This window comes from Rhodococcus sp. ZPP, from assembly GCF_017656075.1.
GTDB lineage: Bacteria > Actinomycetota > Actinomycetes > Mycobacteriales > Mycobacteriaceae > Rhodococcus_F > Rhodococcus_F oxybenzonivorans.
Genome location: NZ_CP058638.1, coordinates 5966952 through 6023996, shown reverse-complemented (window position 1 = coordinate 6023996; position 57045 = coordinate 5966952). Strand labels below are relative to the sequence as shown.

Annotated in this window: 52 protein-coding genes, 5 pseudogenes and 2 riboswitches (1 of these 59 cut by a window edge); of the genes and pseudogenes, 21 read left to right on the top strand and 36 right to left on the bottom strand. The window is 66.8% G+C overall.

Annotated elements, in window-relative coordinates:
* The 3 genes in view from HYG77_RS27685 to HYG77_RS27675 are tightly spaced (at most 12 nt apart) and all read right to left on the bottom strand, a layout consistent with a single transcriptional unit that may run on beyond the window.
* Window positions 1-434, bottom strand: the 5' end (the start) of a protein-coding gene (locus HYG77_RS27685; RefSeq protein ID WP_109331398.1) for a M20 family metallopeptidase. It extends 718 nt beyond the left edge of the window; only the first 434 of its 1152 coding nucleotides appear in the window; it begins with the start codon at window positions 432-434; its stop codon lies off the left edge, out of view.
* The gene (locus HYG77_RS27680) at window positions 431-1591 is read right to left on the bottom strand and encodes a M20 family metallopeptidase (protein ID WP_208961227.1); all 1161 of its coding nucleotides are present in this window, start codon (window positions 1589-1591) and stop codon (window positions 431-433) included. Before HYG77_RS27680 ends, HYG77_RS27685 begins: the two co-directional genes overlap by 4 nt.
* A gap of 12 nt (window positions 1592-1603) precedes the next feature.
* Window positions 1604-2302, bottom strand: coding sequence for an enoyl-CoA hydratase/isomerase family protein (locus HYG77_RS27675; protein ID WP_208961226.1), 699 nt, complete (start codon window positions 2300-2302; stop codon window positions 1604-1606).
* A 20-nt stretch (window positions 2303-2322) separates the two neighbouring features.
* Here HYG77_RS27675 and HYG77_RS27670 point away from each other — a divergent pair, with 20 nt between their 5' ends.
* Window positions 2323-3105, top strand: coding sequence for a purine-nucleoside phosphorylase (locus tag HYG77_RS27670; RefSeq protein WP_208961225.1), 783 nt, complete (start codon window positions 2323-2325; stop codon window positions 3103-3105).
* Window positions 3102-4691 (top strand): phospho-sugar mutase, encoded by a 1590-nt coding sequence (locus tag HYG77_RS27665; RefSeq protein ID WP_208961224.1) that lies wholly within the window; start codon window positions 3102-3104, stop codon window positions 4689-4691. The genes HYG77_RS27670 and HYG77_RS27665 overlap by 4 nt, the downstream gene beginning before the upstream one ends.
* 1 nt (window position 4692) lies before the next feature.
* Here the strand turns inward: HYG77_RS27665 and upp are convergent, their stop codons facing one another.
* Window positions 4693-5316 carry a uracil phosphoribosyltransferase gene (gene upp / locus HYG77_RS27660; RefSeq protein ID WP_109335213.1) on the bottom strand — a complete coding sequence of 208 codons (624 nt, stop codon included), beginning with the start codon at window positions 5314-5316 and terminating at the stop codon, window positions 4693-4695.
* A 190-nt stretch (window positions 5317-5506) separates the two neighbouring features.
* Between upp and HYG77_RS27655 the strand changes: the two genes are divergently transcribed.
* From HYG77_RS27655 to HYG77_RS27635, 5 genes are read left to right on the top strand one after another with little or no spacing between them, the layout of a single operon-like run.
* The gene (locus HYG77_RS27655) at window positions 5507-5830 is read left to right on the top strand and encodes a type VII secretion target (RefSeq protein ID WP_109331410.1); all 324 of its coding nucleotides are present in this window, start codon (window positions 5507-5509) and stop codon (window positions 5828-5830) included.
* Window positions 5831-5832: 2 nt separating this feature from the next.
* A complete protein-coding gene (locus HYG77_RS27650; RefSeq protein WP_208961223.1) occupies window positions 5833-7020 on the top strand; it encodes a C40 family peptidase in 1188 nt (395 codons plus the stop codon).
* 8 nt (window positions 7021-7028) lie between these two features.
* On the top strand, window positions 7029-7373 hold the full coding sequence (locus HYG77_RS27645) for a hypothetical protein (protein ID WP_109335214.1): 345 nt from the start codon (window positions 7029-7031) through the stop codon (window positions 7371-7373).
* The gene (locus HYG77_RS27640; RefSeq protein WP_109331412.1) at window positions 7370-7675 is read left to right on the top strand and encodes a YbaB/EbfC family nucleoid-associated protein; all 306 of its coding nucleotides are present in this window, start codon (window positions 7370-7372) and stop codon (window positions 7673-7675) included. The genes HYG77_RS27645 and HYG77_RS27640 overlap by 4 nt, the downstream gene beginning before the upstream one ends.
* A gap of 48 nt (window positions 7676-7723) precedes the next feature.
* Window positions 7724-8965, top strand: coding sequence for a primosomal protein (locus HYG77_RS27635; RefSeq protein ID WP_208961222.1), 1242 nt, complete (start codon window positions 7724-7726; stop codon window positions 8963-8965).
* 12 nt (window positions 8966-8977) lie between these two features.
* On the opposite strand, the gene HYG77_RS27630 is transcribed toward HYG77_RS27635, so the two are convergent.
* The 3 genes from HYG77_RS27630 to HYG77_RS27620 are packed head-to-tail and all read right to left on the bottom strand — an operon-like array spanning window position 8978 to window position 11765.
* Window positions 8978-10063, bottom strand: a complete 1086-nt coding sequence (locus HYG77_RS27630) for an adenosine deaminase (RefSeq protein WP_208961221.1) — start codon at window positions 10061-10063, stop codon at window positions 8978-8980.
* Window positions 10064-10072: 9 nt separating this feature from the next.
* Window positions 10073-11368: a thymidine phosphorylase gene (locus HYG77_RS27625; protein ID WP_208961220.1), complete on the bottom strand. Its 1296-nt coding sequence runs from the start codon at window positions 11366-11368 to the stop codon at window positions 10073-10075.
* Window positions 11361-11765 carry a cytidine deaminase gene (locus HYG77_RS27620; protein WP_109331416.1) on the bottom strand — a complete coding sequence of 135 codons (405 nt, stop codon included), beginning with the start codon at window positions 11763-11765 and terminating at the stop codon, window positions 11361-11363. Before HYG77_RS27620 ends, HYG77_RS27625 begins: the two co-directional genes overlap by 8 nt.
* A 253-nt stretch (window positions 11766-12018) precedes the next feature.
* Here HYG77_RS27620 and sdhC point away from each other — a divergent pair, with 253 nt between their 5' ends.
* Genes sdhC through HYG77_RS27600 form a run of 4 tightly spaced genes read left to right on the top strand, consistent with a single transcriptional unit; the run spans window position 12019 to window position 15414 of the window.
* Window positions 12019-12423 (top strand): succinate dehydrogenase, cytochrome b556 subunit, encoded by a 405-nt coding sequence (gene sdhC / locus HYG77_RS27615; protein ID WP_109335215.1) that lies wholly within the window; start codon window positions 12019-12021, stop codon window positions 12421-12423.
* Between the two features lies 1 nt (window position 12424).
* Window positions 12425-12868, top strand: coding sequence for a succinate dehydrogenase hydrophobic membrane anchor subunit (locus HYG77_RS27610; protein ID WP_005239887.1), 444 nt, complete (start codon window positions 12425-12427; stop codon window positions 12866-12868).
* Window positions 12869-12883: 15 nt separating this feature from the next.
* Window positions 12884-14635 carry a succinate dehydrogenase flavoprotein subunit gene (gene sdhA / locus HYG77_RS27605; protein WP_159925761.1) on the top strand — a complete coding sequence of 584 codons (1752 nt, stop codon included), beginning with the start codon at window positions 12884-12886 and terminating at the stop codon, window positions 14633-14635.
* On the top strand, window positions 14635-15414 hold the full coding sequence (locus tag HYG77_RS27600; RefSeq protein WP_109331418.1) for a succinate dehydrogenase iron-sulfur subunit: 780 nt from the start codon (window positions 14635-14637) through the stop codon (window positions 15412-15414). Before sdhA ends, HYG77_RS27600 begins: the two co-directional genes overlap by 1 nt.
* Window positions 15415-15467: 53 nt before the next feature.
* Here the strand turns inward: HYG77_RS27600 and HYG77_RS41015 are convergent.
* Window positions 15468-15712 (bottom strand): annotated as a pseudogene (locus HYG77_RS41015) (BBE domain-containing protein); the annotation flags it as partial.
* 4 nt (window positions 15713-15716) lie between these two features.
* Window positions 15717-15905: pseudogene (locus tag HYG77_RS27590) on the bottom strand (amino acid permease); the annotation flags it as partial.
* Between the two features lie 327 nt (window positions 15906-16232).
* Between HYG77_RS27590 and HYG77_RS27585 the strand changes: the two are divergent.
* Window positions 16233-17513, top strand: coding sequence for a D-alanyl-D-alanine carboxypeptidase family protein (locus tag HYG77_RS27585; RefSeq protein ID WP_208961219.1), 1281 nt, complete (start codon window positions 16233-16235; stop codon window positions 17511-17513).
* Between the two features lie 9 nt (window positions 17514-17522).
* Here HYG77_RS27585 and yhjD read toward each other — a convergent pair whose 3' ends face one another.
* The 5 genes and pseudogenes from yhjD to HYG77_RS27560 all read right to left on the bottom strand — a co-directional run bounded on the left by yhjD (window position 17523) and on the right by HYG77_RS27560 (window position 23139).
* On the bottom strand, window positions 17523-18545 hold the full coding sequence (yhjD, locus tag HYG77_RS27580) for an inner membrane protein YhjD (protein ID WP_208961218.1): 1023 nt from the start codon (window positions 18543-18545) through the stop codon (window positions 17523-17525).
* Between the two features lie 5 nt (window positions 18546-18550).
* Window positions 18551-19585, bottom strand: a complete 1035-nt coding sequence (trpS, locus tag HYG77_RS27575; RefSeq protein WP_208961217.1) for a tryptophan--tRNA ligase — start codon at window positions 19583-19585, stop codon at window positions 18551-18553.
* Between the two features lie 51 nt (window positions 19586-19636).
* Window positions 19637-20442, bottom strand: a pseudogene (locus HYG77_RS27570) (exodeoxyribonuclease III).
* A 35-nt stretch (window positions 20443-20477) separates the two neighbouring features.
* On the bottom strand, window positions 20478-21701 hold the full coding sequence (locus tag HYG77_RS27565; RefSeq protein WP_208961216.1) for an MFS transporter: 1224 nt from the start codon (window positions 21699-21701) through the stop codon (window positions 20478-20480).
* A gap of 214 nt (window positions 21702-21915) precedes the next feature.
* Window positions 21916-23139 carry an NADP-dependent isocitrate dehydrogenase gene (locus tag HYG77_RS27560; protein ID WP_109331429.1) on the bottom strand — a complete coding sequence of 408 codons (1224 nt, stop codon included), beginning with the start codon at window positions 23137-23139 and terminating at the stop codon, window positions 21916-21918.
* Between the two features lie 273 nt (window positions 23140-23412).
* A riboswitch (SAM riboswitch) is annotated at window positions 23413-23532 on the top strand.
* Window positions 23533-23651: 119 nt separating this feature from the next.
* Here HYG77_RS27560 and HYG77_RS27555 point away from each other — a divergent pair.
* A complete protein-coding gene (locus tag HYG77_RS27555) occupies window positions 23652-24935 on the top strand; it encodes a bifunctional o-acetylhomoserine/o-acetylserine sulfhydrylase (RefSeq protein WP_208961215.1) in 1284 nt (427 codons plus the stop codon).
* Complete coding sequence (locus HYG77_RS27550; RefSeq protein WP_109331431.1) at window positions 24932-26056, top strand: homoserine O-acetyltransferase; 1125 nt, start codon at window positions 24932-24934, stop codon at window positions 26054-26056. Before HYG77_RS27555 ends, HYG77_RS27550 begins: the two co-directional genes overlap by 4 nt.
* 21 nt (window positions 26057-26077) lie before the next feature.
* Here HYG77_RS27550 and HYG77_RS27545 read toward each other — a convergent pair whose 3' ends face one another.
* The 3 genes from HYG77_RS27545 to HYG77_RS27535 are packed head-to-tail and all read right to left on the bottom strand — an operon-like array spanning window position 26078 to window position 27863.
* Entirely contained in the window at window positions 26078-26362 is a 285-nt protein-coding gene (locus HYG77_RS27545; RefSeq protein ID WP_109331438.1) for a DUF3017 domain-containing protein, read from the bottom strand.
* A 1-nt stretch (window position 26363) separates the two neighbouring features.
* The gene (locus HYG77_RS27540; RefSeq protein WP_204164775.1) at window positions 26364-27224 is read right to left on the bottom strand and encodes a bifunctional methylenetetrahydrofolate dehydrogenase/methenyltetrahydrofolate cyclohydrolase; all 861 of its coding nucleotides are present in this window, start codon (window positions 27222-27224) and stop codon (window positions 26364-26366) included.
* A gap of 33 nt (window positions 27225-27257) precedes the next feature.
* The gene (locus tag HYG77_RS27535; protein WP_208961214.1) at window positions 27258-27863 is read right to left on the bottom strand and encodes a pentapeptide repeat-containing protein; all 606 of its coding nucleotides are present in this window, start codon (window positions 27861-27863) and stop codon (window positions 27258-27260) included.
* A 43-nt stretch (window positions 27864-27906) separates the two neighbouring features.
* Here HYG77_RS27535 and HYG77_RS27530 point away from each other — a divergent pair, with 43 nt between their 5' ends.
* Window positions 27907-28374, top strand: a complete 468-nt coding sequence (locus HYG77_RS27530) for a tRNA (cytidine(34)-2'-O)-methyltransferase (RefSeq protein WP_208961213.1) — start codon at window positions 27907-27909, stop codon at window positions 28372-28374.
* Here HYG77_RS27530 and HYG77_RS27525 read toward each other — a convergent pair.
* Window positions 28355-29278 carry a LysR family transcriptional regulator gene (locus HYG77_RS27525; protein ID WP_109331441.1) on the bottom strand — a complete coding sequence of 308 codons (924 nt, stop codon included), beginning with the start codon at window positions 29276-29278 and terminating at the stop codon, window positions 28355-28357. The two genes, HYG77_RS27530 and HYG77_RS27525, sit on opposite strands and share 20 nt — an antisense overlap.
* An 89-nt stretch (window positions 29279-29367) precedes the next feature.
* Here HYG77_RS27525 and HYG77_RS27520 point away from each other — a divergent pair.
* Window positions 29368-30327 (top strand): annotated as a pseudogene (locus tag HYG77_RS27520) (TDT family transporter); the annotation flags it as partial.
* 45 nt (window positions 30328-30372) lie between these two features.
* Here the strand turns inward: HYG77_RS27520 and HYG77_RS27515 are convergent.
* The 7 genes from HYG77_RS27515 to HYG77_RS27485 all read right to left on the bottom strand — a co-directional run bounded on the left by HYG77_RS27515 (window position 30373) and on the right by HYG77_RS27485 (window position 38620).
* Window positions 30373-30678 (bottom strand): rhodanese-like domain-containing protein, encoded by a 306-nt coding sequence (locus HYG77_RS27515; protein ID WP_109331442.1) that lies wholly within the window; start codon window positions 30676-30678, stop codon window positions 30373-30375.
* The gene (locus HYG77_RS27510) at window positions 30675-31568 is read right to left on the bottom strand and encodes a DUF4349 domain-containing protein (protein WP_109331445.1); all 894 of its coding nucleotides are present in this window, start codon (window positions 31566-31568) and stop codon (window positions 30675-30677) included. The genes HYG77_RS27515 and HYG77_RS27510 overlap by 4 nt, the downstream gene beginning before the upstream one ends.
* Before the next feature lie 79 nt (window positions 31569-31647).
* Window positions 31648-34902 carry an error-prone DNA polymerase gene (locus tag HYG77_RS27505; RefSeq protein ID WP_208961212.1) on the bottom strand — a complete coding sequence of 1085 codons (3255 nt, stop codon included), beginning with the start codon at window positions 34900-34902 and terminating at the stop codon, window positions 31648-31650.
* A gap of 143 nt (window positions 34903-35045) precedes the next feature.
* Complete coding sequence (locus tag HYG77_RS27500; protein WP_208961211.1) at window positions 35046-35777, bottom strand: (2Fe-2S)-binding protein; 732 nt, start codon at window positions 35775-35777, stop codon at window positions 35046-35048.
* Window positions 35770-36546: an ABC transporter ATP-binding protein gene (locus HYG77_RS27495; protein WP_208963546.1), complete on the bottom strand. Its 777-nt coding sequence runs from the start codon at window positions 36544-36546 to the stop codon at window positions 35770-35772. The genes HYG77_RS27500 and HYG77_RS27495 overlap by 8 nt, the downstream gene beginning before the upstream one ends.
* Window positions 36543-37628 (bottom strand): iron ABC transporter permease, encoded by a 1086-nt coding sequence (locus HYG77_RS27490; RefSeq protein WP_109331451.1) that lies wholly within the window; start codon window positions 37626-37628, stop codon window positions 36543-36545. Before HYG77_RS27490 ends, HYG77_RS27495 begins: the two co-directional genes overlap by 4 nt.
* Complete coding sequence (locus tag HYG77_RS27485; RefSeq protein ID WP_208961210.1) at window positions 37625-38620, bottom strand: ABC transporter substrate-binding protein; 996 nt, start codon at window positions 38618-38620, stop codon at window positions 37625-37627. The genes HYG77_RS27490 and HYG77_RS27485 overlap by 4 nt, the downstream gene beginning before the upstream one ends.
* Before the next feature lie 106 nt (window positions 38621-38726).
* Window positions 38727-38871: riboswitch (cobalamin riboswitch) on the bottom strand.
* An 89-nt stretch (window positions 38872-38960) separates the two neighbouring features.
* On the opposite strand from HYG77_RS27485, the gene HYG77_RS27480 reads away from it, so the two are divergent.
* Together HYG77_RS27480 and HYG77_RS27475 are read left to right on the top strand one after the other, a co-directional pair.
* Window positions 38961-41081 (top strand): MMPL family transporter, encoded by a 2121-nt coding sequence (locus HYG77_RS27480; protein WP_208961209.1) that lies wholly within the window; start codon window positions 38961-38963, stop codon window positions 41079-41081.
* Between the two features lie 32 nt (window positions 41082-41113).
* A complete protein-coding gene (locus HYG77_RS27475; protein ID WP_208961208.1) occupies window positions 41114-43108 on the top strand; it encodes an SDR family oxidoreductase in 1995 nt (664 codons plus the stop codon).
* Between the two features lie 10 nt (window positions 43109-43118).
* Here the strand turns inward: HYG77_RS27475 and HYG77_RS27470 are convergent, their stop codons facing one another.
* The 8 genes and pseudogenes from HYG77_RS27470 to HYG77_RS27435 form a co-directional block, all read right to left on the bottom strand.
* The gene (locus tag HYG77_RS27470; RefSeq protein WP_208961207.1) at window positions 43119-43997 is read right to left on the bottom strand and encodes a sucrase ferredoxin; all 879 of its coding nucleotides are present in this window, start codon (window positions 43995-43997) and stop codon (window positions 43119-43121) included.
* A gap of 29 nt (window positions 43998-44026) precedes the next feature.
* Complete coding sequence (locus tag HYG77_RS27465; protein WP_208961206.1) at window positions 44027-44605, bottom strand: YdeI/OmpD-associated family protein; 579 nt, start codon at window positions 44603-44605, stop codon at window positions 44027-44029.
* A 10-nt stretch (window positions 44606-44615) separates the two neighbouring features.
* On the bottom strand, window positions 44616-45119 hold the full coding sequence (locus HYG77_RS27460) for a hypothetical protein (protein WP_109331464.1): 504 nt from the start codon (window positions 45117-45119) through the stop codon (window positions 44616-44618).
* A 55-nt stretch (window positions 45120-45174) separates the two neighbouring features.
* Window positions 45175-46149 (bottom strand): R2-like ligand-binding oxidase, encoded by a 975-nt coding sequence (locus HYG77_RS27455; RefSeq protein ID WP_109331467.1) that lies wholly within the window; start codon window positions 46147-46149, stop codon window positions 45175-45177.
* 147 nt (window positions 46150-46296) lie between these two features.
* Entirely contained in the window at window positions 46297-47073 is a 777-nt protein-coding gene (locus HYG77_RS27450) for an alpha/beta hydrolase (RefSeq protein ID WP_109331468.1), read from the bottom strand.
* 84 nt (window positions 47074-47157) lie between these two features.
* Window positions 47158-47754: a dihydrofolate reductase family protein gene (locus HYG77_RS27445; RefSeq protein ID WP_208961205.1), complete on the bottom strand. Its 597-nt coding sequence runs from the start codon at window positions 47752-47754 to the stop codon at window positions 47158-47160.
* Window positions 47747-49300 (bottom strand): DNA polymerase Y family protein, encoded by a 1554-nt coding sequence (locus HYG77_RS27440; protein ID WP_109331470.1) that lies wholly within the window; start codon window positions 49298-49300, stop codon window positions 47747-47749. Before HYG77_RS27440 ends, HYG77_RS27445 begins: the two co-directional genes overlap by 8 nt.
* Window positions 49297-50162, bottom strand: a pseudogene (locus tag HYG77_RS27435) (hypothetical protein). Before HYG77_RS27435 ends, HYG77_RS27440 begins: the two are co-directional and overlap by 4 nt.
* A 172-nt stretch (window positions 50163-50334) precedes the next feature.
* Between HYG77_RS27435 and HYG77_RS27430 the strand changes: the two are divergent.
* A complete protein-coding gene (locus tag HYG77_RS27430; protein WP_109331477.1) occupies window positions 50335-51546 on the top strand; it encodes a serine/threonine-protein kinase in 1212 nt (403 codons plus the stop codon).
* Between the two features lie 13 nt (window positions 51547-51559).
* Here HYG77_RS27430 and HYG77_RS27425 read toward each other — a convergent pair whose 3' ends face one another.
* Window positions 51560-52219, bottom strand: a complete 660-nt coding sequence (locus tag HYG77_RS27425; protein WP_208961204.1) for a response regulator transcription factor — start codon at window positions 52217-52219, stop codon at window positions 51560-51562.
* On the bottom strand, window positions 52216-53523 hold the full coding sequence (locus HYG77_RS27420) for a PspC domain-containing protein (RefSeq protein WP_208963545.1): 1308 nt from the start codon (window positions 53521-53523) through the stop codon (window positions 52216-52218). Before HYG77_RS27420 ends, HYG77_RS27425 begins: the two co-directional genes overlap by 4 nt.
* A gap of 197 nt (window positions 53524-53720) precedes the next feature.
* Between HYG77_RS27420 and HYG77_RS27415 the strand changes: the two genes are divergently transcribed.
* Window positions 53721-55178: a PspC domain-containing protein gene (locus tag HYG77_RS27415; RefSeq protein WP_244373275.1), complete on the top strand. Its 1458-nt coding sequence runs from the start codon at window positions 53721-53723 to the stop codon at window positions 55176-55178.
* Complete coding sequence (locus HYG77_RS27410) at window positions 55156-55395, top strand: hypothetical protein (RefSeq protein WP_208961202.1); 240 nt, start codon at window positions 55156-55158, stop codon at window positions 55393-55395. The genes HYG77_RS27415 and HYG77_RS27410 overlap by 23 nt, the downstream gene beginning before the upstream one ends.
* Window positions 55396-55457: 62 nt before the next feature.
* Here the strand turns inward: HYG77_RS27410 and guaA are convergent, their stop codons facing one another.
* The gene (gene guaA, locus HYG77_RS27405) at window positions 55458-57029 is read right to left on the bottom strand and encodes a glutamine-hydrolyzing GMP synthase (protein ID WP_109331490.1); all 1572 of its coding nucleotides are present in this window, start codon (window positions 57027-57029) and stop codon (window positions 55458-55460) included.
* Between the last annotated feature and the right edge of the window lie 16 nt (window positions 57030-57045).

The window sequence follows — 57045 nt, the reverse complement described above, 5'->3', positions numbered from 1 at the left end:
TCCAGTGCGCCGCCCGGCATCACCTCTTCGGCGGGCTGGAAGATCAGGCGGACACCGACCGGCAGTTCAGGAATCTCGCTGAGTGCCAGGCCTGTCCCGAGCAGGATCGTGGTGTGGGCGTCGTGTCCGCACGCGTGGGACACACCCGGCACTGTCGACGAGTACGTCGCCCCGGTGAGTTCCTGCAGCGGAAGCGCGTCCATGTCGGCGCGCAACGCGATCCGGGTTCCGGTGTCCGGGCCGAGATCACAGGTGAGTCCGGTACCTCCCGGGAGCAGTTCCGGTGAAAGACCCGCGGCAGCAAGCCGGGTCGCCACGAACTCCGTCGTGGCGTACTCGTGCCGCGCCAACTCCGGGTTGGCATGGATGTGCCGACGCCAATGCGAGAGGTCATCGGTGTGAGCACTGATCCATTTGTCGACGGCCGCATTCACCGGCGATCAACTCCTTCCAACAGCCGCACCCGCTGTGTGTCGTCCGTTGCAGCGCGAACTGCCGTCCGAGCCAACGCAATTGCCCCGTCTACCACGGCGCGATCCGCCGACTCGGTGATACATGCCGCCGCGAAGCCGGGCTGGTGCGTGACAGCACCGCCCGAGTCCAGTCCGATGATCGGATGGATGCCGGGTAGGACGTTCGTGACGTTCCCCATGTCGGTACTGCCCAGCGGACGTGTGCCTTCCCACTCGAGTGGCACCGGTGTCCGTCCCATGTCGAGAATCTCTTCCCGGTAGGTCGCGACGAGCCACGGGTCGGGGGTGAGTTCCGTGTACGTCGGGGACACCGTGCGGATCTCATGGGTACATCCGGTGGCGAGTGCACCTGCAGCGAAACACGCCTCCGCACGCGCGGTCAGTTCGGACAGCGCCCACGCCGTCTCGGCGCGCAGGTAGTAGAGCATCTCGGCCCGCGCCGGCACGATGTTGGGTGCGGTGCCACCGTCCGACACGATCCCGTGAATCTGCTGGCCCGGCGAAAGATGCTGGCGCAGCAGACCGATACCGACCTGCGCCACAGTCGCGGCATCTGCCGCATTGCGGCCGAACTCGGGCGCGGCCGACGCGTGCGCCTCCCGCCCGGTGAAGGTGATCGCGATGTCCGCGAGCGCCAGTGACGTGGCGCCCGTGATGTCGACCGGCCCAGGGTGCACCATCAGGGCGGCTGCCACACCGTCGAAGATGCCCTGCTCGAGCATGGTGATCTTTCCGCCACCACTCTCCTCGGCAGGTGTCCCGATCACTCGCACCGTGATGCCCAGTCGCTCGGCGACCGTCGCGAGGGCAACTCCGGCACCGACCGCCGATGCCGCGATGATGTTGTGCCCGCACGCGTGGCCGATCTCGGGAAGCGCATCGTATTCGGCGCAGATGCCGAGCACGAGATCACCACTGCCGAAGGTCGCGTCGAACGCGGTCGGCAGGCCCGCCACTCCCTGCCGCACCTCGAAACCGCTCCGTTTCAGCAGCTCGGTGACCTTTGCGACACTCCGAAATTCCTCGAACGCCAGTTCCGGTTCCGCGTGGATCGAATGGGACAGCGCAACCAGATCGGTCTCGATGGACCTGACCGCCGCCTCGACATCCGCATTCACGTGCTCATTCTCTCACCCGAAGCTGAAGTTGCTCTTGTCCGTCACCATGGCGAGGGCGGTGAGGGCTCCCTGATGGATTCCGCGCTTGATGCCGGACAGGTTGTCACCGCGTGTCGCGGTGAGCGCGGATGCCCGGGCCACGGCCGCCGTGAGCACGGAGTTCCCGTCCGCAACCTCCTCCACGATGCCCGTGGCGAGCGCATCTGCGCCGCCATAGCGACGGCCCGTCGTCATGGCGTCCACGGCGGTCTGTTTCGGCAAGCGGGTGGTGAGCAGCGCCGACATACCCACGGTGAAAGGCATGTTCAGCGTCACTTCCGGCAGGCAGTAGAACCCGCGGTCGGCGCGCATCACGCGGAAATCGTGGGATGTCGCGAGCATGGCGCCCGCGCCGAACGCGTGCCCCTGGACGGCCGCGACCGTGGCCATCGGAAAAGTCAGCAGCCGGGTGTAGAGAGTGTGGACGCGGTCGAGGTACTCCGGGAGCTTGTCGGTGTTGGAGAAAATCCAGGTGGTGTCCAGTCCATTGGTGAAGAACTTGCCCGTTGCGGTCGTGACCAGCGCGGCGGCGCCTTCGTGCGACTCGATCTCGTCGAGGGTGGCGTGGGTGGCATCGATCCAGTCCGGAGAGAAGCGGTTCTCGTTGTCCACCTCCCCCTCGTTCCCGAGGTACAGGATGAATACGTCACCGTCGCGATCGATATAAGGCATGAGTGGAAGACTATCGCCTCATGGGAACGCCAGACGCCGCGGCTGCCGCGCTCGCCGAGTACACCGACTGTGCCGAACACCCGATTGCCGTCGTCCTCGGATCGGGGTGGAACGCCGCCGCCGACCGGTTCGGGGAACCGTTCGCCACCGTGCCGATGGCCGAACTACCAGGCTTCACGCCTCCGTCGGCGCTCGGGCATGCAGGGACGATCCGATCCGTCGACGTGGGCGGGCGGCGGGTACTTCTTCTCCTCGGACGTACGCACGCCTACGAAGGTCATCCGCTGGACTCCGTCGTGCATCCCGTGCGGACTGCCGTCGCCGCGGGCGCGCGCACCGTCATCCTCACCAACGCCGCCGGCGGAATCCGGAGCGAGTACGCGGTCGGGGAGCCCGTCCTCGTCAGCGACCACCTCAATCTCACCGGACGTTCGCCCCTCGTCGGCGCGGAGTTCGTCGATCTCGTCGACGCCTACGACCCCGAATTGCGGGCGCTCGCCCGCGACATCGAGCCGAGCCTTGCCGAAGGGGTCTACGCCGGACTGCCCGGACCGCATTACGAGACCCCGGCCGAAATTCGGATGCTGCGCACGCTCGGCGCCGATTTGGTCGGTATGTCCACCGTGCACGAGACGATCGCGGCGCGTGCCCTCGGTGCCCGGGTCCTCGGAATTTCACTGGTCACCAATCTTGCTGCCGGGATTACCGGTGAACACCTCGATCACGAAGACGTGCTCGCCGCGGGCCGCGCGTCCGCTGACCGCATGGGAGGGCTTCTGCGCAAACTGGTGGAGCGCCTGTGAGCGACGTCGTCACCCGGTGGATCGCCGAGGACCCCGACCCACAGTCGCGCGCCGAACTCGCCTCGCTGTCCGCCGACGAACTCGCTCACCGGTTCTCCGCGCCGCTGAGCTTCGGCACCGCCGGCCTGCGCGGGCCGGTCCGGGCGGGGCCCAATGGCATGAACGTCGCGGTGGTGGTCCGCACCACTGCCGGCCTCAGCGCCTGGTTGAAGGACCGGTGCCTGGGCGGTTCCACCGTGGTGGTCGGCCGTGATGCGCGGCACGGGTCCGAGAAGTTCGCCCTGGCCGCGGCGGAGGTTCTGGCCGGTGCCGGTTTCTCCGTGGTCCTGCTGCCGCGTCCGCTCCCCACGCCGATCGTCGCGTTCGCGGTACGCCGGCTCCGCGCGGCGGCCGGAGTGCAGATCACCGCGTCGCACAACCCGGCATCCGACAACGGCTACAAGGTGTACCTCGACGGCGGCGCACAGTTGATCTCGCCGTCGGACCGGGAGATCGAGGCCGCCATTGCCGCGGTGGGGCCGGCACACCTCGTCCCGCGCAGCCCGGTGATCCCGGCGTCCGACGAACTCGTGCAGTCGTATCTTGCGCGGGTCGCCTCCCTGCCGAGGGGAACGTCGCGCACGGTGCGCATCGCACTCACCGCGATGCACGGCGTCGGCGGCGAGACGGCGGTGGCGGCCCTAGGGGCTGCCGGGTTCACCGATATCCACACCGTCGCTTCCCAATTCCGTCCTGACCCCGACTTCCCGACTGTCGAGTTCCCGAATCCGGAGGAACCCGGAGCGTCGGACGAGCTACTCGCGCTCGCCGACCGGGTCGACGCCGACCTCGCACTTGCCCTCGATCCCGATGCGGATCGTCTCGCCGTGGGTGTGCCGGGACCGGACGGCTGGCGCATGTTGCGTGGCGACGAGACCGGGGTCCTGCTCGCCGACCACGTCCTCGCGTGCGCACCGCCCGACCCGCTCGTCGCCACGACGATCGTGTCCTCGGACCTGCTCGAGAAGCTGGCGTCGGCGCGCGGTGCGCGAAGTGCGCGGACGCTCACTGGTTTCAAATGGCTCGTCCGCGCAGGACACGGGCTCGTGTACGCCTACGAGGAAGCGATCGGACATTGCGTCGACCCGGACGTGGTGCGCGACAAGGACGGAATCTCCGCCGCCGTCGTCGCCGCCGACCTCGCCGCTACCCTGCGCAGCGAGGGCTCGACCCTGCTGGACCGCCTGGACGATTACGCGCTCGAATTCGGTCTGCACGCCGGCGACCAGGTGTCCCGTCGAGTCGCAGACATCAGCGAGATCGAGGCCATGATGCAGCGCCTGCGGGCGAACATGCCGACGGAGTTGGCCGGCGAGCCGGTGCGGGCAACCGACCTGGCGGAGCTGCGCGGCTCATCCCGCACCGACGCCGTCGTCCTCACCGGTTCCTCCGTCCGGGTGGTTGTCCGGCCCTCCGGAACGGAACCGAAGCTCAAGTGCTACCTGGAGGTCGTGGTCGGAGCACCGGACCGCGAGGGGCTCGGCGCTGCCCGCGCCACGGCACGTCAGCGGCTGGCCGTTCTACGCGACTTCGCCCACGCTCTCTGAGTCAGCGGGGGCCGAACTGACGGTCACCGGCGTCCCCCAGTCCCGGCACGATGAAGGCGTCCTCGTTCAGCCCCTCGTCGACGGCAGCGGTGACGAGCCTGACCGGATGTCCCGACTCCTGCAGCGCCGCAACACCTTCGGGTGCCGCCACGACACAGACTGCGGTGACGTCGGTGGCCCCACGGGCAACGAGTAGATCGATGGTGTAAACCATCGACCCACCCGTCGCCAACATGGGGTCGAGAACGAAGACCGGCATCCCGGAGAGATCCTCCGGCAGCGACTCCAGGTACGGAACCGGCCGGTGCGTCTCCTCGTCGCGGGCCATCCCCACGAAACCGACCCGGGCCTGCGGGATCAAGGAGCTGGCCTGCTCGACCATGCCCAGTCCGGCACGCAGCACGGGAACCAGGAGAGGTGGCTGCGCGAGCCGCACCCCGTTCGCGACCGCGACCGGAGTTACCACGTCGAACGTTGCGACGGGAGCCTCACGCATCGCCTCGTACACCAACATGTGCGTGAGCCTTCTCAACGCGCCGCGGAAGATGGCATTGTCGCTGCGCGCGTCGCGCATGGTTGTCAGGAGGACCGCTGCGAGCGGATGGTCGACCACGTGCGTGTTCATGCTCGAAGAATAAGGGGATCGGGCGGGGATTCCCTCGGGATCGACTTCGCCGGGCCACACGGGTCCGTCGACATGTGTATTCGGATTACCCGTGCAGCACGTCTCGGGTGTCAATGGGGGGTGGAACCGTATCGATGTCGACGGCGTCCAATAAGGTGACCGGTATCAAATCCGACTGGGGGGATTGACGATGAACGACTTGAGGGCGGATACCGCGAGTATCGCCACGTTCGCGGCCACGGCCGCGACCATGGGGGCGGAGATGCAGGCGGCCGGGCTGGCCGCTGCGGCGGCGGGCCCGCTGCTGCTGGGACCGGTGTTCGGTGTGATCGGCGGAGACTTCGTCGCCGCCTTCGCCACGGCGCACGCCGCGCACCTGGCGTCGATCGAGAAGCTCGCGGGTGTTCTCGGCGCGATCAGCACGACCGCGCTGGCCAACGCCGCCGACTACGACAGCACCGACATGGCCACGACGGCTGCGCTCGCCGCCGATGCTGTCGGGCTGGGGGCCTGATCATGATCCCCATCGATTTGCTCGCCCGCCCGATGCTCGATCTCCTCGGTGCCTTCGGCAGCGGTGTCCTCCCCGCGGGCGGTCCGGCTGACGCTCTCCGTGCATCCTCGGTCGCCATCGACGCCGTGCACGACACCGGGCGAACCGGGATCAGCGCCGTCTACGGAGACTGGGAAGGACGAGGCGGTACGGGCGCGATCGTGAAGACCGAAGAAGCGCAACGATCCACGGTCGCCGTCGCCGATCGCGGCAACGACATGGCTGCCGTCGTGGCCGAGGCGTCCGAGATCGTGCGGGCCGGAATGGCGCAATTGCAGGAGATCCTGCAGTCGTTCCTCTCCCTCGCGGTCGCGGCCGGACCGGCGCTCGCCACCCCTCCGGGACAAGCCATGATCATCGCTGCCGCGATCGACCATCTCGGGAGAGCGACCACCGTCGTCGCCGCGGTACGGACCCAACTGAGTGAGCAGACCGTGCGAATGGTGGAGCTCACCCCTGCCGAGGACACACCGACCGCGCCCGCCGCCACTGCTCCCGCGAGCACGTCCGCCGCGAGCACCGTGCCCGCGTCCGCAACGCCGGTGTCCCCCGCGGGCGCCGACCCGATGAGTCGCGCGGCGTCCGGATTCGCGAGTTCGTCGAGCGCGCCGTCGATGTCCGGATTGATGAGTCCGGTGTCGAACATCGCCTCTTCCGGTGGCCGGGGCGCGAGCGGGAGCCGATCGGATTCCCTCATGGGCAATTCCGGAGTTACCGGCCGCGGCGCCGCCACCTCCGACGCCACGCACAGCGGTGAGGGCGTCGAGGTTGTTCTCCCGGACGGCAGCACTGCCCTGGCACCCAACAAGGAAGCCGCCGACGCCGTCCGCAATGCGCTGTCACAACAAGGTGTCCCGTATGTCTGGGGTGGCACCGCTCCCGGCGAGGGCCTCGACTGCAGCGGTCTGACGCAATGGGCGTACGGCGAAGCCGGAGTGGGGATTCCGCGTCTTGCACAGGAGCAGAACGTGGGTACCGCGGTCGACCCGGGCGACTTGATGCCGGGCGATCTGGCCGTGTGGGACGGACACGTGGCAATGGTGATCGGCAACGGCCAACTCGTGGAGGCCGGCGACCCCGTGCAGGTGGGCCCCATCCGAACCAGTAACAGCGGCATGGGCTTCTACGGCTTCTACCGACCTACCGAGTGACAGGAATCATGTTTCCTCCCACCCCACCCCCGGCCGGAGTCACGGCAGCAGTGAGCAATCGTTCGGGCACCGTGTCGGTGCGCACCACCGAGCACGGTCTCCCCCTCGAACTTCGCATCGATCCACGCGAACTGCGCTACGGCGGCCAGCGCCTCGCCGACGAGATTCTGACGCTGTGCCGTCGTTCCGCCATGGAAGCCGGCGCACGGCGCCGCGACGAACTGGCCCGTGACGGAATGCCTGCCGACGTGCTCGACAAGCTCGGTCTGCCCACCCGCGCCGACGTGGCAGCGGCCCAGGCCGCCGAGGACGAGGAAGAACCCGCCCCGACGAGCTGGATGCGACCACTGTGAGCGAACACGAAATGGACACCATCGTCGGCCGTGCCACCGAACAGGTCGCTCTCCTCGAGGAAGCACTCGAGGGACTGCGGTCGATCAAGGCCCGCGCCTCGAGTGAGTCCGATCACGTCACCGCCGAGGTGGACGGCAACGGAACCCTGACCGGCCTGTGGATGAACGATTCCATCGCCGGCCTCGACCCCGTGGCCCTGGCCACGCTGATTACCGGCACCACCCAGGAGGCCGCGCGCGTGGCCGCCGAACAGCGCAGCCAGGTCATGACGACGTTGCACGACGAGTTCGGGAAGGTCTAGCCATGGGCCGGGTATATCTTTGGCCGCCGGGTCGATAGGCTTCCCGCCATGGCTGGAGACATCGTCCCGATCGAACTAGGTCTCACCGACGGCGACCTCGTCACACTGTGGGCCCCACGGTGGCGTGAGGGCGACGACGAGTGGGAAGCATTCCTGGGTCACGAGGAAGACCTGTACGGGTTCGAATCGGTGGCGGAGTTGGCTGCGTTCATCCGCACGAATACCGACAACGATCTCGTCGAGCATCCTGCGTGGAGCGTCGTATCCGGGCTGTCCGCCGCCGAACTCGAACCGGACGAGAACTTCTGCTTCGATCTGATCGGGGTGCCGGAACTCGCTGCGAGCGACCCCGACGCCATCGTCGTCAGCGAACTCGAAGACACGCTCAACATGGTGCGCAACATCGGCGAAGTCTGCGAGCTCGACGCCGTCGTCAAATTCTTCAGCGCCAATCCGATCCTCGGCGCACTCCCCGCAGGTGTGAGTGCATTCGAGGGTCGCGAAGGCGAAGAGCTCTGGAGCCAGATCGGAACGGCCATAGCGAAAGGCTGGGACGACGTCCTCGACGCCATCGACGGCATCGTGTCCACCCCCGACGTCGACGCCGATGCGGTGGCCGTTGCGGAAGCAGAGTTGCTGGCCGCCGACGAGAACACCGTGGACGTGGACGACGCCGCGGAGGCCGAAGAAGAGGAGGAGTTCGTTCCCCTCGATCTGGAAGAAGAAGACGACGACGAGGACGACTCGTTCTGGGGCTCGGTGGGCGTCGATCCCATCAAGATCATCACCTCGGGCGGCACCTACTTCACCCTTCGGTGCTATCTCGACGATGACGCTCTGTTCCTGGGACGCGAAGGCGTGATCTTCGTGTTCACCTCGGAGCGTGCCCTCGCGCGTTACCTTGCCGACAACCACGAGCACGCCCTTGCCCAGGTCAGCACCTACGAAGAGATTCAAGTGGCGGCCGTGGACGGCTCACTCGAGGTGGAGGTCACGGATGAGAACGTGTACGTCCTTCCCGGTTTGGCCGACGACCTGGCCGCCGGACCGAAAGCCGTGGACGCGGACCAACTCGACCTCGCCGTCGAATTGTTCACCGATGCAGCGGACTTCGCCGACGACGACTCGGTGGAAACCGCGCTCGCCACGTCCAACCCGCTCGGCTGGTACGTGTCGTTCATTCTCGACCCCGACCCCACCCGACTGGCACCCAGCGCGCCGTTCGACTCCGAGGCCGACGCATGGCGCACCCTCGAGCGCGAATTCGAGGCTCGCCTGCGCGCGGTCTAGGCACGACAACGCTCAGCCCACCAGGACGGCGAATCCCGGCTTGATCACTTCGTCGATCAGCTGGAGTCGCTGATCGAACGGGATGAACGCCGACTTCATGGCATTGATCGTGTAGCGCTCGAGGTCCGTCCAGCCGTAACCGAACGTCTCGACCAGTCGAAGCATCTCGCGGCTCATCGTGGTATCGCTCATCAACCGGTTGTCGGTGTTGACCGTCACCCGGAACCGCAACTGTGCGAGCAGGCCGAACGGATGATTCTCGAGGGCATCGACCGCTCCGGTCTGAACGTTCGAACTCGGACACAGTTCCAACGGAATCCGCTTGTCGCGCACATAGTTCGCGAGCGATCCCAGAACGGGGACACCGTCGTCGCCGATCGTGATGTCGTCGGTGATCCGAACCCCGTGCCCCAGCCTGTCCGTGCCGCAGAAGGCGATGGCCTCGTGGATCGACGGCAGGCCGAATGCCTCGCCGGCGTGGATGGTGAAGTGCGCATTGTTGTTGCGCATGTATTCGAAGGCATCGAGGTGACGGCTCGGCGGGTTACCGGCCTCGGCTCCGGCGATATCGAAACCGACCACACCGCGGTCGCGGAACCGAACTGCGAGTTCTGCGATTTCCCGGCTTCGCGCCGCGTGCCGCATCGCGGTGAGCAGGACCCCCACGCGCACTCGCTGACCGCGCGTCTCCGCGGCCGACTCCCCCGCCCGGAAGCCGAGCAGTACCTGCTCCACCACCTGATCGAGCGTCAGCCCCTCCTCGAGGTGCTGCTCGGGAGCGAAGCGGACCTCGGCGTACACCACGCCGTCGTCCGCCAGATCCTCCGCGCATTCCCGGGCCACCCGCTCCAGCCCTGTCGGTGTCTGCATCACCGCAACCGTATGAGCGAACGTCTCCAGGTAACGCTCGAGCGACCCGCTGTCCGCAGCCTCGCGGAACCAGGTGGCGAGTGCCGGCGCGGTATCGGCGGGCAATCCGTCGTACCCGCAGTCGCGGGCCAGTTCGAGAACTGTCTCGGGCCGGAGACCTCCGTCGAGATGGTCGTGCAGCAACACCTTCGGCGCTCGGCGCAGGGCCGACAGATCCAGTGCGGTCATGCGTCGACGTTAGCCTGAGGGCTCCTCGATTCGCTCGATGACGAGCGGAGCCGTCACGCTCGGCGCGTCGGCGACGATGGTCCATGCATTGTCGAGTGACACCTTCGCCGCCCTGAACCGCTCCGGCGTGTCTGTGTGCAGCGTGGCGAGCGGAGTGCCGACCGAGACGGTCTGCCCGGGCTTCGCGTGCATCTCGATGCCTGCCGCCGCCTGCACCGCCTCACCTTGGCGCGCTCGACCCGCGCCCAGCCGCCACGCAGCAAGACCGACCGCCATGGCGTCGAGACCACACACCACACCCTCGGTCTCCGAGAGAATCACCTCGGTGTGGCGGGCTTTCGGGAGCGGGGCGTCGGGGTCGCCGCCCTGCGCCCCGATCATGGCCCGCCAGCGGTCCATGGCGGACCCGTCCCGAAGCTTGTCCGCGGGGTCGACTCCGTCGATTCCCGCTGCCTTCAGCATCTCTCGGGCCAGCTCGAGGGTGAGCTCGACCACATCTGCTGGGCCGCCGCCCGCCAGCACCTCCACCGCCTCCCGTACCTCGAGGGCGTTGCCGGCGGTGAGCCCGAGGGGTGCGTCCATCGCCGTGAGCAACGCCAGTGTCCGCACCCCGGCGTCGTTCCCCAGATCCACCATCGTCTGCGCGAGCTCGCGCGCATCGTCGAGCTTCTTCATGAACGCGCCCGACCCCACCTTCACATCGAGCACCAGCGCTTCGGTGCCTTCCGCGATCTTCTTGCTCATGATCGAGCTGGCGATCAGAGGAATCGATTCGACGGTCCCGGTCACGTCGCGCAGCGCATACAGCCGCCGGTCGGCGGGGGCGAGATCGGCACCGGCCGCGCACACCACGGCGCCGATAGCCGGGTCGGACAGGATTTCGGCCATCTCGGAGGTGTCGAGGTCGGCGCGCCAGCCGGGGATCGCCTCCAGCTTGTCGAGTGTCCCCCCGGTGTGGCCGAGGCCGCGGCCGGACAGCTGCGGTACGGCGGCCCCACAAGCGGCGACGAGCGGCGACAACGGGAGGGTGATCTTGTCGCCCACTCCCCCTGTCGAGTGCTTGTCCACCGTGGGGCGTCCCAGGTGCGTGAAGTCGAGCCGACGGCCCGAGGAGATCATCGCGGTGGTCCATCGGCTCACCTCCTCGCGGGTCATGCCACGGAAGTAGATCGCCATCGCCAGCGCCGACATCTGCTCGTCGGCGACGACTCCGTGGGTGAATGCCTCGACGACCCAGTCGATCTCTGCACCGGTCAGCTCTCGGCCGTCTCGTTTGGCGGCGATGATCGAGGCAGCATCATGCACGGCGGATCCTTTCGGTCTCGTCCGGACCGAAGGCGTCCGGCAGCAACTGGTCCAACAGCCGGATTCCGGCTCGGTGATCGACGAGCAATCGAGGGCCTCCGTGCTCGAGGAGTAGCTGACGACAACGTCCGCACGGCATCAGTATCTCCCCAGCCGCGTCACAGCAGGTGAAGGCCAGCAGTCTGCCTCCCCCGCCCGCAAATAAGTTACCGACCAGTACACACTCGGCGCAGAGCCCTAACCCGTATGAGACATTTTCCACATTGCATCCGACGACAATTCGCCCATCGTCCACCAGTGCAGCCGCACCCACGGCAAATCCGGAGTAGGGCGCGTAGGCCCTACTCATCACCCGTTGCGCGTTGGCGCGCAACAGATTCCAATCGATCTCGCTCATGGTTGACCATCCAATCATGCCCACTGAATGGATGCAGAGAATCCCCCTGAAGCCCTCATTTCGATTTGGGGAGGCAAACCTAACTTCGTTTCCGCAGGCTGTACGAATCCGGAGTCGAGTTAGTTCCCGAGATTCTGTTGGGTTTACAGTTCAGAGAAGTCGGTTCAGGATCTCGTCGGGTCCAGCTGAGGTACCCCCGAAAAGCTACGCAGGCTCGACGCGTCCACCAATGACGTTGGAGGCACAGCACTCGATGAGTAGCACGACTGAAGCCGCTCCGGCCAAGGAGCGCACACGGTCGCTTTACCGGGGCGACCCCGGAATGTGGTCCTGGGTTTTGCACCGGATCACAGGCGTAATGACGTTCTTCTTCCTTTTCGTCCACGTGCTGGATACCGCGCTCGTGCGCGTGAATCCCGACACGTACGACAGTGTCATCGAGACCTACAAGAACCCGATCGTCGGGCTCATGGAACTCGCGCTCGTCGCCGCGGTGCTGTACCACGCACTGAACGGTGTCCGGGTGATGCTGGTGGACTTCTGGTCCAAGGGGCCGCAATACCAGCGCCTCATGCTCTGGGTCATTCTCGCGATCTGGTTCCTGGTGATGATCCCGGGCGCCGGCCGCATCTTCTACAACATGTTTGCGGGGCACTGACATGACGACAGAAGCCAAGAGTCTCGGCAAGACCTACGACCGTCCCGCCAGCCTGGACAACCCGCGCTCACCGCGCCGGACGTCGAAGAACAACTTCGAGCTGTACGCGTGGCTGTTCATGCGGTTCTCCGGTCTCGCGCTGATCTTCCTCGTCCTCGGCCACCTGTTCATCATGCTGATGCTCGACGACGGTGTGCACCGCATCAACTTCGCGTTCGTCGCAGGCCGCTGGTCCAGCCCGTTCTGGCAGTTCTGGGACCTCACCATGCTCTGGCTTGCCCAGCTGCACGGCGGCAACGGACTCCGGACCGTCATTGCGGACTACTCCCGCAAGGACTCCACGCGCTTCTGGCTGACCACGATCCTCGTTCTCTCGATGATCCTGATCATGGGCCTGGGCACGTACGTCATCTTCACCTTCGACCCCAATATCTCGGCGAGCTAGGGGAGCACAGACTTCATGCAGGAACACCGTTATGACGTGGTCATCGTCGGTGCCGGCGGCGCCGGCATGCGCGCAGCGATCGAGGCCGGGCCGCGCGCCCGCACCGCGGTTCTGACCAAGCTCTACCCCACCCGCAGCCACACGGGCGCTGCCCAGGGCGGCATGTGCGCGGCACTGGCGAACGTCGAGGAAGACAACTGGGAGTGGCACACCTTCGACACCGTCAAGGGCGGCGACTACCTCGCCGACCAGGACGCCGTCGAGATCATGGCGAAGGAAGCCATCGACGCGGTGCTCGACCTCGAGAAGATGGGTCTGCCGTTCAACCGCACTCCCGAGGGCAAGATCGACCAGCGTCGTTTCGGTGGCCACACCCGCGATCACGGCAAGGCCCCCGTGCGCCGTGCGTGTTACGCCGCCGACCGCACCGGCCACATGATCCTGCAGACGCTCTACCAGAACTGCGTCAAGCACGACGTCGAGTTCTTCAACGAGTTCTACGCGCTCGACATCGCCATCACCGAGACGGAGAACGGCCCGGTCGCCACCGGCGTCATCGCCTACGAGCTGGCCACCGGCGAGATCCACGTGTTCCACGCCAAGTCGATCGTGTTCGCCACGGGCGGCTCGGGACGCATGTACAAGACGACGTCCAACGCCCACACCCTCACCGGTGACGGCATGGGCATCATCTTCCGCAAGGGCCTGCCGCTGGAGGACATGGAGTTCCACCAGTTCCATCCCACAGGCCTGGCAGGGCTCGGCATCCTCATCTCCGAGGCGGTGCGTGGCGAAGGCGGCATCCTCCGTAATGCGGACGGTGAGCGCTTCATGGAGCGGTACGCCCCCACCATCAAGGACCTCGCTCCGCGTGACATCGTCGCCCGCTCGATGGTGCTCGAGGTACTCGAGGGCCGCGGCGCCGGACCGAACAAGGATTACGTCTACATCGACGTGACCCACATTCCCGAGGAAGTCCTCGACGAGAAGCTCCCGGACATCATGGAGTTCTCCCGCACCTACCTCGGTGTCGACCCGGTCAAGGAACCGGTGCCGGTGTACCCGACGTGCCACTACGTCATGGGCGGTATCCCCACCAAGATCAACGGTGAGGTCCTGCGCAACAACGAGGACATCGTCGCCGGCCTGTACGCCGCCGGTGAATGCGCCTGCGTCTCTGTGCACGGTGCCAACCGCCTCGGCACCAACTCGCTGCTCGACATCAACGTCTTCGGACGCCGCGCCGGCATCGCCGCCGCGGAGCACGCGAACACCACCGAGTTCGTGCCGCTCCCCGACGCCCCGCAGAAGATGGTCGAGGACTGGATGGAACTCATCCTCTCCGATCACGGCCACGAGCGTGTCGCGGACATCCGCAGCGAACTGCAGCAGTCCATGGACAACAACGCGTCGGTGTTTCGGACCGAAGAGCGCCTCACTCAGGCCCTCAAGGACGTACGCGCCCTCAAGGAGCGCTACAACCACATCACGGTGCAGGACAAGGGCAAGCGCTACAACAGCGACCTACTCGAGGCCGTCGAGCTCGGCTTCCTGCTCGAAATGGCAGAGGTCACCGTCGTCGGTGCGCTCAACCGCAAGGAGTCCCGCGGCGGCCACGCTCGCGAAGACTTCCCCGACCGCAACGACGCCGAGTACATGAAGCACACGATGGCATACAAGGAGGGCGACGGCCTGCTCTCCGACATCCGTCTCGACTACAAGCCGGTAGTCCAGACCCGTTACGAGCCGATGGAGCGTAAGTACTGATGAGCGCACCTGCAGTCGACAAGAGCGAAGACAAGTCGGATCTCCCTGCCATCCCCGAGGGCGCCGTCATGGTCACCCTCAAGATCGCGCGGATGAACCCGGAGTCGGGCGAGGGTCAGCACTGGGACAGCTTCCAGGTGCCGGCGCTGCCCACCGACCGCATGCTGAACCTGCTCCTCTACGTGAAGGGCTACCTCGACGGCACCCTCACGTTCCGGCGCAGCTGCGCCCACGGCGTGTGCGGCTCGGACGCGATGCGGATCAACGGCGTGAACCGTCTGGCCTGCAAGCTCCTCATGAAGGACATGCTGCCCAAGGACGGCAAGCCGGTCACGATCACCGTCGAGCCCATCAGGGGTCTGCCGGTGGAGAAGGACCTCGTCGTCGACATGGAACCCTTCTTCGACGCATTCCGCGCCGTGAAGCCGTTTCTCATTACCACCGGCAACGAGCCCACCCGCGAGCGCATCCAGTCGCAGCACGATCGCGCACGTTTCGACGACACCACCAAGTGCATCCTGTGCGCCTGCTGTACGACGTCGTGCCCCGTGTACTGGAGCGACGGCAGCTACTTCGGTCCCGCTGCCATCGTCAACGCGCACCGCTTCATCTTCGACAGCCGTGACGAGGGCGCCTCGGAGCGCCTCGACATCCTGAACGACAAGGACGGTGTCTGGCGCTGCCGGACCACCTTCAACTGCACCGACGCATGCCCGCGTGGCATCCAGGTCACGAAGGCGATCCAGGAAGTCAAGCGCGCATTGCTGTTCGCACGCTGAGCGAATTTCCCAGCACACCAGCAGTTCCCGAGCGCCTGCGGTAACCGGACCGGTTACCGCAGGCGCTCGTCTGCGTCGAGCAGCATGCGGGCATCGTCTGAGGACGCTTCCGATCGATCACCAGACCTCGGTCCAGCCGGTGACACGGGCACGCTCTGCTCGAAATTGAAGACGTTGTCCGGATCGTAGGCGGTCTTCACCTGACGTAGCCGCCGTCACCGTAGGGGCGCAGCGCGCGCCAGAAGTCGGCCGCCCAACTCAGTGCCGTCGAGTTCAGGGCGGGGTCGTTCCAGGCCGCGCTTGCCCACCGGACCGGCGTCTCGAAGGACGTCGTTGTACGTGCCGAAGATCCCGACCGCCACCGAGATGAACGCGAACGACACCGCGAACACCTGGAAGGAGCCCAGAGTGCGCTTCAGCTCCGGCTTATAGCCGCAATCGCGACATTCTCGGTCTGCGGTCTGCGCGCCCACCACATCTTCTGCCGTCATCTCGGTCGCCTCCCATCAGAATCGGGAATTGCCGGAAGTGCGGATCGCTGGCAACGACGATGTCGCGACGCTCGTTCCCACCATCAGAGCGAGACTGGTCCGTTTCATAATCCCCTTCATGGACACGTATGTCAGCGTTGGTTCGGCTCCCTAAATACTCTGCTCCGGCGCTTTCAGGGTGAGGCCCGCCAGACCCGGCGCGACGTCCTCGCTCGACCGGGCGGGCACGCGCTCGCCTCGACGTCACGAATGGATGTCACTCGGCCAGTGCTTTTCTCGCGCTCGGTACCCATGACATACGCTCCTTCTTCGATGAGGTGGCGTCGAGTGGGTATCGCAGTCGTGTCCGGGGTTCTCTTCGCCGGACTCTCGGTGACGTCTGCGGGCGCTATTCCTCCTGTCGTTCCGTCGCCGCCCACGTCGACGCCGTTCACCACTCCCAACACCGACAACTGTCCGAACCGGTCGTCTCCCGCTCCCGCGGTCGACTCTTCGGAGGTTCCTCGGCCGGGTGATCCGACACCGAGCGCGATGGCCGTGCCCGACCGCCCTGTCGGTGGTGCGAAGCTCGGCGCCTGCGGGGTGGTTCTTCCCGACGACGCACCGCCACCTCCCGCGGACATCTCCGCGTCGGGATGGGTCGTCGCGGACATCGACAGCGGCGCCGTGCTCGCTGCCAAGGACCCGCACGGCCGATACCGCCCTGCCAGCACCATCAAGATGCTGCTGGCGCTCGTGGCTCTCGATGAGCTCGACCTCGACAAGACTGTGACGGCCACCGCCGAAGACGCCGAGGTGGAGGGTAGCGCCGTCGGAATCGGCAAGAACGGCCGATACACCAATCGACAACTGATGCAGGGCCTGGTGATGGCGTCGGGCAACGACGCGGCTCATCTACTGGCACGGCAGTTGGGCGGCGACGATGCCGCGGTCGAGAAGATGAATCGCCTCGCCGAGACTCTCGGCGCCCACGACACCCGTACGGCGACGCCGTCCGGGCTGGACGGGCCCGGCATGAGCAGCTCCCCGTTCGACCTGGCCCTGATCTTCCACGCCGCGATGAAGAACCCGACGTTCGCCGAGCTGATCTCCACGGAGACTGTGCAATTCCCCGGATTCCCCAGGGACCCCGCGATACCCGAGGATCAGGACCGTCCCCCATTCGCGTTGGCCAACGACAACCAACTTCTCTACAACTATCCCGGCGCACTGGGCGGCAAGACCGGATTCACGGACGATGCGCGCCACACCTACGTCGGCGGCGCCGACCACGGTGGCCGTCGATTGGTGGTCACTCTCATGGGCGCCGAAGCTCAACCCATCCGGCCCTGGGAACAGGCCGCCCGGTTGCTGGACTACGGATTCGGGCTCGATTCAGACGCGGAGGTGGGTTCCCTCATCGATCTCGAACCGTCCGAGGACTCCTCCGGCGCGGTACTTGCAGCAACGCCGGATCAGAATTCGGCTGACACGACCAGCTCTGGCGTCGCCTCCAGCTCCGATCGCGCCGACGACACCACAGCTCTGCGCATCGGTGTAGGCGTCGGCGGTTCGGCGATCATCCTCGTGCTGCTGCTCTGGGCGTGGCGCCTCCTGCGCCGTCGTTGACTGCCGCCGTCAGCGTTTACTGCGGAACAGAAGGCCGGACAGTCCCAGCGCGGCGAGTGCGCCTGCGCCGACGAGAGCGAGTCCGCCGCCGATCCCGGGACCTTCGTTGACCTGGACGCGAGGCGTGATGACCGCCGGATCCGGCGGGGGGACGAATGCGAGCGCCAGACTCTCCTGGGTAGTGGCCGCCCACGCGGTCGCGAAGAGCAGCATCCGGCACGTCAGGTAGATGAAGACCAGGAGACCGATGATGGGTCCGAACGCCACGCCGGCCGGACCGCTGGTGACGATCGACAGATAGATGGCCCCGACCTGCTTGAAGGCCTCGAACACCACCGCGGCGAGCACAGCCGCCTTCATCGCACTGCGGAAGGCAACAGGTTCGCGGGGTAGGCGGGAGATCACCCAGGTGAACACCGCCCAGGTAGCGACCACGGACACCAGCGCCGACAGGACGCGCAAACCGAGGTCGATGCCCGCGATGTTGCCGAGGTTCAACACCCTCACGACTGTGCCTGCCACCGGACCGCTACTGAGGGCCGACGCGCCCAGCGACACCACCATCGCCAGACCGAGTCCGATGAGAGCCCCCGCATCACCCAGCTTGGTCTTCAGGAAGCCCGGGGATTCGTGGGTACTTTCCCACATCGCGGTGAGGGCATCGCGCAGATTCGCCATCCACCCGAGCCCCGCGTAGGCGGCACCGAGCAGGCCGAGGACACCCACGCCGGCGCGGGACGCAATCGCCGAATCGATGACGGTGTTGAGCGTGTCCCCGAGACTCCCGGGAACATTCTTGGTGATGCTCTCCTGCAGTTCCTGCAGCAACTCCGGCTGGCCGGCGAGTACGAAACCGGCGATGGCGAACGCGATCATCAGAATCGGAATGAGTGCCAGCACACTGAAATACGTGATTCCTGCGGCGTAGTAGTCGCCCTTCTGCTGCTGGTATCGCCCGGCGGCCCGTATCACGTGGTCGAACCAAGGGCGCGCTGCCCGCTGTTTCTCGAGGATGCTCGCTTCGTCCGCCACGGTGCTCAACCCTTCGGTGTCAGGAACCCGACCTTCTCGTACACGGTCGCCAGCGTCTGCGACGACACCTCACGGGCGCGGTGCGCACCGGCTGCGATGATCCGATCCAGTTCGGCCTCGTCCGCGAGGAACTCGTCGACCTTCGCCCGTAACGGTGTCACGAAGTCGGTGAGAACGTCGGCCGTATCGGATTTCAGATCGCCGTATCCCTTGCCCTCGTAGCCCGCCACCAATGTCTCGATGGGCGTGCCGGACAGTGCGGACTGAATGGTCAGCAGGTTGCTCACACCGGGTTTGGTCTCCCGGTCGTAACGGATCTCCCGCTCGTTGTCGGTCACGGCGGACTTGATCTTCTTCGCGGATACCTTGGGGTCGTCGAGCAGATTGATCAGACCGGAGGGACTCGGCCCCGATTTGCTCATCTTCGACGTCGGATCCTGCAGGTCGAAGATCTTGGCGGTGCCCTTGATGATCTGGGCCTCGGGGATCACGAACGCCTTGCCGAACCGGGTGTTGAACCGCTGGGCGAGATCGCGGGCCAATTCGAGGTGCTGGCGCTGGTCTTCGCCGACCGGGACACGCTGCGGCCGGTAGAGCAGGATGTCGGCGGCCATCAGCACCGGGTAGGTGAACAGACCGACGCTGGCGTTCTCGGTGCCCTGTTTTGCGGACTTGTCCTTGAACTGCGTCATGCGGCTGGCCTCACCGAAACCGGTGATGCAGTTGAGGACCCACGCCAACTGCGCATGCTCCGGAACCTGGCTCTGCACGAACAGCGTCGAGCGGTCGGGGTCGATTCCGACGGCGAGCAATTGGGCCACAGCGATCTTGGTGCGACGACGCAACTCCTTGGGATCCTGCGCGACGGTGATCGCGTGCAGATCCGGGATGAAGTAGAACGCGTCGAATTCGTCCTGCAGAGGAACCCACTGCTGCAGCGCGCCCAGGAAGTTGCCGAGGTGGAACGAGTCGGCGGTGGGCTGGATGCCGGAGAGCACCCGGGGCCTGGCGGTGGGCTTCTGATCTGCAGGGGTCGACATGAGTACTGATCTTTTCACGTGGGGCGGAACGAGACGAATCAGATACCGGGGTCAGCGGTACTGGACGGTGACGGGTGCATGATCCGACCACCGCTGGTCGTAACTCTCAGCTCTCTCGACCACAGCCTGCTTGGCGCGTTCCGCGAGCGCTCTGGTGGCGATCTGGTAGTCGATGCGCCATCCGGAGTCGTTGTCGAACGCCTTTCCCCGGTAGGACCACCACGAGTACGGGCCGGCGATGTCGGGGTGGAGGAGACGCACCACGTCAGACCAATGGGCGTCCTCCGCGAAGAGAGCGCTCATCCATTCGCGCTCGTGCGGCAGGAACCCGGAGTTTTTCTTGTTGGTCTTCCAGTTCTTCAGGTCGAGTTCGGTGTGAGCGATGTTCCAGTCGCCGCACACCACCATGTGCCGCCCGGCGGCGACCGCAGCGCGGGCGCTGTCTGCCAGGTAGCGGCCGAAGGACTGCATGAACCGTTCCTTCTCCTCCTGCCGGGGCGTTTGTGCCTCGCCGGCGGCAGGTACAGGCTCGCGACCGTCAGATCGTCGAAATCGGCCTCGAGGTACCGGCCCGCTCCCAGGAATTCCTCGTCACCGTGACCCACCCGAAAGGCGTCCGCCGGTCTACGCGAGAGGACGGCGACACCGTTGCGTCCCTTCGCCGACGGCTCCGCGGACGCGAGATGCCAGCCGCTCGCCAGCGCAGGCGCGAGAGTCTCGGCCAGCTGTTCGTCGGACGCCCGCGTCTCCTGCAGGCACACGACGTCGGCCTCGGTGCGCTCGATCCACTCGGTGAGCCCCTTGCGGGCGGCGGCGCGAACGCCGTTGACATTGACGGTGGTGATGATGTGTGGCACGGCAAGCACCGTAGCGGACGCGTACGACAGCGCGGCTACCGAGACGAACGGGCGCTGCGGCGTTCCATGGCTACCGCGACGGTGAGGACCACGAGCCCGGCCACGGCGAGCAGCGCACCGACCGCTGCGGGAGCCGTGTACCCGTAGCCGGCCGCGATCACGACACCACCGATCCAGGCTCCGAAGGCGTTCGCGATGTTGAGCGCGGCGTGGTTGAGGGACGCCGCGAGCGTCTGGGCGTCCGCGGCGACGTCCATCAGCCGGGTCTGCAACCCCGGCACCATCGAGGCACCCGCCGCGCCCACACCGAAGACGAGCACGAGCGCCGTGTACGGGTTGTGGGAGGCGATGACGAAAACCGCGAGGAGCACCCCGAGCGCCGTCATCGAGACGAAGAGACCGGGAACCAGTGCCCGGTCGGCCAGTCGGCCGCCGAGGAGATTGCCCGCCACCATGCCGAGCCCGTAGATCATCAGCGCCAGTGGCACCAGGGACCGCGAGAGTCCGGCGACATCGGTGAGCGTCGTACTGATGTACGTGTAGACGGCGAACATGCCGCCGAACCCCACCATGCCGATGATCAGCGTCATCCACACCTGAGGACGGCGGAGGGCGCCGAGTTCGGTAAGCGGATTGGTCATCCGCATCGCCGCGAGTGGAGGCAGCCAGGACCAGATGGCGACGAGGGTCGCCGTGCCGATGCCGGCAACAAGGACGAAGGCGCTACGCCAGCCGAGATTCTGGCCCAGCCACGACGCGGCGGGCACACCCACGACGTTGGCCACGGACAGTCCCATCATCACGAGGGCCACGGCCTTGGCCCGCTTGCCGCGCTCCGCGAGGTGTGCGGCGACGAGTGCTGCGACCCCGAAATAGGCACCGTGCGGTAGGCCCGCCACGAAGCGTGCAGCCATCAGGACCCCATAGTTCGGTGCCACCACGGTGGCGGCATTGCCGAGCGTGAAGGCGGCCATCAACGCGATCAGCAGCGTCTTGCGCTGCACTCGCGCCGTCAGGGCGGCGATGAGCGGCGCCCCGACGACCACTCCCAGCGCGTACGCCGAGATCACGTGCCCCGCAATCGGCTCGCTGATGCCCAGGCTCGCCGCGATGTCGGGCAGGAGGCCCATGGCGACGAACTCGGTGGTCCCGATGCCGAACCCACCCAGGGCGAGCGCGACCATGGCGAGCGTGCGGACCGATGAATGGTGCGCGACGACACCGGCCGGCTCGGGGCGGATGGACGTGGAGGTGCTCACAGAAGACACACTTTCGGATAGAGACGTACACGACTACGCGGCAGAGAGCGCCTCAGTCGGCAACGACCTCCGGAGGGATTCTCTTCCCTGTTCCGGCCCAGCCGTGCATGGAACGGCCGTGAGCTCACTCACCCACGGCTGACCTGCGAACACAGAACGGGACGCCCCCACAGAGGGAACGTCCCGTATCTGTACTGCTGGAGGTGCTGTGCGCTTACTGCTCGGCGATGGCCTTCTGGAGGTTGATGTCGAGCGCACCGAGGAACTCCTCGGTGGTCAGGAAGCCCTGATCGCCGCCGACCAGCATCGCGAGGTCCTTGGTCATCTGGCCACCCTCGACGGTCTTGATGACCACGTCCTCGAGCTTCTGCGCGAAGGCGATGACGTCGGGGGTGTTGTCCAGCTTGCCGCGGTGCTCGAGTCCACGGGTCCACGCGAAGATGGACGCGATGGGGTTCGTGGACGTCGGCTTGCCCTGCTGGTGCTGACGGAAGTGACGCGTCACGGTGCCGTGTGCGGCCTCCGCTTCACAGGTCTTTCCGTCCGGGGTCAGCAGCACGGAGGTCATGAGGCCGAGCGATCCGAAGCCCTGGGCCACGGTGTCGGACTGCACGTCGCCGTCGTAGTTCTTGCACGCCCAGACGTAGCCGCCCTCCCACTTGAGCGCCGACGCCACCATGTCGTCGATGAGGCGGTGCTCATAGGTCAGACCTGCCGCGTCGAACTCCGACTTGAACTCGGTTTCGTAGACGTGCTGGAAGATGTCCTTGAACGCGCCGTCGTAGGCCTTGAGGATCGTGTTCTTGGTCGACAGGTAGACCGGGTAGTTCTGCTGCAGGCCGTAGTTGAGCGAGGCCCGGGCAAAGTCCGTGATGGACTTGGTGAAGTTGTACTGACCCTGGACGACGCCGCCGTCCTCGGGGAAGTTCACCAGCTCGTGCTCGATCGGCTCGCTGCCGTCCTCGGGCGTGTAGGTGATCATCACCTTGCCGGGGCCGGGAACCTTGAAGTCGGTGGCGCGGTACTGGTCACCGAAGGCGTGGCGGCCGATGATGATCGGCTTGGTCCAGCCCGGAACCAGTCGCGGAACGTTGGAGATGATGATCGGCGCACGGAAGATCGTTCCACCGAGGATGTTACGGATGGTGCCGTTGGGCGACCGCCACATCTTCTTCAGGCCGAACTCCTCGACACGGGCCTCGTCCGGGGTGATGGTCGCGCACTTGACGCCCACGCCGTGCTTCTTGATGGCGTTGGCCGCGTCGACGGTCACCTGGTCGTCGGTCTCGTCCCGGTATTCGATGCCGAGGTCGTAGTACTCGAGGTTCACATCCAGGTAAGGATGGATCAATTTGTCTTTGATGAACTGCCAGATAATGCGCGTCATCTCGTCGCCGTCGAGTTCGACGACGGTGCCCTCAACCTTGATTTTGGACATGGGTGCTTCGCGTCCTCCTAGGAAGTTTCCCTGGTTACACGGTTGCGGGCACACTTTGTGAGTGGGTCCGCGAACGGTTCGCTTATCAAACGTAGACGGTCAGGACGGTCGCTGGGAGACCGCGCCTAAACAAGACAAGCGTACTGCTATGCGCCGGGCTCGCAATACCTGGGGCCCTGCAACCTGCTCCTACTCACGGGTAACTTTTCCCTGCTAGGGGCCCTGATCGGTGCCGTTTCCGGTCGTTCGGCTCCAGCCGCTAAGATCACCAGAGGTCATGAGTGCCAGCAACGAGCCCCGGCTAGCTGGCCGGCAACCCTCCACCGCGGTGGGGTGCCCCGGGTGATGACCTGGTTCCCTGATTAACACGCAGTCGGGTGACAAGCGCGGGTCCGACATCGGAGGTTCATGATGTGTTGTTGTTGTCGTAGATAGACCCCAGCCACGCCCTGTGCGCGAACGATCCCGAATATGTCGTCCGCGCCTCGTCAGACCACTGGAGTAGACAGCACATGACCGAGAACTGGTCGTTCGAGACCAAGCAGATCCACGCCGGGCAGACATCCGACGCCACCACGAAGGCGCGGGCACTGCCGATCTACCAGACCACCTCGTACACCTTCGACAACACCGATCATGCTGCCGCACTGTTCGGCCTGGCCGAGCCGGGCAACATCTACACCCGCATCATGAACCCCACCCAGGACGCCGTCGAGCAGCGCATAGCCGCACTCGAAGGGGGCGTCGCCGCACTGCTGCTCTCGTCCGGACAGGCCGCGGAGACCTTCGCGATTCTCAACCTCGCCGAGGCCGGCGACCACATCGTCTCCAGCCCCCGTCTCTACGGCGGCACCTACAACCTCTTCCACTACACGCTGCCCAAGCTCGGCATCGAGGTCTCGTTCGTCGAGGATCCCGACGACCTCGAGCAGTGGCGCAGCGCGATTCGCGACAACACCAAGGCCTTCTACGGCGAGACCGTGTCGAATCCGCGGAACGACGTCCTCGACCTCCCGGGCATCTCCGGCATCGCGCATCAGCACGGCATTCCGCTGATCGTCGACAACACCGTGCCCACGCCCTACCTCATCCGCCCGCTCGAACACGGCGCGGACATCGTGGTCCATTCGGCTACCAAGTACCTCGGTGGCCACGGCACGGCGATCGCCGGTGTGATCGTCGACGGCGGCACCTTCGACTGGACCCAGGGCCGGCACCCGAACTTCACCACCCCCGACCCCAGTTACCACGGGGTCGTCTTCGCCGAACTCGGTCCACCGGCTTACGCCCTCAAAGCGCGGGTGCAGCTGCTGCGCGACCTCGGTTCCGCCATCTCGCCCTTCAACGCGTTCCTCATCGCACAGGGCCTCGAAACGCTGAGCCTTCGCATGGAACGGCACGTGTCGAACGCGACCACCGTGGCCCAGTACCTCGAGGCCCGGCCCGAGGTCATCTCGGTCGGCTACACCGGGCTCGCTTCCTCACCCTGGCACGAGCGCGCCAAGCAGATCGCACCCAAGGGCGCAGGCGCCATCGTGACGTTCGAACTCGCCGGCGGAATCGACGCCGGAAAGAAGTTCGTCAACGCTCTCACCTTGCACAGCCACGTCGCCAACATCGGTGACGTGCGTTCCCTGGTGATCCATCCCGCGTCCACCACCCATTCGCAGCTGACCGCCGAGGAGCAGGCCGCCAGCGGCGTCACCCCCGGACTGGTGCGCCTCGCCGTGGGCATCGAGGGAATCGACGACATCATCGCCGATATCGAAACCGGCCTGACGGCGGCGGCATCTTGACCGTGAGCGCACTGCAGCAGCTGCCCGTGTCGGACGGACGTCTGGGCTACATCGACATCGGTTCTCTCGAGCTCGAGAGTGGAGCCGTCCTTCCGTCGGTCACCCTCGCCGTGCAGCGCTGGGGCGAGCTGTCCCCCACCCGGGACAACGTGGTTCTGGTCGAGCACGCTCTGACCGGCGACTCCCACGTGACCGGCCCCATGTCTGACGAACATCCTTCACCCGGCTGGTGGAGCGGGATGGTGGGTCCGGGTGCACCGATCGACACCGACGAATGGTGCGTCGTCGCCACCAACGTGCTCGGCGGTTGCCGGGGCACGACAGGGCCGGGTTCGATCGCCGAAGACGGCCGTCCGTGGGGCAGCCGCTTTCCCGAGATCTCCATCCGCGACCAGATTGCGGCCGAGAAGAAACTCACGGACCTTCTCGGCATCGGGAAGCTGGCGTCGGTCATCGGCGGGTCGATGGGCGGAATGCGCGCCCTCGAATGGGCCGTCACCTACCCCGACCGGATCGCGTCCGCACTCGTCCTGGCCGTCGGTGCCCGCGCGACCGCGGACCAGATCGGTACCCAGACCACGCAGATCGAAGCGATCATCAGCGACCCCGACTGGCAGGGCGGCGACTATCACGGCACCGGGCGGATTCCCCGTACCGGGCTCGGCATCGCCCGCAGGATCGCCCATCTCACCTACCGCAGCGAGAGCGAGCTCGATTCACGGTTCGCAAACTCCCCGCAGGTGGGCGAGGACCCGTGGCGTGGCGGCCGGTATTCCGTCGAGAGCTATCTGCAGCACCAGGCGGACAAGCTGGTCGGCAGGTTCGATCCGAGCACCTATGTGCTTCTCAGCGAGGCGATGAACCGGCACGACGTCGGCCGCGGCCGCGGTGGGGTCGCCGCTGCGCTCGCCACCGTGACTGCACCGGTGATCGTGGGCGGCGTCGACTCGGATCGGCTCTATCCGATCCGCCTGCAGGAGGACCTCGCCAACGAGATCCCCACCTGCGACGGCCTCCGGGTACTCAACTCCCGGGACGGCCACGACGGGTTCCTCACCGAGGCCGATGCCGTGGCCAAGTTGCTTGCCGAGACGATGGAATTGGCCCGCACAGGGCGCTGACGTTCCGCCTGCTCGGGACCGTCAGTCGGTCCCGAGCGGGTCGATCGACACGGCGAGCCAGACGATGGCTCCCCCGACAGCCACCAGCGCGCCGACGTCGAACGACTTGCTGCGGACAGCGAGAAGGCCCACGCGCTCCGAGGGCATCGTCAAGCGGAAGATCGCGGCCAGCAGGGTCGCGGCACCGAAGACGAACGCTCCCCGTCGCCACCGTTCGGCCAGAACGAAGACGACGGCCACCGCGATGACGAGGAGAACGGCGAGCATCGGCAGATTCTTCTTCGCGAACTGCCCCCAGTCCGCCATCTCAGCCGCGAGAAGCCGCGACGCGCTCGGCCCGCTCCACGACGTTGCTGAGCAGAAATGCGCGGGTGAGCGGTCCGACTCCACCCGGGTTCGGTGACAGGAAGCCGGCCACCTCGGCGACATCCGCCGCCACGTCTCCGCGCAAACCGTCCTCGGTCCGGCTGACCCCCACGTCCAGCACGGCGGCGCCGGGCTTGACCATGTCGGCCGTGACCAGCCCGGGAACACCCGCCGCCGCGATCACGATGTCGGCGCGGCGAACCTCGGCGGCCAGGTCCCGCGTGCGGGTGTGGCAGAGCGTGACGGTGGCGTTCTCGCTGCGCCGGGTGAACAGCAGACCGATCGGGCGGCCCACCGTGACACCGCGACCGACGACGACCACGTGCGCCCCCTCGATCGGCACCTCGTAGCGCCGGAGAAGGTGCAGGATTCCGCGCGGTGTGCACGGCAGCGGCGCCTCCTTGCCCAGGACGAGCCGGCCGAGGTTGACGGGGTGCAGTCCGTCCGCGTCCTTGTCGGGGTCGATGCGCTCGAGGGCGGCGTTCTCGTCGAGCTGCCGGGGCAGCGGCAGCTGCACGATGTATCCCGTGCAGTCCGGGTTGGCGTTGAGCTCGTCGATCGTGGCGTCGAGCTTCTCCTGGGTGATGTCACCGGGAAGGTCTCGTCGGATCGACGTGATCCCGACCTTGGCGCAGTCGTTGTGCTTCCCGCGCACGTAGGCGGCCGATCCCGGATCGTCGCCCACCAGGACGGTCCCGAGCCCGGGTGTGATGCCCTGGTCCCTCAGTGCGGTCACCCGCACCTTCAGGTCTTCGAAAATCTCGTCGCGGGTGGTCTTGCCATCGAGGATCGTTGCAGTCACGGAGCCCATTCTCTCAGGTACCCGATACATGCGTCAGGTCGGTTCCACCACCAGCCCGTGAGCGGCGGCGTAGGCGATGGCCTGGGTCAGTTCGATCTGTGCCCCGTCGAGTGAGGCCGCCGTCCACAGATGTGCGTCCACGTGGGCGCCCCGCAGGTCAGCGCCGCCCAGTTTCGCGCCCCCGGTCCGGGCACCGAGGAGGTCGGCCGCACGCAGAACCGTGCCCCGCAGGTCGGTTCGCACAAGGTTGGCCTCGCGGAACCGGCAGTCGGTGAAGTCGAGGTCCCGCAGATCGGCGCCGCCCAGCGAGGCGAGCGTGAAATCGCATTCCTCGACGATCATCGGGCGCAACCGGCAGCCGTCGAACTCGGAACCGAGGAAGCTGCATTGACGGAACGTGCTGTGCCACAACGTTGCCCGCGTGAACGAACAGGACCGAAAGGCCGTTCCGACATGCTGCGACTCCGACAGGTCGGCACCGGTGAAGTCGCAGTCCGTGAAGATCACCGATTCCGTGCGGAGTCCACTGAGATCGGCGTCGCGGAAGTGGCACTTCGTGTAGTGCCGCCGACGCCAGTCCTGACCGGGGAGTCGCGCGTCGCCGAAGTCCTCACCCACCACTTCTTCCACTGCATCCATCCGTCCATCATGCCGCCCGACGGTGTACCCCTAAGCTGTGCGGGTGTTCCGAGTGATGTTCCACGAGCCCCGTATTCCACCCAACACCGGCAACGCCATCCGCCTGGTGGCAGGCACGGGATGTGAGCTGCATCTGGTGGGGCCGCTGGGGTTCGACCTCTCGGAACCGAAACTCAAGCGCGCGGGGCTCGATTACCACGACCTGGCGTCTGTGACCGTCCACGAGAATCTGGACGCCGCGTGGGCGGCAGTCGAACCGGCGCGAGTGTTCGCCTTCACAGCCCATGCCAAGGTGTCGTACGCCGATATCGCCTACGAACCCGGAGACGTACTTCTCTTCGGCCCCGAACCCACCGGGCTGTCGCAGGAGGTGCTGTCCGACCCGCACGTGACCGAACGCCTGCGCATCCCGATGTTGCCCGGCCGGCGGTCGTTGAATCTGTCGAATGCCGCTGCCCTGGTGACGTACGAGGCGTGGCGGCAGCACGGATTCAGAGGGGCTGCGCTGTAAGTCCCGCTCCCGCGGTGGCCCCGACCGCGATGTCGAGGAAGTCCCGTGCGGCACCGCGCACTCCCCGCACCGGATCCCAGACGGCCGACAACCGCCGAGGGAGGGTCAACCCCTCCACCTGAACCGAGGCCAGCCGCCCGTCGGTGAGGTCGGCTGCTACCGCGAGGGAAGACAGCACTGCCGGCGCGTTTCCGGCGATCACCGCGGCCTTCACCGCAGTGCACGAGGTGAGCTCCAATAGAGGTGGGACACAGTGCGGTACCGCATTCTCGAGCGTGGTGCGCGTTCCCGAACCCGACTCCCGTTGGATCATCGGCGTGGTTGCCAACTCCGACACGGGGATCGGCGAGCGTCGAACCCAGTGATGGTCCGGCGGGACGACCACAACGAGGTGATCCCGGCCGATCTCCCGGGACTGCAGTCCCGGCGGAATGTCGGGTCCCTCGACGAAACCGAGGTCGGCCTCACCGGACAACACGCGCGCCGTCACCTCGGACGAGTTGAGCAGGCGCACCGATGTGACCACGTTGGGGAATTTGCGCCGCATCGCGACCGTCCAGCCCGGAACGAGGTACTCGGCGATGGTCATGCTGGCTGCCACCGTGAGCCCGGCCTGCCTCTCCCCCCGCAGTGCCGCGACTCCGGACGCGAGCTCCTCCGCTGTCGCCAGGATGTGACTGGCCCATTCGAGGATGAGAGCACCCTCGGCCGTGGGTCGCACTCCGCTGGCGCCGCGGCTGAACACCTTGATGCCGAACAGCCGCTCCGCCGTGCGGACCCGCGCGCTGACCGCCTGCTGACTGAGTCCGTGTTCGCGGCCCGCCGCACCCATGCTCCCGAGACGCTCGACCGACAGAAGTACATCGAGGGCATTGAGTTCGGGGACCCGGGGAGAGAGCGGCACATCCCAAGGCTAGTCCCACAAACGCGATTTGTGGGTACGCAACCGCAAGCCTTCTACCGGCGGCGACAGGTACTCGGCAGGCTGTGGGCATGACGCCGAATTGGTTCGCAGCAGTGATGGGAACCGGCATCGTTGCGGTGGTGGCCGCCTCGCTGCCGACCGAGATTCCCGGCGTACGCGGCGTGTCCGAGGTGTTCTGGCTGCTCGCCGCCGCGCTACTTCTCACATTGGCCACCGCTCTCGGGCGCCACTGGTTCCGGTGTCGCGACGAGGCCCTGGCCGACGCCCGCAGCCAAACCATGTTCCCCTTCTACGGTGCCGTGTCGATGGCCATGTCGACGGTCGGCGCGGCCACCGGCTCGGCCGGTCACCACCGTCTCGGCGAACTGTCGGTGACCGTGGCGGCGGCGCTGTGGTCGATCGGGACGATCGTCGGCGTCGTCACCTACGCCGTGATGGCCGGCCGACTGCTGCAGCCGTACCGGGTGACGCCCACGCCGTCGTGGTTGCTGCCGGTTGTACCCCCGATGGTGTCCGCCTCGGGCGGCGCCGCACTGGTCCGGCACCTCCCGGAAGGCGCGCCGCAGATCACATTGCTGGTGTTCTGCTACGCACTGTTCGCGCTGGCTCTCACGGCGGCAGTGGCGGTCACGGTCGTCGTCGGCCGGCAACTGTTGCGCGACGGCCTTCCGGGCACCGCCCTCGTCCCGACCTTGTGGATACCGCTGGGCGTGATCGGGCAGTCGGTCGCGGCGATCAACCTACTCGGCGCCGCGTCCGGGCACACCTGGCTCCACACGGTCGGCGTCGTCTACGGAACTACCGTGGGCACGGGCGGTGTTCTCGCCCTCGCAACCGTGATCACGGTGACGGCGCGGGCATTTCACCGAGGACTCGACTTCACGCCCGCCTGGTGGAGTTTCACGTTTCCCGTCGGCACCTGCGCTCTGGGCGCGAACGCACTGGGCAGCGCGATGCACTCGACGGTGATCGTGGGCGCGGCAACGATGCTGTGGTGTGCGCTGCTTCTGATCTGGAGCGTCGTGGTGTTCCGCACGCTGCGCTACCTGCATCGACTGCTGGTCGAGCGTGCGCTAACCGGTTTCGACAGGTCGTCCCGACTGCAGCCAGGCCGAGGTGCCACCGGCGACGGACACCGCGTTGATTCCTCGACCGTTCAGGTATTCAGCGGCCTGCAGGCTGCGCCCACCGACCGCACAGATCACGTACACCACATCGGCGTCGGGTATCTCCCCGACTCGGGAGACGAACTCGCTCAACGGGATGAGGGTCACGCCCGGCACCCTCACCTGCGCGTACTCGTCGGCTTCACGCACGTCGATGACGGGGGCGCCTGACGCCAACGCCTCGTCCAACGCCGACAGTTCGACTTCGATCATTCTGTGTTCGCCTCTTCTTTTTGCGGCGCCGTACCGGTCGTGGGCCGGCGCGGCGTGTTGTACATCCGGCGCAGACGGTACGCGCCGTAGACGACCAGTGCGATGACGGCCACGAAACCGAACCAGGGAATCAGCGCCCCGACGACCACCGCGCCACCCTTGATCGCCGACAGCAGAGCGTGCCACCCGGCGACGAGACCCTCCCAGAAGTTGTCGGGGCCCGAGCTCGGTCTTTCCGTGTCAGTGGTGGTGACGTCGATCGTGAGGGTGGCGAGTGCGATCTGATCGCTGAGTAACCGCTTCTGCGCGGTAAGGCTGTCCAGTTCACCCTGCCGCTCCGACAGTGCCCTCTCCGCTTCGATCAGATCGGCGGTGTTCGCGGCCGACGCGATGAGCCCCTGGAGCCGGGTGACCGACGCTGTCAACGCACCGATCCGGGCATCGAGATCCTGCGACTGCATCGTCACATCGCTCTTGGTGACGCTGACGCTGGTGACCTTGCCGAGTTCTCGCAGATCGTCCAGCGTGCGCGTGAGGTCGTCGGCGGGCACGCGGATGGTGAGGGAACTGCTGGCATCCTGATCTTCGGAGCCGGGCTGCTCGGTGAGCTGATCGACGCGACCACCCACCGCATCTACCTTGTCGACGATCTGTCTGCCCACCGCAACCGGGTCGTCGGCAGTGATCGACACCTGGCCGGTGATGATTTCCTGCCGTTCAGTGGGTGCCTGATCCTTCGCGGGCGCCTGCAGCGCACCCCCGGCTTCCAGCGACCTGCTGTCGCCGGGCACCGGCGCGGGCGCGGGCTGGGAAGAGTCGCTGTCGGATCCGCCACACCCCGCGAGCACCAGCGACATGAGGACGATGGCCGACAGAACGTATCTCTTCATGCCCGAATGCTAGCGGTGTGCCGACGGCCCGGTTGACGATCGACGACGACATGCGCCCGCGCGCGATCACCAGGCGCGTTCAGCGGAAGTCACGGGACTTGGCCTTCATCCGCAAGTCCATCAACTGCAGGCGATCCGCCACCACCGTGACGGCACCCTCCGCATTTTGGACCTTGCCCCGCACCAGGAGCGCAGGTGCAGTGTTCGCGAGCTTGCGGTACTTCGCCCACAGGCCCACCGAACACACCACATTGACCATCCCGGTCTCGTCCTCGAGATTGATGAACGTGACACCGGCCGCAGTCGCCGGGCGTTGCCTGTGTGTCACGGCACCGCCCACCAGGACCCGATCGCCGTCGGGAATCTGCAGCAACCGGGCTGCCGGAATCACCCCGAGCGCATCGAGTTGCGGGCGAAGGAACTGGGTGGGATAGGTGTCCGGGGACACTCCGGTGGCCCACACATCCGCTGCCGCCAGTTCGAGATCACTCATTCCCGGCAGGGTCGGCGCCCGAGTGGACGCCCCCATTCCGGGAAGCCGGTCACGCCGCTCCCCTGCCGCGGCGCCCGCGGCCCACAACGCCTCCCGTCGGGTGATACCGAAACTGTCGAGGGCCCCTGCAGTGGCGAGCGACTCGGCCTGGGCAGTGTTCAGTTCCACCCTGCCCGTGAGATCGAGGAAGGAGGTGAACGGACCCCCGTCGTTCCGGGCTTCGACCATGCGCTCGGCCAGTGCGGTGCCGATGTGCCGCACCTCCCCGAGACCGAGCCGCACCTCCAGGCCCCCGGCCTCGACGGTGGCGTGCGCGAGGCTGGCGTTGATGTCGGCACCGTGCACCCGCACCCCGTGCCGTCGGGCGTCGGCCACCAGCGACTGCGGCGAGTAGAACCCCATCGGCTGTGCCCGCAGCAGACCTGCGCAGAATGCGGCCGGGTGATGCAGTTTGAACCACGACGAATAGAACACCAGCGCCGCAAAGCTCTGCGAGTGACTCTCGGGAAACCCGAAATTGGCGAAGGCATACAGCTTCTCATAGATCCGGTCGGCCACGTCGTTACCGATTCCGTGTACTTCCCGCATGCCCTGATAGAGCCGGTCCTTCAGCTGTTCCATCTTCTCCGCCGAGCGTTTGGACCCCATGGCCCGGCGAAGCTGGTCGGCCTCGGCCGGAGTGAACCCCGCGACATCGACCGCTACCTGCATCAGCTGCTCCTGAAACAACGGCACACCCAGGGTGCGTTCGAGTGCCTTCTCCAGCGACGGGTGGTCGTAGGTGACCGGTTCGAGCTTGTTGCGACGGCGGATGTAGGGATGCACCGAACCACCCTGGATGGGTCCGGGCCGGATGAGAGCGACCTCCACCACCAGGTCGTAGAAATTCCGCGGCTTCAGCCTCGGGAGGGTGGCCATCTGCGCCCGCGACTCCACCTGGAACACCCCGACCGAGTCGGCCCGCTGCAACATGTCGTAGACGGCCTCCTCGGACAGGTCCAGTTGCGCCAGATCCACTTCGATCCCTTTGTGCTCGGCTACCAGATCGATCATGTAGTGCAGGGCCGAGAGCATGCCGAGTCCCAGCATGTCGAATTTCACCAGACCCACCGCCGCGCAGTCGTCCTTGTCCCATTGCAGGACGCTGCGGTTCTCCATGCGCGCCCACTCCACCGGGCACACGTCGGCGATGGGCCGATCGCAGATCACCATGCCGCCGGAGTGAATGCCGAGATGCCGTGGATATCCCTCGATCTGGGCTGCCAGTTCGAGCACGGCAGGGGGTATGTCGGTGCCCTTCCCCTTTCCGACACCTCCCCAGCGATCGACCTGTTTGCTCCACGCATCCTGTTGGCCCTGCGAGAAGCCCAGGGCCCGTGCCATGTCCCGCACCGAGGACTTCCCCCGGTACGTGATGACGTTGGCCACCTGCGCCGCGTACTGCCGCCCGTACTTCGCGTAGACGTGCTGGATGGCCTCTTCGCGGCGGTCCGATTCGATGTCGACATCGATGTCCGGCGGGCCGTCGCGTTCGGGTGAGAGAAAACGTTCGAACAATAATTTGTTGCGCACAGGATCGACGTTGGTGATGCCGATGGCGTAGCAGACCGCCGAGTTGGCCGCCGAACCCCTTCCCTGGCAGAGGATGTCGTTGTTCTTGCAGAACGACACGATGTCGTGGACCACCAGGAAGTAGCCAGGGAAGTTCAACGTCGTGATGGTGTCGAGCTCGTGCTCGATCTGCCGGTACGCCTGCGGGTGGTCCTCCGGTGCACCGTAACGGCGGCGCGCCCCTTCCATCGTGAGCTGACGCAACCAACTGGCCTCGGTGTGGCCGTCGGGCACGGCGAAGGGTGGTAGCTGCGGTGCGATGAGCCGGAGGTCGAAGGAGCATTCCAGCCCGAGTTTCGCCGCACCGCTGACCGCTTCCGGGTACGCGGCGAAGAGGTGGGCCATCTCCTCGCCGGAACGCAGGTGGGATCCGCCCGTCGGAGGTAGCTGCCCGGCCGCGTCGTCGAGGCTGCGGCGACCCCGGACCGCGGCCATCGCCATCGCCAGCCGCCGGCGCGGGGGGGCCGCGAAATGTGCTGCGGTGGTGGCTATTACACCCAGGCCGTGCTGCTGCGCGAGTTCGGCGAGGCAGTCGTTGCGTTCCCCGTCCTCCGGAATGCCGTGGTGTGTGAGTTCCACCGTGACCCGCTCGGCCCCGAACCGGTCGATCAGCTCGCGCAACCGGCGGGCCGCCGCGTCCGGACCGCCGTGGGCCAAGGCCTGACGCACGTGCCCCTTGCGGCAACCGGTCAGGATCTGCCATTGACCTCCCGCCGCATCGGCGAGCCGGTCCATGTCGTAGAGAACTTTGCCTTTCTCTCCTCCCGCCAGGTGCGCTGCGGCAATCTCCCGAGACAGACGGCGATACCCCTCCTGTCCTCGTGCGAGCACCAGCAGATGGGCGTCGCCCACGGTGAGCTCGGACCCGAACACCGTGCGCATGTTCCATTCCTTCGCCGCCTCCGCGAACCGGACCACACCGTAGAACCCGTCGTGATCGGTGAGCGCGATGGCCTCGAGACCCAGCCGGACCGCCTCTTCCACCAATTCCTCCGGCGGGGAGGCACCGTCGAGGAAGCTGAACGCCGAATGCGCGTGCAATTCGGCGTAGGGGACGGTGGAGCCGGCACGTATCTGCTCGCCTGCCCGATATTCTCCCCGCTTGCGTGACCACGCCGGACTGTCGCTGCCGTCACCCGGATACAGCGACTGCGGGTCGACGCGTCCGGGCCTGCCCGACAGGACCCGCTCCATCTCCGACCACGACGGCGGACCGTTGCCCCAACCCACTACTACACACCTCTTCATGCCGCACACGTGCCGTGCCGAAACCATGGAAGATGCCACTGGGGAAGACGCATCATTCGAACGCGAGTTCGAACACCCTCAGTGTGCCATCACACTCGCGGGCAGGTCAACGCGGGCCACCGGAGTCAGGTCACGAGCGCGGCCAGACCACTCAGACGGTCCTCGGCCGGCCTCCTCGGGCAGCTCACACACTTGGTCGAACCGGGCGTCTCGTAGATCAGGCAACACGACGCCCGCTGCGTGAACCGGCGGGTCACCGCACCGGCGTGCACGTCGACGAACCGCGGCCGGGGCAGAACCACCCCCTCGGCACGCATGGCGTCGACGAGCTGCCTGGCGAACATGCTCCCTGCCATACGATCACCGATGCCGTCGCCGGCGTCGAGCGCGCGGTTGGCGATCGAATCGGTGGTGATCGCCCACAACGCTGCCCGCCGCACTCCCGACGCCTCGGCCAGTGCGTCGATGAGAACGGTCAACGTCCCCGCGAGTTCCGACGCCAGATCCGCCACCGGCAGCACCGACGATGCCGTCAGACCGCCGAGGTATCCATCGGCGGTCAGGAACGCCCGGGCGCCCTCCAATCGTGGGCAGGCAGCGACACCGGTGACGAGGGCCGTCGCGATCGGGATCCCGGTCAGCGTGGAACTGGCCGAATACCACCACAGGGTGCCATTGACCCGGCGATTCCCACTGCCCCACCGGCGCGCGGTGTCCGCGAGCCGATGGGCCATCCACTCGGCGTCTGCCATGTCTGCTGCCGGAAACGAACGGCCGTCGGGAAGCGCCGTCCAGGCGGCCAGCAACGGAACCCGACGGGCGGTCAGCGCGTACGTCTGCGCCAGGTGCTCATCCATCGGCCAACCCCAGAATGTCCATCGACCGCCTCGGCCCCGACCGCACAACGGCGCGGATTCCGAACACCTCGCCCAGCACCGTGTCGTCGAGGACATCGGGTGGTGGGCCGGCGGTGATCACCCGTCCATGCTGCATCACCGCCAGCGTGTCGCAGTACTGCACCGCCAACCTGAGATCGTGCATGGTCACCACGAGTGCGAGTCCGCCGGCGGCGAGATCGCGCAGCAATTCCATCAGGATGAGCTGATGACGAAGGTCGAGGTGATTCGTGGGTTCGTCGAGGAGCAGGACGCGCGGTTGCTGCGTGAGCGCCCGCGCGATCGCCACCCGTTGACGCTCACCTCCCGAGAGCGCCTGCACGTCGCGCCCCGCGAGTTCCGCCAACCCCACCTGCTGCAGGCACCTCTCGACGATCTCGCGGTCGGCGGCGCTGTCGCGCTCGAACCAACCCAGGTGGGGAATCCGGCCCAGCGACACCGACTCGCGCACCGTCACCCCCGCCGACGACTGCGGCTCCTGCGGAACCGCCCCGACCGTGCGGGCGAGTTGTCGCCGCGCCAGGTCGGCAACGTTCACCCCGCCGACGACGACGGCGCCTGCGGTGGCGGACACCGCGCGGTAGCAGCAGCGCAGCGCCGTCGTCTTGCCGGACCCGTTGGGACCTACCAGACCGAGCATCTCGCCGGGCCGGACAGCGAAGTCGACCCCGTGCAGCACGTCGCGTGAGCCGAGTTGGGCCCGGAGTCCTTGCACGCCCAGCCCGGTCAACGTTCGGCCCGCCGGTACCGGCGCTGCAGCATCCACACGAACAGCGGGGCGCCGACGAGCGCAGTGACGACGCCGACCGGCACTTCGAGGCTCGACGAGATCGACCGTGCCGCGGTGTCGGCTCCCACCATGGCGACCGCACCGAGCAGCGCGGCGACCGGTAACAATCTGGCGGCGCGAATACCGACGACGTAGCCGGCCAGGTGTGGCACGAGGAGGCCGATGAAGCCGATACCCCCGGCGACCGAGACTGCTGCGCCGGCCAGTAGTGACACGCCCAGCAGGTGGACGATCCGGAAGCGGGGAACGTTCATGCCGAGCGCGGCCGCTCCGTCGTCCCCGGTCTGCAGCACGTCGATCCGGCGGGCACTCCACAGCATGGCAGTGCCGACCGTCGCGAGCGCCGACACGGGAAAAATCATCGTCGACCAGCGCGCGTCACCGAATCCGCCTGCGAGCCAATGCATCACCGAACCGAGTTGCCGTTCGTCGGCGAGCACGAGGAGCGAGAAGGTGATCAGCGCCGAGAAGACCTGTGCCAGCGCGACACCGACGAGGATGATCGCAGTGGGTTGCGGATACCGTCCGCCGATTGCCAGCGACAGGAACAACGGCACCATCGCGCCGACGAACGCCGCCACGGGAACGGTGAAGACCCCGAGCATTCCGGCGCCGAACCCGAGCACCGTCACGATCACCACACCGAAACCGGCACCCGAGGACACGCCGAGCAGGTATGGGTCGGCCAGCGGGTTGCGGGTCACGAGCTGCGCCACCGCACCGGACAGTGCCAGCGCGGCGCCCACCGTCGCCGCGGTCAATGCCCGCGGCAGACGAGAACCGACGACGATGGATTCCCGTGCCTGCGACCACCAGACGTCGAACACACCGGGCAGCATCCGGTTCACCACGATCGCCCAGACGTCACCCACCGGTATGCGCACCGAACCGAACGACACGGCGAGCCCGATCACGAACAGCGTGGTCAGCACCAGAAGTACGATCAGCCCGGCAAATCCGAGAGGGGAACGAGCTGAGGGCGAGGATGGGCGCACCTCGGTCCGTTCGGTGAGCGCCGTCATCGCGTGGAGAAGGCGCCGGGATGGACGGCGCGCGCGATGGTCTCGACCGACCGCACGAGACGCGGGCTCTCGAAGAAGTCGTCGAGCGGTACGACGACGAAGCGGCCTGCCTTCACGGCAGGGGTCGCCGACATGATCGGGTGTGCGGTCAGGAAGTCGATCTTGTGCTGCGCACTCGTCGCGCCGTAGTCGAGGACGACGATCACCTCGGGACTGCGTTCTCCGACAATCTCCCAGGTGGCCGTCGAAAACGGTTTCTGCCCCTCGGAAAAGATGTTCGCGGCACCCGCATGGTCCGCGATGAGCTGACCGATTCCGACACCGCCGACAGTCAGCGGGACGTCCTCGCCGGAATCGTAGAAGAACACCGGGACGGCGGTACTGCCCGCAAGTGTCGCGCGCACGGACTGCAATCCGGACGTCACTCGGTCGCTGATCGCATGCGCCCTGTCCGGAACTGCGAGGATTTCGCCCAGCTGTGTGAAGTCGTCCCGCAGCAGAGCGATGTCGGGGAAGCCCTGCCCGCAGTACTCGGAGAACAGGAACGTGGGAATGCCGTGCTCGGCGAGGAACTCTCGTGAACGCCCCTCCTTCTCGTCGAATGCGCTCCGCATTCCCCCCACCACCAGGTCTGGCTCGAGGTCGAGCAACTGCTCTCGCGTCGGATACTCCTTCGACCGATGCGGGATCTTCGCGAATTCCTCGGCGAATGGGGGTAGCGGGGTGGCGTCGCCGTACCCGGTGCCGACGATACGGTCGCCGACACCCATCTCGATCAGAACCTCGGTGACGTGATCGTTCATGCTGACGATGCGCTGGGGTGGTGCATCGAAGCTCTGCGTGAGCGAACAGTTGGTGATCGTCACCGCGGCGGTGAACGACTCGGCGGAAGTAGTGCCCGGGCCAGGTTCCCCACGCGAGCAGGCGGCAGCGAGCAGCACTGCCACGGCGGCGGTGAGCAATCCGAACCTTCGGAACAACGGACGGTGCATGTAAACCTCATTGCGGCTCAGAGCCACGAATGAAAGTCGTGCAGGTCACTCCACGACCGGAGTCGCAGTGCGCCTGCGGGACTCCGCTTCGTAGACCACGACGAATGGATGTCGCACACCACACACCGGGTAATCGGGCTCGCCACCGGAAAATACTCCGATGGCCCACCGTTGCGGGTCAGCGCCGGATTCGGACCGGCTTCCCCCATGTGTGTGGCTGCACGTGCACATCCGAGTATGCATCATGGCGCGGGAGCCGGATCACACCACCGCCGCTCACCGCCGCACGCGCACTACAGTCGGCAGTCGCACAATGCCGACCACGACCCGGAGATGACGCATGACACGTTGGGCCTCGACTGTTGTTTCCCGGCGATGGTGGATTCTGGTGCTTGCCGTGGCCGCCGTACTGGTGAGCGGCGTCTGGGGTACGGGGGTGTTCGCGAAATTGGGCTCGGGCGGCTACACCGACCCGGGCAGCGAGTCCGCTGAAGTGGCGAGGATCGTCGAGGCCAACCTGGGTCCGCAGACTGCGGACATCATCGTCGTCTACACCGCGCCCGAAGGGAGAACGCTCGACGACATCGGTCCCGAGGTGACGGCCGATCTCGAACGGTTCGCCGCCGAGGTCCCCACGCACAAGATCACCTCATACTGGACCGCCGACACCACGACGAAGCAGCGGATGGTGTCGGAGGACGGCACCAAGGCGTCGGCCGCGGTCACCGTCGACCCCGAAGCCGGAATCACGGTGGCCGCCTTCAACGGCCTGCTACCCAAGCTCGAAGTCGAGGGCATCGACACCGAATTCGCGGGCAACTCGGTGGTGGGTGTGGCTTTCAACAACCGGCTCCAGCAGGATCTGGTGCTGGCGGAGGCGATTGCGCTTCCCATCACACTGGTCCTGCTGGTCTTCCTCTTCGGCGGCGTGGTCGCCGCGGCCGTACCCGTCTTCGTCGGACTGCTCTCCATCTTCAGCGCGCTGGCCACCCTTCGGGTGCTCACCCTGTTCACCGACGTCAACTCCTTCGCGATCAATGTCGCCTCTCTGCTCGGTCTCGGGTTGGCAATCGACTACGGGCTCTTCGTCGTCGGACGTTTCCGTGAAGAACTGGAGTCGGGCGCCGACACTGCGGAGGCCACCCGGCGCACCGTGCTCACGGCCGGCCGCACCGTTCTGTTCTCCGGACTGCTGCTGGTGTGCGCCTTCTCGGGCATGCTCGTGTTTCCCCAGGACGTCATCGCATCGCTGGGATTCGGTGCCATGGCCGCGGTCGCGAGTGCGGCGCTGCTGTCCCTGACCGCCGTCCCGGCTCTCCTCGCGATCCTCGGCCCACGCATCAACGCAGGGAGCTGGCGCAAGGACGCAGCCCAGCGCAGCGAAGCGAGGGCCCGCACGTTCTGGGGGTCCGTCGTCACGTGGGTGATGCGCAGGCCGGCCGCGATCGCAGTCGGAATCGTCGCCGGACTTCTCGTTCTAGCAGCTCCCCTACTCAGCGCCTCCCTCGGAGAGGTCACGTACACCGCGCTGCCCGAGGACGACCCTGCCCGCATCGCCACCGACACACTTACCGAGGAGTTCCCGACGACGGGCAACGGAGCCACCCTGATTCTGCGGGGCACGGACGGCAGCGGACCGACTGCCGCGGACGGTGCCGCCGTCGCCGAACAGGCCGGACAGGTCGAGGGCATCGGTGCGGCCACTGTGGTGGCGTCGAACGGTGAACTGGTCGCCGTCCAGGCGGTATACGCGGAGGGCGTCGACAGCGACGACCAGAGTGGTGCGGTCGCGGCTCTGCGAGACATCGCAGTACCGGAAGGGACCGAACTCCTCGTCGGTGGTGGACAGGCCACTGTCGACGACAGCAACGCGGCGATCGTCCGCTGGTTGCCCGCGATGGTGGCGATCATGGTGCTGTCGACGCTGGTGCTGCTGTTCCTGGCGTTCGGCTCGGTGGTCCTGCCGCTCAAGGCGGTGGCCATGGCGGGACTGAGCCTGGCCGCCACCTTCGGTGTCCTGACCTGGATCTTCCAGCTCGGCCACGGCGCGAGCCTGCTCGGGGTCAGTCCGGCACCGCTCGAGGCGACGTTCGTCGTCCTGATCCTCGCGGTCGTGTTCGGCTTGTCCACCGACTACGAGGTGTTCCTGATGTCACGGATGGTGGAGGCGCACGCGGCGGGGGCGACCACGGAGGAAGCGGTGCGGTTCGGAACGGAGCGCACGGGGCGGATCGTGACCGCGGCCGCTCTGCTGCTCGTCGTGGTCACCGGAGCATTTACCGTGTCCGGCCTGTCGATCATGCGGTTCCTCGGAGTGGGCATGATCGTGGCGCTGCTCGTGGACGCCACCGTGGTGCGCATGTTGCTCGTGCCGTCGCTGGTGAAGCTGATGGGTCCGGCCAACTGGTGGGCTCCGGCGTGGATGACGAAGGTCCATTCCAAGGTCGGAATCCGTCACTAGTGCATCATCTTACTTCGGAGTAAGTTCGGGGAATGGCCACCTACCTCGTCACGGGCGGAACCGGATTTCTGGGTCGACACGTCCTGCCTCTGATCCTCGACCGCGATGACACAGCAGAGATACACGTCCTCGTCCGCCCCTCCTCGCTCACCACACTCGACGCCCTCACCGAAGACATGCCCGGAGGCGATCGTGTGCATCCTCTGATCGGGGACCTGACCGAGCCCGGCCTCGGCCTCGCCGCGGTGCCGGCGGCCCAGCACGTTCTGCACCTCGGCGCGATCTACGACCTCACCGTCGGCGACGAGCAGGCGTCGACCAATGTCGACGGCACGCGCGCGGTGGCCGCCCTCGCGACAGAGCTGGGCGCAACCCTTCATCACGTGTCGTCGATTGCGGTCGCGGGCGATTACGCGGGCACCTTCGCCGAGTCGGATTTCGATCGGGGACAGAGTTTTCCGACGCCCTACCACCGCACGAAGTTCGAGGCGGAGAAGATCGTTCGCGACAGCGAGGGACTGCGCTGGCGGATCTACCGCCCGGCCGTGGTGGTCGGCAGTTCGGTCACCGGTGAGATGGACAAGATCGACGGACCGTACTACCTGTTCCCCGCCATCTCCGCTCTCGCCAAGCTCCCGGCCGCACTCCCGGTGGCTGTCCCCGACATCGGATCAACCAACGTCGTTCCCGTGGACTATGTGGCGGCGGCCATCGTGGAGCTGATGTCGGCACCGGACCGCGACGGTCAGGTGTTCCACCTGGTCAATCCTCGCCCACAGTCGGTCCGCGAGATCTACGCGGGGCTCGCCAAGGCCGCCGGTGCCCCGCGCCCGGCGGCGAGCCTGCCCGGCGGACTGGTCCGCCCCTTTCTGGCACCTACCCCGGACTCGACTCTCGACACGGGCCGCAAGTTGGTCCTCGACGGGCTCGGCATCCCGCCCGTGCTCGTGGCGAACATGACGCTGCCTACCGCCTTCGTCAACGAAGCAACGCGAAAGGCTCTGCAGGGTACGGGAATCGAGGTTCCGCCCTTCGCCTCCTACACGAAGGCGCTGTGGACCTACTGGCAGAACCATCTCGATCCCCATCGGGCCCGCCGCTCCCACCCCGGCGGACCGCTCGTGGGACGGCACGTCGTCATCACCGGGGCCTCCTCCGGGATCGGTCGCAGCGCGGCGATCGCCGTGGCCCGCAAGGGCGCGAAAGTTCTTCTCCTCGCGAGACGTACCGAGGAACTCGAGGCCGTGGTCGCGGAGATTCGCGCGGCGGGCGGTGCGGCGTTCGGATATCCGTGCGACATCACCGACGAGACGTCGGTCGAACGCACGGTCGCCGCGATCCTCACCGAGCACGGTCACGTGGACATGCTGGTCAACAATGCCGGCCGGTCGATCCGGCGGGGCCTCTACCGCTCGACCGAGCGGTTCCACGACTTCGAACGCACCATGGCCGTCAACTACTTCGGTGCCGTTCGACTCGTCCTCGCGTTCCTTCCGCAGATGCGTGAACGCCGGTTCGGGCACATCGTCAACATCAGCAGCGCGGGGGTCCAGGGGGCAACGCCGCGATTCGCCGCCTACGTCGCCAGCAAGGCGGCACTCGACGGGTTCACCGATGTGGCCGCCGCTGAAACACTGTCGGACGGCATCACATACACCACCATCCACATGCCACTCGTCGAGACGCCGATGATCGCACCGACCGGCAACTACAACGTCGGACCCATCACCTCACCGGAGAAGGCGGCGGCCATGGTGGTCCGGGCACTGGTCGAGCGGCCGAAGCGCATCGATGTCCCCAGCGGCACTCTCGGGGAACTCGGCAGTATGTTCGCGCCTGCCGTCAAAGACCGGGTGATGCATCAGATGTATCGCATGTTCCCCGACTCGCCGGCGGCCAAGGGACAGAGCGTCACCGAGAGGACACCCGAACCTCCACGAACCGACGAGGCACGCGCGCACAGGTCGACACCGTGGGGACGCGCCGCCCGCAAGGTCGGCAGGCTGGTACCCGGCGCCCATTGGTGAGCGCACTCGGTCAGCCCAGCGGGCGTACCCCGGTGGCGACGACGGGACGAACCGGTTTCGGTGCGGCTCCGCAACTGGGCGGCCTGGGCGCGAGTTCCCGCTCCTCCATATCGACGGACCACCGGCGTCCGTCGATGTGGGTGACCACCGACGCCCCGTCCACCGCCAGCTCGTTCGGGCCCGCGGTCACCAGTTCCCGGACCGCGAGTTCGGCCACCTGGCCCCGCTCGTCCCAGCAGCTTCGTCCCCGTAGTCCCTGCGCGTACACCTCGTCCCGGGCGGCGGCGCGCACCGCCTCGGCGCTCTGTTCCGCAGAGAGCCGGCCGTACGTATATCCGGTGGGCAGCAGAATCATCGACGGCGCGAACCGGTGTCCTCCCGTGTGCGAGCATTCCCACACGGTGTCGCCGAACTCCGTGGACAACCGGGCGGCGATGGGACGTCCCAGGACGGCACAGCACTGATCCCGTTTACCGTGCGCGCACACCAGCACCACCGGCTCCGCGACCGGCTCCCCCCACCGCGGAGCCGGACCGGCGACCACACCGAGGTCGAGGTCGAGGAGGTCGGCCGGACTGCCGATGTCCAGGCGTTCACACCAGGCCGACGCGGGATGCGAGTGTGCAAGGAGAACTGTGCGCCTCGCCGGATCGGTCGTGCTTCGTCCCGGCCGGCGGATGAACATGAACCGTACTCCCGCCGCCTTCGCACGGGCGTCGAGTTCCCCGGCGAGTTCGCTGCCCAGCGCGGTGCCGTCCACCACGTCCCGGCCCCACCCCCCCGGGTGTTCGAGACACACCCAGCCCGTGACGTGCGCCGCCGTTCCCGGCAGGGGTTCGTCGGCGGCGGACAGCGCGGAGCAGGTGGTAGAGGTGATCGTGTCGTTCACGAGGCCATTGTGTCAGGCCGATTTTTCGCTCAGTCGTGGAACTTGCGCCGTTCCGACAACTGCTGAACGAACTTCTCGATGCGCCGGGCACGCGTCTCCGGACGTTTCGCGTCCTGCAACCGGTAGATGACGGCGTAGCGGTTGTGGCTGTTCAGCGTCGCAAAGAACGCCTCGGCCTCCGGATTCTGCGCAAGGGCGGCAAGGAAGTCCTCCGGAATTTCAGCCGTCTTCTGTCCGGCATAGGCACGGTCCCACCGCCCGTCGGCTCTGGCCTTCTCCACTTCCACCGCTCCGGCAGCCTCGAGGGCCCCGGCGGCTTCCAGTTTCTCGGCATATTCGCGGTTGCGTTTCGACCACGGACTGCGCGCCGATCGTGGGGTGAACCGTTGGACATAGAAATTTTCGTCGACCCGGCGGACTTGGCTGTCGATCCAGCCGTAGCACAACGCCACCTCGAGTGCCTGGTCGTAGGTGATCGACGAGTGGGCCGATCCCTTCTTCGCCATCTTCAGCCAGATACCGGGTGAGGTGGCGTGATGAACTGCGAGCCACTGGCGGAATTCGATCTGCCCGGCGAAGTACTCGACCGGCAACTCTGCTGCACCCATGCGCCGGAATCTATCGGCCCCGTGCCCACACCCGCACGAAACCCTGCGACAGATACGCAAGCGAGCCGAGGGCCAGCACCCACTTGGTGATGCTGACCGCGGAAGTGGCGCGGACGGTGGCATCGGTGATGTGCTCCCGATGTGTCAGCAGATGCAGGCCGACGACATTCTCGACGTAGTCACCGGCCGCGGCCACGACCGGCGCAGCCGCCAGCATCTTTCGCGTTGTGGGCGACAACGGCGTCAACTCCGCCAGCCGTCGCGCACCCGTACGCAGAGCGACGGCGTAGATGGCGGGATGGACGAAGTCGGGATAGTAATGACTCCGATATCGCGCGGTCTCGGTGGCGTCCATGCCGTCGAGGATCGCGGTGTAGTCCCGGGCGGATCGGGCCGTCTGAATTTCGGCCACCCGGGGGGCAGCAGGACCGAGCAGTCGGGCGATATTCGCCTGTGAGATCACGAACGCGGCAGACCAGCCGAGGAGCTTGCGGTCGAGCGAGGTGAGCGCCATGGCCAGATCCTGCCATGGATCCCCGACGGTTGATCATCCCTTCGTCCGAGTCCGCTCAGCCTGCTGCCTCGGTCAGCGCCTTGGCGTCCTCCTCGCCGAACCGCTCCTCGAGCACCTCCGGGGAGTAGTCGAGGTCGATTTCCTCGACCGGCCGGCCGCGTGCCGACTCGATCGCCGAGAGGCGACGCTGCGCACGGTCCGCGGCGTAGGCCAGGAACTCGTCGTTGTCGAGACCGAACGGCTGAACCTCGAATTGTGCGTTGACCCAATCGATCATGCCCAGTGCCATCGGCATCAGCTCCGCCATCCGCTCCTGCACCACATTCCAGTTGTTGTCGTCGGCCGCGACATGCCGTCGGCAGGTGAAGGTTCCCCAGGCCATGTGACGACGTTCGTCGTCGCCGATCCGCTTGACGAGATCCTGCATGCCGGGGAGTATCCCGCGGGTCGCGCACACCTTCTGCCAGGCGTAGTACCCGGTCAGCGCAAGACTGCCCTCGATGACATGGTTATAGGTGACGCTGGCGCGAATCTGGTTGGCGGGGCTCGGATCCGTCTCGAGAACGCCCAGAGATCCGGGAAGCTCCTCGTAGAACAATTGGCGGTAGTACGGATTGTCGGCGACGAACGGATGCAAGTCCTGCGTGAGCCCGACCGCGTCCATCCACAACCGGAACACCTGCGTGTGCTTGGCCTCTTCGAAGCAGAACTGAGTCAGGTACATCTCGTCACCGAACCGGCCCTCTGCGGCCATCGCCTTCATGAAGGGCTGAATGTCCTCGGTGACCGCCTCCTCACCGGCGATGAACTGCGCACACAGGTACGTCGCGCTCCGCTGCTGCTCGCTGTTCAGCTCCTCCCAGTCCTGCGCATCCCGGCTGAAATCGAGCTCGACGGGATTCCAGAACTTGGCGTTCCCCTTGGTGAACAGTCGCAGCGGAAAGGCGTCCCAGTTCAGGCCGCCGGAACGGAGCGAACTGAATCCCTCCCTGCCGGGTGCGTACGGTCGTCCGGGTGTGATCGTCGACATCTCGTGCCTTCTTCCCGATGTGCAGATACATCTGTGCAGCCGGGGCCGAGCCCCCGCTTCTACTCCACGCTAGTCCTGCCCAGGCCGCTGCGGGTTTACATTTGCGGACTTTTGTCTGAATCCGGCCTACGGTGAAGCAGCGCACGCTCAGTTCGGCTCGGACTCCATCAGGAACGGCATCGCCGCCGCCTCGAACTCGTCGTACCGATCACGGTGAATGCTGTGTCCCCCGGGGAAAACCACCACCCGGCATCTCGGTATCGCGGCGACTGCGGATTCGAGTCGACGGGCATCCACCATCCCGCCGGGACCGCCGCGCAGGATCAGTGTGTCCGCCTCGATCCGTGGCAGCTGGTCCCACCACAACGGGTCCGGGCGGCGGAACTGCTCGAGCGCCGAGCGTGTCATCGACCGGTCGAAGGCGAACACAGCCCGCGGGTGCCGGATCAGGCTCGTCGTCGCATGCCACAGCTCCGGCAGGGACGGCAGCCTGTTCGAGAAGACCTGCTCCGGGTCACCTGGCCGCAGCGGAAGTGGGGCCTCCTCGATGACCAACCGCCGCACCAGCTCGGGGCGGGTCTGGGCGGCGAGTGAGGCGGCATGACCACCGAGCGAATGACCGACGAGATCGACCTGCGACAGGCCCAGGTTGTCGCACACTTCCACCACATCGGAACCGAACTCTTCGAACAGGTACGACGCAGCGCGGGCACTGCGACCGTGTCCCCGTAGATCGAGCACGACGACCCGGCGCCCGCGGGAGACCAGCGCCCGCATGAACCGATCCCACGTTCCGCCGTCACCGCCCATTCCGTGCACGAGAACCACGGGCACGAGATGAGCAGCCGGGCCACTGCGCACTCCGCTGTCGCGGTACGCGATGGCGACACCGGTGCGGGTCGCGGTCGTCCTGCTCGTCTCCACGAGAAACAAGCCTAGGCGGACGGCCGCGCGGCCCCGCCCTGACCTCCCGAGCCGTACGGGCGGTCCGTCCGTTCGCAAGGATGTTCACAGTGTGGCGGGGACGACCCGATAACGCAGCGTCACGATCCCCGACTCGTACCCCTTCGCCTCGAGGAGCGTGAGGGCGTGCATCCCGGTGTCCTCGTCGAGAAGACGCTGCCCGCGCCCCAGCAGCACCGGCACCACGCGCAACTGAATCTCGTCGACCAGATCTGCCGCGAGTAGCGACTTGGCCAGGGTGACACTCCCCCACACGACCATGTCACCACCGGGCTCCCGCAGCAACTGCCGCACCCGCTCGACCACGTTCCCGTCGTACACCTGCGCCGGTTCCCACGATCCCCACGGCGCCCTGCCGAGGGTGGACGAAAACACGAGCTTGGGAAGCGTGTTCACCACCTCGGCCACCACCTCGCCTTCCGCGGTGGGCCAGTACTCGACGAACATCTGATAGGTGTTGCGGCCCAACAGAACCAGATCCACGTCGGCGAGAAGATCTATGTTGTCCCGATCGACCTCACCGAAATCGGACACCGCCTCGAAGAAGTCGAGCTCGCCCGACGGCCCGGCGACGAACCCGTCGAGAGTGGTCAGTTCCTGCACGATCACCCGGCGAATTGCGGGCGTAGACACCTCACTCATAGATTCCCTCCACCGTCCACCGATCCGCCGTGCAGATCACCAGCAGCGCCCGCGACTCCTCGAGCAGCACCTGCGCCCTGGCCGCCGTCCGGGCGGCGGGCGGATCCCACCACCGCTCGTCCACCGGCCACGGTCCCGCCCATCCGCACACCGTCCATTCTTTACTCCCCCAGCGCAACCGGGCGGGAGGCGCACTGAACACACCGCGTTCCGTGACCGTCACGGCAGCACCCCGTGCGTCCACGATGCCGACCTCGGGATGTGCCGTCAACACAGCGGAAGGTGCCGGTTCGGGAAGCGTTCCCGGCCACGGCTCCGACGGATCGGAACGAGGAATCAGCTCATCCCCCAACGGCAGCAGGGTGATGCGCTCCGCCGGACCCCGCCCACCACTGAGAACACCCACCTGCACGGCCTCCCCGCCGAGAAGTCCCTGCACCCGCACCAGGGCTCGCCGGGCCCTCTCGTCCTGATCTCCGACTCCACCCCACAGCCCCAACTGCAGGGCTCCGGAAGCCACCACCTCCACCGGCTCGAGCCGCAGGACCGCGATACCCGCGGTGGGACGCTTCTCGCTGCGCCCGGTCAACCACCCGTCCAACTGCCACCGCACCCGGTCCGCCGTCGCCTCCGGCGTCAACGGCTCCGCGCATCGCCACGTCCGGGACAACTGCTCCCCGTTGCCGGTGATTGCCGACACCGACAGCCGAGTACAGGCCACCCCTGCGTCGGACAGCGTGCGGTGCAGTTTCTCCGCCAACGCCCTGCCTGCGAACGCTGCGGCGTCGACCCGTTCGATCACGGGGTCGCAGTGTTCTTCCACCTCCAGGTCGGGAGGTAGCGATCGCGCCGACGGGGGACGCTCCGGCTCACCCCGCGCCGCACGATGGGCAAGCACCGCGTCGGTTCCGAAGCGGGACGCCACATCACCTGCCGGCAGCGCCGCGAAGGCGCCGATGGTGCGCAGTCCCAGACGGTGCAGCAGATCGACCAGTTCACCACGGTGAACTGCCGCGAGACTGGGTTCGGCAGCCAGTTCCCTCATCGGCAGCGGCGCCAGGAACTCCGCTCCCCGGCCGGGAGGCACGAGCACCCCTCTGCGAGCGGCGATCACGGCCGTGGACAGTTGATCGGCAATGCCCACCTGACACTCGACCCCCACAGCCGACACCTGGTCCACCAACCGCTCCGCAGCGGCTTCCTCGGAGCCGAAGTATCTGCTGACACCCCGCGCCGACAACACCACGAGCCCGGGACGCAGCACCTCGACTCCGGGAGCCACGGCGTCGATGGTCGCGGCAACCGGCTCGAACAACCGAGCGTCCCGCTCGGCATCCGCGGTCACCACGTGCAACCGGGGGCACCGGGCCTGGGACTCGCGGCGACGCAGTCCCCGGTGCACCCCGTCCGCCCGGGCCGTCGCCGAACAGGCCACCACACGATTACCCGATGTCACCGCCACCGGATGAGTGGGCGGGAGGTCCACGGCTGCAGCAGCTGCGACCGCAGGCCAGTCGGGACACCACAACGCCACTACGCGGCTCACAGCCCCACCACTTCCGCCGCTTCCGGAAAGCCTGCCTCCGGGAGAGCGGTGTCCGGCGTGTTCACCCACTCCACTCGACCCTGCGCCGAACGCACGTCCAGCCGGGTGGTGCGCGGCTGAAACGACCGCCCCCCGGGCGCACACCGCCAGGCTGAGGGAACGTAGCCGGCCGCACCCCCGTTCCTGAGATCCCTTGCCCAGTCCCGCATATCCGCGGACACGGGCATCCAGTCGCATCTCAGCACCGTCCCAGTGTCCGTCGGTGACCACCAGGGTCGAACCCTTGCTCCGCGCGCGGGCCACCACCGCGCGGGCACGGGACGGCGCCACCGAGGCTCCACCCAGGCCGAGTACCACCAGATCCATACCGTCCAGCAGCACCGCGGCGATCTCCACCGGATCAGCTCCGGGGTCGGGAATAAGAGCGAGGCGTTCGAGCTGCGCCCCCATCTCGACAGCGGCGAGCAACCCGAGCTGGGGATGCCCGATCACAGCGACATGTCCCCCGTCTGCGGTGACCGACGCGACCAGCCCCAGCAGAAGCGAGGTGGCACCGGAAACCGATACCACGGAACCCCGCACCAGCCCGCCTCTCGGAAGAAGGTCGGCCAGCGCAGCCGGAACCGGAAGCACTCCGGCCGTGTCCGAATCGGGGGCCGAAGACTTGCCCGGTGTGTGCAGCGCTCCCCTCCATCGGAGCGCGATTCGCCACCGATTCCCCGCGAGCGGGGACCGCCGCCATCCTTCGCCGGAGGAAGTCCAGACGCTCCTGACGGGAGAGCCCCGACAACTCCGGCGGCGCAGCAGACTCCGGAACTGCGGCCACATCAGCCAACTCGACACCCCTGTCACTCGGCACCAACAGCGGTCGGCAACCACGGGGAAGACGCGGCTCGAACAGACGCTACGTTCGAACGTATTTTCGAACTCGTTTCCAGTAAAGCCGGTCGGTGAGTGCCCGTCAAGTGGACCACGTATTCGCAGGTCAGGAGCGTCACACCGCCCGTGTCCGCATCATCCTCTAACCTGAACGCGTGACTGAGCAGGCGCAGAGCGAAAGGGGCATCGGACCCGAATACCTGGTGGCGGGAAGGTACCGTCTGAGGTCCAAACTGGGCGGCGGCGGCATGGGTGCCGTGTGGCTGGCGAGAGACACCCTGCTTCACCGGGACGTAGCCGTCAAACAGGTCACCACGACGGCCGGACTCGACCCCGACGAGGCCCGCCGCGTCCGTGAACGCACCCTCCGGGAAGGGCGCAACGCCGCCAAACTCACCCACCGCCATTCCATTGCGATGTACGACGTGGCGCTCGAAGCCGGGGAGCCCTGGCTGGTCATGGAATACCTACCGTCCCGCAGCCTCGCCCAGGCGATGAACATCGCCGACACGCTGCCGCCCCTCGAGGTGGCTCAGATCGGTGCGCAGGTGGCGGACGCCCTGGTGGCCGCGCACGCCGCGGGCATCGTGCACCGGGACATCAAACCGGGCAACATCCTCGTCGCCGACCGGGGCCGGGAACTCGGCACCGTCAAGATCAGTGACTTCGGCATCGCCCGGGCCAAGGGCGACGCCGCCGAATCCACGAACGGCGTCATCACCGGAACACCCGCGTATTTCTCCCCCGAGGTTGCCCGCGGCCAGGATCCCACCGAGGCCAGCGATGTCTTCTCCCTCGGGTCCACTCTGTATACCGTGGTCGAGGGGCAGCCGCCGTTCGGCATCGATTCCGACTCCATCGCACTCCTGCATCGCGTCGCGAAGGCCGAGATCTACCGCCCGGCCAAGGCCGGGCCGCTCACCGAAACGCTGTTGCACCTACTCGAACCCGACCCGGCGCGGCGTCCCACGATGGCCGAGGCCCGCGACGCGCTGGCTCGGGTGGCCATGGGCGGGGACGGTGATGTCGCCCACCTCGTCGGCTCACCCGTCTACTCCGCCGACGGCACGATTCCCTCCTGGGCCCACCGTTCCACTCCGTTGCCCCCTCCGCACCGCCGGAGCAAGATCGGCTCCACTCAGGCCGGCCTCCCCGCGGTGCCCCAGAGCACGCCCTTGAAGAACGTTCCCCGCCCGCTGGGCAAACTGCAGTGGCCGCCGCGGCCCACTCCGCCCGCCCCCGGCGCACCCGAACCCACGGTCCGCGATCAGGTGGTGGCGTGGGCACCGATCGCCATGGGCGTGATGGTCGCCATCTTGATACTGGCCGTGCTCGTCGCCGTGGTCGTCCTGCTGGCCCAGCCCTGAGCGGCCGTACGTATCAGTCGATCCGACGACGGTGCGCCCACCGGGTCAGCGCATTGCGGTTCGACTGCTGCGTCTTGCGCAGCACGTTGGATGCATGGGTTTCCACCGTCTTCACCGAGATGACCAGTTCCTCGGCGATCTCACGGTACGTGTACCCCCGCGCGAGCAGCCGCAGTACTTCCATCTCGCGCGGGGTGAGCGAATCGAGTTCCGGGTCCAGCTGCGGTTCGGGAGCATTGGAGCGGCCGGTGAAGGAGTCCAGCACGAATCCGGCCAGCCTCGGGCTGAACACGGCGTCACCGCCGGCGACCCGGCGCACTCCGTCGGCCAGCTCCCCACCCGAGATCGTCTTGGTCACGTAACCGCGGGCACCCGCCCGGATCACGGCGATCACATCCTCGGCGGCGTCGGACACACTCAGCGCCAGACACACCGGGCCCTCCTCGATGCCGCGCAACACGGCGACACCACCACCGTCGGGCATGTGAACGTCGAGGAGGACGACGTGCGGGGCGGTGGCGTTGATACCCGACACCGCCTCTGCCACACCGCCGGCCTCCCCCACGACCTCCATGTCTGCTTCCCGTCCGAGTTCGGCACGCACACCGGACCGGAAGACGGCGTGATCATCTACGAGATAGACGCGATACGGCGGTGTTTCAGGCAAGCTCACTGTGGCTGTTCCTCGGCGTGGACGGTATTGTCGCCCCACTCTAGGCCAGCGTCGTCCGTAATCTCGGTAGCTTCCGCCCCGGCCTTGGCATGGCCGTTTCGCGGCATGGAGATCCGGACCTCGGTGCCCTTGCCGGGCGCCGACCGCACGTCCACGTGTCCACCCCGGCGATCGATCCGCCCGCGGATCGACTTCGCCAGTCCCTGCCGATCCGGCGGCACCTCGTCGATGTCGAAGCCGACACCACGGTCCCGGACGAACACACTGACCTGTTCGCGCTCCGCCTCGGCGAAGAGGTTGATGTCGGTCTCGCCGGAATGCTTGGCCGCGTTGACGAGTGCCTCCCGCGTCGCACCGAGTAAGGCTGTGAAGCTTTCCTTCGACAGCCCCTCTCCTGTCCCCTCCACATCGAGGGAGACGTCGCCCACCGTCACCGGCCGCACCGTCACACCGTGCTGGTCCTCGACCTCACCGGCGATGATGCGCAGCGCCTCCGCGAGACTCGACTGGTCGGCGTCACCGCCGCCGAACAACCACTTGCGCAGTTCGCGTTCCTGTCCGCGCGCGAGCCGGGCCACCTCCTGTGGGTGATCTGCCTGCTTCTGGATCAGCGCCAGCGTCTGCAGGACCGAGTCGTGCAGATGGGAGGCGATCTCCTCACGCTCCTCGTTGCGAATTCTCGCTGCCCGTTCCGCTCCGAGGGCACGCCACAGCCGCAACCACAGTGGCACGGTCAGTAGTCCGGCGCCGACAAGGGTCACCACGACCGCCAGCAACGACGACCGCAAGGCCTCCAGATCGACCTGAGCGAGGATCACCACGCCCAGCCCGGAGACGATCAGTGTCACGCCACCGAGAACCCGCGCCCACGTGAGAACGGTGGGCCGCTGCGGCAGCCCGATCACGGTGCGCGGGCCCTCCGAATCGAATTCCCGCCACACCAACGCCGCACCCACCGCGACCACGATGATCGGCGCAATCACCGATCCTGCACGGCCACTGAACAACCACGACAATGCGGAGGCACCAGCGAGACCGATGGCGATCAGGCCGATGGCCCTGCGTCGTTCGGACGCGCTGGGCTTCTCCGTGTCGGCACCCGCCGACGTGAAGATCCACAGGAGGCCGTACCCGACGATGCCGGCACCGGCCAGCGCCGCCAGAGCGGCGAACACGACGCGCACCTTCAGGACGTCGACACCCAGCTGATCGGCGATTCCGCCCGCGACACCACCGACGACACGACCCGCAGCCCGGCGTTCGAGCCGCGGCATCGGCACATCGCCCGGCGCCACCGGTGGCATCAGCGGGCCACCACCGGTCTGCGCTGCAGAAGGCACGGCGTTCGACACAGATTGCACATACTCGATACTGGCACGATCACCCCGCCCGGGCATCAGGGTCCAACCCTGACTTCGCGGACCGGCACGGCCCATTCCGGGCGGAAAGATCAGGGTAGTTCCCGATGTACGCGCGGGGCGTCGGCCGCAACGATGGTCGTATGAGCAATGGGAGTTTCCAAGAGCAGATGAACGATCTGTGGCGGACCCGGCCGGTGCGGTTGCCCGGGCGAGGTCACGTCGCCGGTGTCTGTGCGGGAATCGGATACCGTTACGGCGTCGATCCCGTACTGATACGAGTCGCTTTCGTGGTGTCGACCATCTTCGGCGGCGCCGGTGTACTCCTCTATCTGGTGTGCTGGCTCGGCCTCACCAAATCCGGTGACCCGGCCTCGCCGGCGGAGTCCCTCGTCGGCCGCGGCCACAGCTCGGATTCGGGCACCAAGACCGTCGTCCTCCTCGTCGCTCTCGCCATCGCCGCCAGCACGGTCGGGCCGTTCGGTGTCGGACTCGGCGGATCGGGTCTGATCAGCATGGCGTTGATGCTCGGCGGACTGTGGTTGTTGTATCAACGGCAACCGGTGCCGCCGCCCCTCCCGCCCGGGGTCGCACCGACCGGTGTCGGAACTGGCTATCCGGGCACGAGTTACGCCCCCGGACCGTTCGGCGGCAACCCGTTCGGCGCCGACCCGTATGGCGCCGGTGCCTACGGCGGCAGCGCGTACGGCGCCGGCCCGCACCCCACCTACAGTCCGTACACCAAGCTTCCCGATTCCTACACGCCGAGCCCCGCGGCCACTCCCACCGCGGACAGCACGGATCGAACGAACACACCGCCCCCCACCGAACCCCCAGCGAGCGAGCAGAAGACGGTGTCGTTCGAGAAGTCTCCGGAGCCGACCCCCAGCAGCTTCGCGCCTCCGACACCGTTCGCACCACTCGAACCACGTCCACCGGCCTGGGATCCGCTGGGAGTGGCCCCCTTCGCCTGGGACCTTCCCGAGCCGGCCGGAACTCCCACACCCGCCGCGGCACCCGGACGTAAGCACTCGCGCCTGACCACCATGGTCATCGGACTCGCCATCCTCGCCGCCGCAGCCGCGACGGCACTGTCGGTCGCCACCGGATCGGAATGGCTGAACCCGGGCCGTATCGGTGCCGTCGCCCTCGCCGTGATCGGCGCAGGCCTCGTAGTCGGAAGTGTTGTCCGCAAGGGCTACGGATTGCTCGTCGTCGCCGGACCACTGGTGGGATTCGTCGTTCTGGCCTCGCTCGTCGGCTCACTGAACTTCGACGGACGCAGCATGGGCGAACAGAGATGGGAGCCCATGTCGGCGGCCGACCTCGAGTCCGAATACTCGGGCGGTTTCGGCAGCTTCACCCTCGACCTCCGCAGGGTCGAGCTCACCGAGGACAAGACGGTGACCGTGAACGGGAACGGTGAGGTGATCGTGCTCCTGCCGCCGAAGATGAACGTCCGCAACGACTGCTCGGTTCAGGTCGGTGACAGCCAATGCCTACCCGACGGTCTCGACGGCGGAGCGGACGGACCGGGAGGACCCGTATTGAATCTCGACGTGAACGCACAATTCGGAAATGTGGAGGTGCGTCGTGGATGACATCGACGACACTCAGGACACCGGCACCACCTCACGGAAACGGCCGTCCCCGCTCCTGTTCCTCGCCGGTCTGGCAGCGCTACTCGTGAGCGGCTGGGCCCTCGTCGGTCCCTTTTCCCTCGAACCCCTCGCGAATGTCGAATTCCGCTGGCTGTTCGTCCTCGTCGCCGTGGTCGTCGGTGCAGTTCTCGTCTTCACACCGAATAGAAAGAGATAGCCCGGCAACACGAAAGCGCGGTGGGCGGGTCCTCGGACTCGCCCACCGCGCTTTTCAGTGCGTCACTCCCACTCGATGGTTCCCGGCGGCTTGCTGGTGATGTCGAGCACCACTCGGTTGACGTCGTGCACCTCATTGGTGATGCGGGTGGAGATGCGTTCGAGCACCTCGTACGGCACTCGCGTCCAGTCCGCCGTCATCGCGTCTTCACTCGACACGGGCCGCAACACGATCGGGTGACCGTACGTCCGCCCGTCACCCTGCACCCCTACGCTGCGGACGTCGGCCAACAGCACCACCGGGCACTGCCAGATCAACTTGTCCAGCCCGGCGACCGTCAACTCTTCGCGCGCAATGGAATCGGCGTGCCGCAGGATGTCGAGGCGCTCTTCGGTGACCTCGCCGATGATGCGGATACCGAGCCCCGGTCCCGGGAACGGCTGGCGTCCCACGATCTCCTCGGGAAGGCCGAGTTCGCGGCCGACGGCACGCACCTCGTCCTTGAACAGCAACCGAAGCGGTTCGACGAGCGTGAACTGCAAATCTTCCGGCAGCCCGCCCACATTGTGGTGACTCTTGATATTGGCGGTTCCGGTGCCGCCGCCCGACTCGACCACATCCGGGTAGAGCGTGCCCTGCACCAGGAAGTCGACGGTGTCACCGTGCGCAGCGTTTTCACCCAGCACGTCGCTGACTGCGCCCTCGAAGCTGCGAATGAACTCGCGGCCGATGATCTTGCGCTTGGTTTCGGGATCCGACACCCCGGCCAGGGCGCCGAGGAAGGTGTCCGCGGCATCGACGGTGATCAGTTTCGCACCTGTCGCAGCCACGAAGTCCTGTTCGACCTGCACTCGTTCGCCGGCACGCATCAAACCGTGATCGACGAACACACAGGTCAGTCGGTCGCCGATCGCGCGCTGCACGAGGGCTGCCGCGACCGCCGAATCGACGCCACCGGACAACCCACAGATCGCCTTGCCGTCTCCGACCTGCTCGCGCACCTGCTCGATCAGGGCGTCGGCAATGTTCGCGGCCGTCCACACCGGCGGAATGTTCGCGATCTCGTGCAGGAATCGGCTGAGTACCTGCTGGCCGTACGGCGAATGCAGGACCTCGGGGTGGTACTGCACTCCCGCGAGTTTGCGGGCCCGGTCCTCGAACGCGGCCACGGGGGCGCCCTCACTGGTCGCGGTCACCTCGAAGCCTTCCGGCGCTTCGGTGACCGCATCCCCGTGGCTCATCCACACCGGCTGGTTCTTGGGCAGGCCGTCATGCAGCAGCCCACCCTGCACCGTCAAGTCGGTGCGGCCGTACTCGCGTGTGCCCGTGTGCGCCACCGTGCCGCCGAGAGCGCCGGCCATGGCCTGAAATCCGTAGCAGATTCCGAACACCGGGACGTCCAGATCGAACAACGCCGGGTCCAGCTGCGGCGCACCCTCGGCATACACGCTCGACGGCCCACCCGAGAGCACCACGGCGAGAGGTTTCTTCGCCTCGATCTCCGCGACGGTCGCGGTGTGCGGGACCACCTCGGAGTAGACCTTCGCCTCACGCACCCGCCGGGCGATCAGCTGCGCGTACTGCGCGCCGAAGTCGACGACGAGGACGGGTCTCTGTTGCTCGATATCTGTCACCGGGTCAGTCTAATCG

Coding starts and splice junctions, on each gene's coding strand:
- HYG77_RS27460 (WP_109331464.1), bottom strand. CDS start 45,119: ATGGCGCTCACCTCGCTCGACCGCAAGCTCCTCGGCTGGTCTGCCGCG.
- HYG77_RS27555 (WP_208961215.1), top strand. CDS start 23,652: ATGACCGAGAACTGGTCGTTCGAGACCAAGCAGATCCACGCCGGGCAG.
- HYG77_RS27415 (WP_244373275.1), top strand. CDS start 53,721: ATGAGCAATGGGAGTTTCCAAGAGCAGATGAACGATCTGTGGCGGACC.
- HYG77_RS27600 (WP_109331418.1), top strand. CDS start 14,635: ATGAGCGCACCTGCAGTCGACAAGAGCGAAGACAAGTCGGATCTCCCT.
- HYG77_RS27675 (WP_208961226.1), bottom strand. CDS start 2,302: ATGCCTTATATCGATCGCGACGGTGACGTATTCATCCTGTACCTCGGG.
- HYG77_RS27510 (WP_109331445.1), bottom strand. CDS start 31,568: ATGAAGAGATACGTTCTGTCGGCCATCGTCCTCATGTCGCTGGTGCTC.
- HYG77_RS27610 (WP_005239887.1), top strand. CDS start 12,425: ATGACGACAGAAGCCAAGAGTCTCGGCAAGACCTACGACCGTCCCGCC.
- upp (WP_109335213.1), bottom strand. CDS start 5,316: ATGAACACGCACGTGGTCGACCATCCGCTCGCAGCGGTCCTCCTGACA.
- HYG77_RS27560 (WP_109331429.1), bottom strand. CDS start 23,139: ATGTCCAAAATCAAGGTTGAGGGCACCGTCGTCGAACTCGACGGCGAC.
- HYG77_RS27655 (WP_109331410.1), top strand. CDS start 5,507: ATGAACGACTTGAGGGCGGATACCGCGAGTATCGCCACGTTCGCGGCC.
- HYG77_RS27535 (WP_208961214.1), bottom strand. CDS start 27,863: ATGGATGCAGTGGAAGAAGTGGTGGGTGAGGACTTCGGCGACGCGCGA.
- HYG77_RS27465 (WP_208961206.1), bottom strand. CDS start 44,605: ATGGGTGCAGCAGAGTTGCCGGTCGAGTACTTCGCCGGGCAGATCGAA.
- HYG77_RS27420 (WP_208963545.1), bottom strand. CDS start 53,523: ATGCCACCGGTGGCGCCGGGCGATGTGCCGATGCCGCGGCTCGAACGC.
- HYG77_RS27645 (WP_109335214.1), top strand. CDS start 7,029: ATGTTTCCTCCCACCCCACCCCCGGCCGGAGTCACGGCAGCAGTGAGC.
- HYG77_RS27630 (WP_208961221.1), bottom strand. CDS start 10,063: ATGACCGCACTGGATCTGTCGGCCCTGCGCCGAGCGCCGAAGGTGTTG.
- HYG77_RS27410 (WP_208961202.1), top strand. CDS start 55,156: ATGTGGAGGTGCGTCGTGGATGACATCGACGACACTCAGGACACCGGC.
- HYG77_RS27485 (WP_208961210.1), bottom strand. CDS start 38,620: ATGCACCGTCCGTTGTTCCGAAGGTTCGGATTGCTCACCGCCGCCGTG.
- HYG77_RS27635 (WP_208961222.1), top strand. CDS start 7,724: ATGGCTGGAGACATCGTCCCGATCGAACTAGGTCTCACCGACGGCGAC.
- HYG77_RS27475 (WP_208961208.1), top strand. CDS start 41,114: ATGGCCACCTACCTCGTCACGGGCGGAACCGGATTTCTGGGTCGACAC.
- HYG77_RS27515 (WP_109331442.1), bottom strand. CDS start 30,678: ATGATCGAAGTCGAACTGTCGGCGTTGGACGAGGCGTTGGCGTCAGGC.
- HYG77_RS27650 (WP_208961223.1), top strand. CDS start 5,833: ATGATCCCCATCGATTTGCTCGCCCGCCCGATGCTCGATCTCCTCGGT.
- sdhC (WP_109335215.1), top strand. CDS start 12,019: ATGAGTAGCACGACTGAAGCCGCTCCGGCCAAGGAGCGCACACGGTCG.
- HYG77_RS27670 (WP_208961225.1), top strand. CDS start 2,323: ATGGGAACGCCAGACGCCGCGGCTGCCGCGCTCGCCGAGTACACCGAC.
- HYG77_RS27445 (WP_208961205.1), bottom strand. CDS start 47,754: ATGAGTGAGGTGTCTACGCCCGCAATTCGCCGGGTGATCGTGCAGGAA.
- HYG77_RS27545 (WP_109331438.1), bottom strand. CDS start 26,362: ATGGCGGACTGGGGGCAGTTCGCGAAGAAGAATCTGCCGATGCTCGCC.
- HYG77_RS27500 (WP_208961211.1), bottom strand. CDS start 35,777: ATGGATGAGCACCTGGCGCAGACGTACGCGCTGACCGCCCGTCGGGTT.
- HYG77_RS27490 (WP_109331451.1), bottom strand. CDS start 37,628: ATGACGGCGCTCACCGAACGGACCGAGGTGCGCCCATCCTCGCCCTCA.
- trpS (WP_208961217.1), bottom strand. CDS start 19,585: ATGTCGACCCCTGCAGATCAGAAGCCCACCGCCAGGCCCCGGGTGCTC.
- HYG77_RS27455 (WP_109331467.1), bottom strand. CDS start 46,149: ATGTCGACGATCACACCCGGACGACCGTACGCACCCGGCAGGGAGGGA.
- HYG77_RS27480 (WP_208961209.1), top strand. CDS start 38,961: ATGACACGTTGGGCCTCGACTGTTGTTTCCCGGCGATGGTGGATTCTG.
- sdhA (WP_159925761.1), top strand. CDS start 12,884: ATGCAGGAACACCGTTATGACGTGGTCATCGTCGGTGCCGGCGGCGCC.
- HYG77_RS27620 (WP_109331416.1), bottom strand. CDS start 11,765: ATGAGCGAGATCGATTGGAATCTGTTGCGCGCCAACGCGCAACGGGTG.